The organism is Pseudomonas sp. LBUM1652 (assembly GCF_059716105.1).
In genome coordinates this window covers 2,197,989-2,255,659 of sequence record NZ_CP166804.1, presented here as the reverse complement: position 1 = coordinate 2,255,659, position 57,671 = coordinate 2,197,989, and the positions used below count along the sequence as shown (strand labels likewise).

23 protein-coding genes (2 of these 23 cut by a window edge) are annotated in these 57,671 nt (G+C 61.3%); 9 read left to right on the top strand and 14 right to left on the bottom strand.

Annotated features, from left to right (window positions below):
- The 9 genes from ACA069_RS10105 to ACA069_RS10065 form a co-directional block, all read right to left on the bottom strand.
- Positions 1–125 carry the start of an EAL domain-containing response regulator gene (locus ACA069_RS10105; protein ID WP_497617297.1) on the bottom strand. The gene continues 1,063 nt to the left of window position 1, outside the view, so 125 of the gene's 1,188 nt are visible here — the first part of the coding sequence; the start codon lies at positions 123–125; its stop codon lies beyond the left edge, outside the window.
- A 148-nt stretch (positions 126–273) separates the two neighbouring features.
- Complete coding sequence (locus ACA069_RS10100; protein ID WP_497617295.1) at positions 274–1,257, bottom strand: fimbrial protein; 984 nt, start codon at positions 1,255–1,257, stop codon at positions 274–276.
- 29 nt (positions 1,258–1,286) lie between these two features.
- Positions 1,287–2,033: a fimbrial biogenesis chaperone gene (locus tag ACA069_RS10095; RefSeq protein ID WP_497617293.1), complete on the bottom strand. Its 747-nt coding sequence runs from the start codon at positions 2,031–2,033 to the stop codon at positions 1,287–1,289.
- A gap of 46 nt (positions 2,034–2,079) precedes the next feature.
- A complete protein-coding gene (locus ACA069_RS10090; protein ID WP_497617291.1) occupies positions 2,080–4,500 on the bottom strand; it encodes a fimbria/pilus outer membrane usher protein in 2,421 nt (806 codons plus the stop codon).
- A 106-nt stretch (positions 4,501–4,606) separates the two neighbouring features.
- Entirely contained in the window at positions 4,607–5,137 is a 531-nt protein-coding gene (locus ACA069_RS10085) for a fimbrial protein (protein ID WP_187676896.1), read from the bottom strand.
- A 301-nt stretch (positions 5,138–5,438) separates the two neighbouring features.
- On the bottom strand, positions 5,439–6,155 hold the full coding sequence (locus ACA069_RS10080; RefSeq protein ID WP_187676895.1) for an MgtC/SapB family protein: 717 nt from the start codon (positions 6,153–6,155) through the stop codon (positions 5,439–5,441).
- A 142-nt stretch (positions 6,156–6,297) separates the two neighbouring features.
- Positions 6,298–8,997: a magnesium-translocating P-type ATPase gene (mgtA, locus tag ACA069_RS10075; RefSeq protein WP_497617289.1), complete on the bottom strand. Its 2,700-nt coding sequence runs from the start codon at positions 8,995–8,997 to the stop codon at positions 6,298–6,300.
- Between the two features lie 572 nt (positions 8,998–9,569).
- On the bottom strand, positions 9,570–10,907 hold the full coding sequence (locus tag ACA069_RS10070) for a lysine N(6)-hydroxylase/L-ornithine N(5)-oxygenase family protein (RefSeq protein WP_497617287.1): 1,338 nt from the start codon (positions 10,905–10,907) through the stop codon (positions 9,570–9,572).
- A 133-nt stretch (positions 10,908–11,040) separates the two neighbouring features.
- Complete coding sequence (locus ACA069_RS10065) at positions 11,041–11,523, bottom strand: sigma-70 family RNA polymerase sigma factor (RefSeq protein WP_489878699.1); 483 nt, start codon at positions 11,521–11,523, stop codon at positions 11,041–11,043.
- 324 nt (positions 11,524–11,847) lie between these two features.
- Here ACA069_RS10065 and ACA069_RS10060 point away from each other — a divergent pair, with 324 nt between their 5' ends.
- From ACA069_RS10060 to ACA069_RS10050, 3 genes are read left to right on the top strand one after another with little or no spacing between them, the layout of a single operon-like run.
- Positions 11,848–13,020, top strand: a complete 1,173-nt coding sequence (locus ACA069_RS10060) for an efflux RND transporter periplasmic adaptor subunit (protein ID WP_497617285.1) — start codon at positions 11,848–11,850, stop codon at positions 13,018–13,020.
- Positions 13,021–14,994, top strand: coding sequence for a MacB family efflux pump subunit (locus ACA069_RS10055; RefSeq protein ID WP_497617283.1), 1,974 nt, complete (start codon positions 13,021–13,023; stop codon positions 14,992–14,994). It begins immediately after the preceding gene.
- 7 nt (positions 14,995–15,001) lie between these two features.
- Positions 15,002–16,393, top strand: coding sequence for an efflux transporter outer membrane subunit (locus ACA069_RS10050; protein WP_497617281.1), 1,392 nt, complete (start codon positions 15,002–15,004; stop codon positions 16,391–16,393).
- Between the two features lie 123 nt (positions 16,394–16,516).
- On the opposite strand, the gene pvdP is transcribed toward ACA069_RS10050, so the two are convergent.
- The gene (pvdP, locus tag ACA069_RS10045; protein WP_497617279.1) at positions 16,517–18,136 is read right to left on the bottom strand and encodes a pyoverdine maturation tyrosinase PvdP; all 1,620 of its coding nucleotides are present in this window, start codon (positions 18,134–18,136) and stop codon (positions 16,517–16,519) included.
- Between the two features lie 186 nt (positions 18,137–18,322).
- Between pvdP and pvdM the strand changes: the two genes are divergently transcribed.
- The 5 genes from pvdM (at position 18,323) to ACA069_RS10020 (ending at position 26,291) form a co-directional block, all read left to right on the top strand.
- Complete coding sequence (gene pvdM / locus ACA069_RS10040; protein ID WP_497617277.1) at positions 18,323–19,693, top strand: pyoverdine-tailoring dipeptidase-like protein PvdM; 1,371 nt, start codon at positions 18,323–18,325, stop codon at positions 19,691–19,693.
- Positions 19,690–20,970, top strand: a complete 1,281-nt coding sequence (gene pvdN / locus ACA069_RS10035) for a pyoverdine-tailoring periplasmic protein PvdN (RefSeq protein WP_497617276.1) — start codon at positions 19,690–19,692, stop codon at positions 20,968–20,970. The genes pvdM and pvdN overlap by 4 nt, the downstream gene beginning before the upstream one ends.
- Before the next feature lie 39 nt (positions 20,971–21,009).
- Positions 21,010–21,918 carry a dihydropyoverdine dehydrogenase gene (gene pvdO / locus ACA069_RS10030; protein ID WP_497617274.1) on the top strand — a complete coding sequence of 303 codons (909 nt, stop codon included), beginning with the start codon at positions 21,010–21,012 and terminating at the stop codon, positions 21,916–21,918.
- Positions 21,919–22,064: 146 nt separating this feature from the next.
- Complete coding sequence (locus tag ACA069_RS10025; protein ID WP_497617272.1) at positions 22,065–23,714, top strand: cyclic peptide export ABC transporter; 1,650 nt, start codon at positions 22,065–22,067, stop codon at positions 23,712–23,714.
- Positions 23,715–23,831: 117 nt separating this feature from the next.
- On the top strand, positions 23,832–26,291 hold the full coding sequence (locus ACA069_RS10020; protein WP_401265577.1) for a TonB-dependent siderophore receptor: 2,460 nt from the start codon (positions 23,832–23,834) through the stop codon (positions 26,289–26,291).
- Positions 26,292–27,129: 838 nt separating this feature from the next.
- On the opposite strand, the gene ACA069_RS10015 is transcribed toward ACA069_RS10020, so the two are convergent.
- From ACA069_RS10015 to ACA069_RS10000, 4 genes are all read right to left on the bottom strand, one after another.
- Positions 27,130–28,089: an alpha/beta hydrolase gene (locus ACA069_RS10015; protein WP_497617269.1), complete on the bottom strand. Its 960-nt coding sequence runs from the start codon at positions 28,087–28,089 to the stop codon at positions 27,130–27,132.
- A 64-nt stretch (positions 28,090–28,153) separates the two neighbouring features.
- The gene (locus ACA069_RS10010) at positions 28,154–43,144 is read right to left on the bottom strand and encodes a non-ribosomal peptide synthase/polyketide synthase (RefSeq protein WP_497617267.1); all 14,991 of its coding nucleotides are present in this window, start codon (positions 43,142–43,144) and stop codon (positions 28,154–28,156) included.
- On the bottom strand, positions 43,144–55,464 hold the full coding sequence (locus ACA069_RS10005; RefSeq protein WP_497617265.1) for a non-ribosomal peptide synthetase: 12,321 nt from the start codon (positions 55,462–55,464) through the stop codon (positions 43,144–43,146). The genes ACA069_RS10010 and ACA069_RS10005 overlap by 1 nt, the downstream gene beginning before the upstream one ends.
- Before the next feature lie 240 nt (positions 55,465–55,704).
- Positions 55,705–56,442: a thioesterase II family protein gene (locus ACA069_RS10000; RefSeq protein ID WP_497617263.1), complete on the bottom strand. Its 738-nt coding sequence runs from the start codon at positions 56,440–56,442 to the stop codon at positions 55,705–55,707.
- A gap of 129 nt (positions 56,443–56,571) precedes the next feature.
- On the opposite strand from ACA069_RS10000, the gene ACA069_RS09995 reads away from it, so the two are divergent.
- Positions 56,572–57,671 carry the 5' portion of a cupin-like domain-containing protein gene (locus ACA069_RS09995; protein WP_497617261.1) on the top strand. 34 nt of this gene lie beyond the right edge of the window, so 1,100 of the gene's 1,134 nt are visible here — the first part of the coding sequence; the start codon lies at positions 56,572–56,574; the stop codon falls past the right edge of the window.

Genomic DNA, 57,671 nt, shown 5'->3' with positions numbered 1-57,671 from the left:
ACCATCGCATGTTCGCCATCCGTGGCTTGTACCACGTCGTGTACGCCAAGACGCTGCAACATCTTCACCAGCACGCTGCGCGCAAAACCTTGATTTTCCAACACCAGAATACGTGGGGAGGCCATCGTCAATTCATCGCTTAATCGACCTGAGAGCAGGCATATTGGCGACAGCCGAGAGCATGCTGCGAAGGACTTATCCGACAGTCATGTAGGAAATTTCCCAGAGACAGCACGTGCAAAAAAATGTCGGCGTTGGCGCCGGCCACCTGCCTCAGTAATAGATGATCTGCACTACCATGATCGCTTCGAAAGGCCCCACCTTGGGATCGCCCAGCGATACGACCGAAGCACTGAACGGGAGGTCGATATGAGTCACGTCCGGCGGAAAGTTGACCAGCGGAAAAGGTTCGTTGATCGGCACCAATTGATTGCGTGAGTCCCGCACCTGAATGCCGAACTGGCTATCACTGGCCGGCACAATCGTGTAATCACCCTGCTGCTGAGTCGTGACCAATGTGGCGCCCAGGTTGATCGCTGTGCTGCATCTTTTCTCCAGCGCCAGGCTGAACGGCCGAGTCGGATTGGGCGGAGAGAGGCCGGTGGCGGTTTTCTGGATGATCCCGAAATCGACGATTCCAGGCTCCGGAGTTACCGTTACATCAACACTGCAAGCCGTCCCGACAATATTTTGCAGGCCGCTGAGTTGAAAGCGGAAATTGCCGAATGGGTTGCCCGGCCCGCCATTGAGTCCATACAACCCGTCGAACTGGAATACGTCGTACGTATCTTGTGAGGGCCGCTGCAGCGGTAACAGCCCGCGTTTGCGGATGACCACCTGAAACGCGATGCTCGGACTGACCAACGAACACGGCAACATCTCTGCATCATTGGTGGCAGACGGGCAGCCCCGTGAAACAAAACCGGTATTCACCCCTTGGGTGGGGTTGGCGCTCCAGTCACCGTCCCAGGCTGTCACCCCCTTGTACACCAGACCGAATTCGATACCCCAGGGCGTCGCGTTCAATCCGGCCGGGTTGCCGTAGAAATAAATCGGATCGTCTTCGGCAAAATGGATGTCGTGAACCTTAAAGCACTTGGCGGGCACCACATGCGTTTTCGAGCGCCAGATGATCGTGCCGTCCGGCACTGTATCGGGCACCGACACCGGGCCGATGTATTCGCTCAGGTAGGAACCGTCATTCAACGATTTACACAACATCGCCCAGGACGCCTGAGAAAACATCAGCAACAGCATCGCCAGACAAAGCCTGAGCTGCGTGCGCTTCATGGTTTGACGCCCGTGCAGACGTTTGCCACGCAATTGAACAGCGTATCGGTCTGCCCACCGAAGTCGTTCATGTTCGATACCCGCAGCGAGGTAAGCGCGTTGCTGGTCAATGGAAAACGCGCGTTGGCGTAGGGCGCGATCATGATGGTGTCGATCGGCATCCGAGTCTTTTGCTCACCGGCCAGCAACCCGACAACGGTGATGTGGAATGGCGTCGGGTTGTCCACCAAAAGCTGTTTGCTGCCCGGATCGATTTTCAGCTTCAGGCCCAATGCCAGATCGTCGCCACGTTCGCGTTTGACCGAGGCCGGGCGATAGAACAGCTTGATTTTCGACTGCAAGGCGATCTGCATCGAATTGACGGCCTGGGTCTTGGGTGGAATCTCGCGCACGTTAAGGTAAAACACCGACTCGCGATCTTTGGGCAAGGCCAGCTCAGGCAGTTTCACGATGCGCAGCACGCTGCTTTCACTGGGTTCAATGCGCTGCAATGGCGGCAGCATCATGAACGGCGTCGTGACCTTTTGGCCAGCTTCGTTTTCGATCCACGACTGCACGACAAAGGGCAACTGCGCGTTCTTGTTGCTGAGCGTGACGCTTACCGACGGCGCGCTCTCCTCGAACACGATTCGCGTTCGATCCGGCACCACGGCCGCGTTCGCCAACAACGGCACGCACAGGCCTGCAATGAGGCCCAATCGATTGAACAAACCACGTGTTGTGGACAATGAAAGAGATTGCATGAAGGTTCTCCGCAAGGATAAGGGCCGAGTCAACTTCGGGCCCGGATTAAAGGCAGCGCACGGGTTTGGCGATGTTGGTCACGACGTCTTCCTCAGGCAGTGCGGCCAGGGCACAACGATTGACGTCGTCCCACACCGCAACCAACTCAGCCTGCGTTTTGACGCCCAGCAGATAAGTCACCCCGGCTTCACCGACGATGCCTACTTCCTTGTTTGTGTGTTTGTCCTGCACCGACGCGCCGAAAGGCACCGGTTTGCCATCCGCTCGGGTTAACGTCACGTAGGCGTTACGCCCACGGGCAGTGGAAAAATTGACATAGCCGATAGCACCCTCGGTGAGCGCCAGACGCTGCACCGGGTTGGAAACTTCGGTGTTGAGCGGCAACTTTTCCATATTGATCCGCGCTTCATAGGCCTGGAACGATGGCAAACCGTCCATCACCGCGTAGCCGGCCTGGTTGGAGCGGGTCTGACCACTGAACGCCACGTCCGGCACACCCTCGGTCGACACCAGCAACCGGGTATCGCCATTCGAACCGTTGCCATGGGCCGACACGCCATAGCGGGTGGCGACCAGCGAACTGTCGAACTCGCCGGTCAGCGAACGGTAGGTGCTGCCATCGATGGTAGCAGAAGCGTTGGCGCGATAGGTGGATGCTCGTTTGCCGACATAAGCGTTGACGTAGCGGTTGTCACCGATCCCGCCATACACCTGATAATTCAGGCCATCGCCGTCGTCATGGCTATAACCGACGTTGCCCGACGACGCTCCGGTCCCCGAGCGCTGCATATTGCTCGACAGCATCGAGTTACCGCCCAGCGGAATGGAAATCCCAAGATAGATCTGCGAATCGTTCTGCCGCGTATTGCGGGTTTGATAGGCCGACAGGTTGGCGTTGATGTTCTTGACGTTGCCGATGGAAAAACTGCGTGCCAGCGACAAACCGAAACGCTCGGAAGGCGCCGCATCCCAATAGGTGGAATGGTCGTAGGAGACACTCGTCGACAGCCAGGAAAAATGCTTGGCCAGCGTCACCGAATAACGCTGCTTGCCCGAGTTCAGCGAATAGGAATCAGGGTCGCCGACAAACTGCGAGAAGTTGGTAAACGTCTTGTCGGAAAAGCGGTAGCCGAGAAACCGCAGGTCTGTGCCAATGTCATCGAAACGCTTGGAGTAGTTGATCCGATACGAATTACCCACCACCGTTTCGCCACTCCAGCGCAGCTTGGCCCGCGACGTGGTGACGTCTGCCGACAAGGCGCCGAACACCCCGAGATCCTTACCGACGCCGATGGCATCCGACAGGTAATCCGAAGCGGCGAGCACACCGCCATACACCGTCCAGTCCCGTGGCAAACCGTAGGCAATCTCTGATGCAATAAACCCTGGTTCGGTGCCGCCGGCGCCGTTGAGTCGCGGCTGCCCGGCCGAGACCTTGTAGCGCAACTCGCCCTCGCGGGACAGAAACGGTACCGCCGCAGTGGTGACCGTGAAGGTCTGCTCGGTGCCGTCCTCTTCGCGCACGGTGACGTCCAGCGTGCCTTGGGCGCTGCTGTTCAAATCCTGAATACTGAATGCGCCGGGAGTCACCATGGTCGAGTACAACACCCGACCCTGCTGCGACACGGTCACGGTCGCGTTGGTCCGCGCCAAACCACTGATCAACGGCGCATAACCGCGCAAACTGGGCGGCAGCATGCGGTCGTCACTGCTCAGCGTGGCACCACGCAGCGCAAACGTATCGAACACATCGGAGTTCAAATAGTCTTCGCCTACCGACAGTTTCGAGCGAATGGCCGGCAAGGCGCGATAGGCATAGAGACGGTTCAACTGGAACGCTTTGCTATTGATGTCGCCGCTCTGGTTACCGGACTCTTGCCGGGCCTGGTAATCGGCACGAATCCGCCAGGCGTCAATGTTCAACCCGGCGGTGCCGTAACTTTGCAACGAACGGGAGTCTCCGGACGCCGTGGACTGGCGGCTGTTGGCGATCACTCGGTAATCAAGCAATGCGCCGTCCAGCCCCTCGCTCCAGGCAGCCGGGGGAATGTAATTGGGATCGTCATATTCAAACGTCGCCTGCGGCAGACTGATCGAGAGCCGGCCCAGACTTTTGATGTACTTGATGCTGGCGTTGTCGATCCCGCGCAAATCAACGCACTGGCCGCCAGCTAATCTTGGCAGGCCCTTCAATACATCCGGTTTCAAACCGAACATCGCCACTAACTCTTCCGGCAGGCAGGCGTGACTTTCCTGCGGATCGTCAGCACTTTTGAATTCAATGGAACGGTTACCGAAGTAACGCTGATTGACCGTGATATCCAGCAAGTAACTGCCGGGAACGGTGTATTGGGCATGGGTAAACTGTCCGAGGCTGATATTGTCTTTACGATCAATATTCAGAAACTCCGAATTGAACTCCACAGCATTGGAATAACGCGCAGAGGTGATCAATACGCAAGACACAAAAAGTGTGCGGCAGTACACGGGCAATACCCTTTAAACAGTGCTCTGACAGATAAGAAAAAAGGGGCTATCGCCCCTTTTTCTTAAAACAATCGATACGGGCGTATCAGTTGTAGGCAACGGTGAAGTTGGCAACGCTGTCCGCTTCACCAGTAGTAACGGAAGCAGCGGTGGCTTCGTACATCGCCGCGAAGGTCACGGTGTTGTTGCCGTCTTGCAGAACGACCGGCGCGACCTGCTCCTTGCCGTTATCGAGCATTTCACCAGCGCTGGCCTGCAGGCGGATGCCGACGTTCTGGGCCAGGCCAGTCGTGGCGAACAGTGCCGGAACCGATGGATCCTGCACGCCGCTGAAGGTGAAGCGGGCGTTCTTCTGGGTGGTGGTGTCGCAGTCGGTCAGGACGATGTCGAACTTGACCGGGTCGGAGCGATCACCCGTAGCCTTGAAACGGTTCGACGGCACCTGACCCAGCGAAACAGTTTGATCAAGGGAGTTGGCGTCGATACCGCACGCGCCGGAAACGATTTCACCGATAAAGCGCACGGTGCCTGGGTTGCCGGTTGCTGGCGCAGCATTGGCGAAAGAAGCAAGGCTCATGGCAACAGCAGCGGTAGTCACAGCGAAAAACTTATTCATCGTAGGCATCTCTAGGGATAGTTATTTATCAGGCCCAGCGGCCTGGCTTCCCAAACAACTCACGAGCGGCAACCTGGTTTATCGCTGTAACAAATAAACCATGGCTTATTCCGACAACTGAAGCCCCCCATACTTTTGGCCATCGCCGCCGGTATTTTCCTGGCCCAACAGTTGTGAGAAAAGTGATGCCTCACTGATTATTCAGGACGCCGGGCATCTCTGCTCCGGGGAAAATAATGAGTGATGCCCCTTAGTGAAAATGTAAGTTCTTTCTCTCCGACATGTAGGACATTTCTCAGCGCTAATCGGTGGTACTCGGACTCCAGAACGCCTGCACCACCAGCGATGACGTCGAGATCCGCGCTACCAGAGCATCCAGTTCATCCCCATCGACCGAGGTGGTCGCCAGCGTCGCCTCGATTTCAATTTCATCGGCACCGAAGGCATGCACGTCGACATCGCTGGCCGGGTAATTACTGCGTTCCAGTTCCGCTTCGAGCAAGGCGAACACGGCTTTCTGCTGCGAGCGCCGGGCGATGACGTAGACGATGTTGGTGACTTCCGCCGAGACCACGTCCAGCGGCTGACGGTTGATGTTGTTGACGATAGGCCGCAGCAAGGTGTTGGCGGCGAGGATGAACAGTGTGCCGAGCACTGCTTCGGCGAGCAGGTCCGCACCCGCGCAGGCGCCGACTGCTGCCGAGGTCCACAGGGTTGCGGCAGTGTTGAGGCCGCGCACGTTGCCTTCTTCGCGCATGATCACGCCGGCACCGAGAAAACCGATGCCGGAGACCACATAGGCAACCACCCGCACCGCGCCTTCAGCGCCAGCGAGACGGTTGGCCATGTCGACGAAAATCGCCGCGCCGACCGCCACCAGCACATTGGTGCGCAGGCCGGCAGTGCGTTGCCGATACTGGCGCTCGAAGCCGATCAAGCCGCCGAGGATGAACGCGGCGCTGAGGCTGATCAGGGTGTCGAGCAGCGAGGTCAGGTTGAGGTTGTTGATGGCTTGCATAGTCTTGTCCTTGAAAACATACCAATCCCCTGTGGAAGCGAGCCTGCTCGCGAAAGCGGTATGTCAGCCAACATAAATGCAACTGACACGACGCCTTCGCGAGCAGGCTCGCTCCCACACGGGGAACAGCGTTGTAATGCTGTTATTGCCAGCCGAACCGGCGGATGTAGAAACCTTTAACCGCTTGGGTCAACGCCATGTACGCCAGCAGAATCACCGGCAGGAACACGAAGTACAGCGATGGCACCGCCTGCAATTTGAAGTAGTGCGCCAGCGGCCCCATCGGCAGGAAGATGCCGACCGCCATGATGATCCCGGTCATTACCAGCAGCGGCAGGGCTGCGCGGCTTTGCAGAAACGGAATCTTCGGCGTGCGGATCATGTGCACGATCAGCGTCTGGGTCAGCAACCCCACCACGAACCAGCCCGACTGGAACAGCGTCTGGTGATCCGGGGTGTTGGCATCAAACACGTACCACATCAAAGCGAACGTGGTGATGTCGAAGATCGAACTGATCGGGCCGAAGAACAGCATGAAGCGCCCAACGTCGCCCGGCTGCCAGCGCTGCGGCTTTTTCAGCATCTCTTCATCGACGTTGTCGAACGGGATGGCGATCTGCGAAATGTCGTAGAGCAGGTTCTGCACCAACAGATGCATGGGCAGCATCGGCAGGAACGGAATAAATGCACTGGCAACCAGCACCGAGAACACGTTGCCGAAGTTGGAACTGGCGGTCATCTTGATGTACTTGAGCATGTTGGCGAAGGTGCGCCGCCCTTCGAGCACGCCCTCCTCCAGCACCATCAGGCTCTTTTCCAGAAGGATGATGTCCGCGGCCTCTTTGGCGATGTCCACCGCGCTATCCACCGAGATACCGATGTCGGCCGTGCGCAGCGCCGGCGCATCGTTGATGCCGTCGCCCATGAAACCGACCACATGACCGTTGCCCTTGAGGATGCGCACGATGCGTTCCTTGTGCGACGGCGTCAGTTTGGCGAAGACGTTGGTTTTCTCTACCGCCTCGGCCAGTTCGGCATCGCTCATGCGCTCGATATCGTTGCCCAGTAACAAGCCCTGTTGCGCGAGGCCGACTTCGCGGCAGATTTTCGCGGTCACCAATTCGTTGTCACCGGTCAGCACCTTCACGGCTACGCCATGCTCAGCCAAGGCCTTGAGCGCCGGCGCGGTGCTTTCTTTCGGTGGATCAAGGAATGCCACGTAACCAATCAGCGTCAGATCCTGTTCATCGGCCAGGCTATAGACGTCGCGACCTTCAGGCATCGAGCGGGCCGCCACCGCCACTACGCGCAAGCCTTCAGCGTTGAATGCTGCGGTGACCTGACGAATCCGGGTCAGCAATTCATCGCTCAAGGCTTCATCGACGTCACCGTGACGCACGCGGCTGCACACTGCCAGCACTTCTTCCACCGCGCCTTTGCAGATCAGTTGATGCGGCTGACCGCGCCCCTCGACAACCACCGACATACGGCGACGGTTGAAGTCGAACGGGATCTCATCGACCTTGCGAAACGCGGTGCCGACTTTCAGTTCACGGTGAACTTCCACGTGTTCCAGTACGGCCACGTCGAGCAGGTTTTTCAGGCCGGTCTGGTAGTAGCTGTTGAGGTAGGCCATTTCCAGCACATCGTCGGAGTCTTCGCCCCAGACGTCGACATTGCGCGCGAGGAAAATCTTGTCCTGGGTCAGGGTGCCGGTCTTGTCGGTGCACAGCACGTCCATGGCGCCGAAGTTCTGAATGGCATCGAGGCGTTTGACGATGACTTTCTTGCGCGACAGAAACACCGCGCCTTTGGCCAACGTCGAGGTGACGATCATTGGCAGCATTTCCGGGGTCAGCCCGACCGCAATCGACAGCGCGAACAGCAGCGCTTCGGTCCAGTCACCCTTGGTGAAACCGTTGATGAACAGCACCAGCGGCGCCATGACGAACATGAAACGGATCAACAGCCAGCTGACTTTGTTGACGCCCAGCTGGAACGACGTGACCGCACGATCAGTCGCGCCGACACGTTGCGCCAGGGCACCGAAGTAGGTGCTGTTGCCGGTGGTGAGAACCACTGCCACCGCCGTGCCGGACACCACGTTGGTACCCATGAACAGGATATTTTCCAGCTCCAGCGGATTGCGTGTGTCGCGATCAGCCTGACGCGAGAACTTCTCCACCGGCATCGATTCGCCAGTCATTGCCGCCTGACTGACGAACAGGTCTTTGGCGCTGAGCACCCGGCAATCGGCGGGAATCATGTCGCCGGCCGACAGCACGATCAGATCGCCCGGCACCAATTGCTTGATCGGCAACTCGGCGCGCGGTGCGTCACGGCGCATCACCGTGGCGGTGTTGCTGACCATGGCCTTGAGTGCGTCGGCGGCCTGGTTGGATTTGCTTTCCTGCCAAAAGCGCAGCAGCGTCGACAGCACCACCATGGAGAAAATCACCACGGCGGCTTTGAGGTCTTCGGTCAGCCACGAGATGACCGCCAGCAAGGTCAGCAGCAGGTTGAACGGGTTTTTGTAGCAGTGCCACAGGTGTGTCCACCACGGCAGCGGCTGCTCGTGCTCGACTTCATTGAGGCCGTACTGCGCACGCAGGGCATCGACTTCAAAATCAGTCAGGCCTTCGGCGTGGGTCCCCATTGAAGACAGCAACACAGCGCTGTCGCCATGCGCAGCATCGACCAGCGTGTTGGCCAGAGTGGGCGGGACTTCACGGCTGACCGTGGTGTCGTTGATGGTTTCCAGCAACGCCAGGCGACGGAAGTGCCGGGCGAAGTGGCGGGTCCGCAGAAAGCCTGCGAAAAATTCCTTGAGCGTAAGTTTCATGGCTGTTGCCCCTGTGGTCAGCCGGGAAACCGTCAAGCAGGTACGACCGCGCCTCGTCCGCCGGGTAAACCGGCACGGCAAGGTTTGGCGCGCCGGTCAGAAAAGACAGGCGTGTCGATAGGGCTGCGATGGCGACTTTAAAAAGTCGGAATCACGCTCTTTCAGTGTCGATGAGAAGGACGTCGAGACACGACCAAGGACTGGCCATGCACGGGATGCCGCTGCTCGCTATTACGGCGAGACAACGGCACAAAGGAGGCGCGTTATCTTGCCGAGAATCTGCCGGTTACCGAGACCGGCCGACAACTGTCACTCGAACAAGTACCCACTGTGGGTCTCCGCTATTGATGAAAACGCGCGAAGCTTACGCCTCGATGTCTGGAGAGTAAACCCGTGAAAGGAGGTGTGTCGGGGAATGTGGGGGGCGTTCAGGAAGGGTTCAGGATTCGGATTTTGTGGTGCTTTTGATGGCCCCTTCGCGAGCAGGCTCGCTCCCACATTTTGTCCTGCGTACACAGAACCATTGTGGGAGCGAGCCTGCTCGCGAATGCGGTGTATCAGGCAATGCTGATTCAGCTGGCAGTCGCCAACAGCAGATCCGCCATCGAACGGCTGTGCCCACGATTCTTGCCATGCTCATACAGCGAGCCGGCAATTTCATCGGCACGGATTGGCAACACCGACAACAACGTGTCGCTCAAACCGTGGCTGGCCTGACAGAAGCCCTGCATGTAGATGCCGGCCTTGCAGCGTTCGTCGGTGAGCACTTTGTAGTTGCGATCAACCTCGAAGCCGCCCAGGTATTCTTCCAGCGGCGCGAGCAGTTTGCGGTGCATCTGCCGCTCGTAGCCGGTGGCCAGCACCACGGCGTCGTACAGGCGCACGGTGACTTCGCCAGTGGCGTTGTTGCGCACGGCCAGTTCGATACCGTTTTCAGTAGCGGTGGCGCTCTCGACGGTGGTCAAAGTGCGGAACGCATGACGGGCAATCCCGGAGACTTTCTGGCGGTAGAAGATGCCGTAGATGCGTTCGATCAGGTCGATGTCCACCACTGAATAGTTGGTGTTGTGGTACTCGTTGACCAGACGTTCACGCTCGGCGCTGTTCTGCTGGAACACCAGATCGGTGAACTCAGGCGAGAACACTTCGTTGACGAACGGGCTGTCGTCCGCAGGCTTGAGGGCCGAGCCACGCAAAATCATGTCGACTTGCACCGACGGGAACGAATCGTTCAGATCGATAAAGGCCTCCGCCGCGCTCTGCCCGCCGCCGATGATCGCGATGCTCATCGGCTGATTGTTCACGCAAGGCTGCTTGGCCATCTGCGACAGGTATTGCGAGTGGTGGAACACGCGTGAGTTGCCTTTCAACGCCTTGAACGCCTCGGGAATTCGCGGTGTGCCACCGGCACTCACTACCACCGAACGGGTTGTGCGCACATGTTGCAGCCCCTGGCTGTCGCGGGAAATCACTCGTAGCGCTTCAACCTGATGGTTGTGCAGTACCGGCTCGATGGTCAGCACTTCTTCACCATAACGGCTCTGCCCGGTGAACTGCCCGGCGACCCAGCGCAGGTAGTCGTTGTACTCCATGCGGCACGGGTAGAAGGTGCCGAGGTTGATGAAATCGACCAGACGACCGTGGTACTTGAGGTAATTGACGAACGAGTAAGGGCTGGTCGGATTGCGCAGGGTCACCAGATCCTTCAGGAAGGAAATCTGCAATTCGCTCTGGGTCGACAGGGTATTACCGTGCCAGCTGTAGTCGGCCTGCTTGTCGAGGAACAGTACATCCAGTTCGCCGTGCGTCGGGCCGCGCTCTTGCAGAGCGATGGCCAGTGCCAGGTTCGAAGGGCCGAAACCGACGCCGATCAGGTCGTGAACGATGGGCGATGCAATTGCCTGTGTCATTTCCAGTGTCCTCTGGATGAACCCCTCAACAAGGGGAAGGAGAGCCTAAGTGACCTGACCGGCCTTGAGCAGGACAGCAGGTCGTCTGTTGAGTAGGAACGAGGACAGTGAAATAAAATTTACCGGCGATGGCTCAATGGGCATCCCATTGCTTGATCCGCAGACGGCAATGTTTCATGGCATTGACGATATGCTTTTCCACCAGAGCCTTGGAAATGCCGAGCTGTTCAGCAATTTCCGGATGCGACAGGCCGTCGATCTTGCGCAGCAGAAAACTTTCACGGCAGGCGGATGACAGTTCGGCCAGGGCACGCTGGAGCATTTCCAGGCGCTGTCCGTGATCGAGGGTGCCGTGGGGGGACGGCGTGAAATAGCGCTCTTCATTGTCGAGCACTTCCAACGGTTCGACCTGGCGCAGAGCATTGCGCCGATGATCGTCGATGACCAGATTCAACGCCGTGCGATAAAGAAACGCCCGGGGTTGCTCGATCGGCGTGTCGCTGGAACGTTCCAGCACCCGCAGATAGGCGTCATGCACCACATCCTCGGCAACCTGACGGTTGCCCAGCTTGGCGTTCAGGAAACACACCAGCTCGCGATAGTAGTTTTCCAACATGACTCCCGGCCGCAAAAAGGTGCGGTTTCTGTCCTTGAGCACACTGATCGATGAACACGCGATGAGCGGTAGCAAGATAGTGGCAACGTGAGGTGCGTAATTTATAGTAATTCTCATATAGATTTAAAGTAGCGTTTGTCTTTGCCCGATAAATAGTCCTGCGCTATAGCTGTTACATCGTGTGTCAGCGCTTAAATTCCCCCGCACTTTCCTCGTTTACAGGACAGCTTCCCGTGTCTGTCGTGCCCTGCGACAGCGTTCAGCGCTGCCCGAATCTGTGTGCCAGCCGAACGACGGGCCGATTTCCACTGGCCGGAACCCTGCATGAAACGTCCCCGCCCCGCCCGACGCGCCCTGCTCGCAGTCCTTTGTCTGATCCCCGTTGTCGCTTACGCCGCGTGGCAGATCATGCCGCCGGGCCGGGATAAATTTGCCACCGTGCAAGTCACACGCGGCGATATCGAAAGCAGCGTCACCGCGCTCGGCACCCTGCAACCGCGTCGTTATGTGGACGTGGGCGCACAGGCTTCAGGACAGATTCAGAAGATCCACGTAGAAGTCGGCGACGTGGTCAAGGACGGCCAGTTGCTGGTGGAGATCGACCCGTCGACGCAGCGGGCCAAGCTCGATGCCGGGCGTTTCTCCGTCGAGAATCTAAAGGCGCAATTGCAGGAACAACGCGCCCAGCACGAACTGGCGCAACAGAAGTACCAGCGCCAGCAGAATCTTGCCGCCGGCGGTGCGACCCGTGAAGAAGACGTGCAAACCGCCCGCGCCGAACTGAAAGCCACGCAGGCCCGCGTCGACATGTTCCAGGCGCAGATTCGTCAGGCCGAAGCCAGCCTGCGCAGCGATCAGGCCGAACTCGGCTACACCCGGATCTATGCGCCGATGGCCGGCACCGTGGTTGCCCTCGATGCCCGCGAAGGCCAGACCCTCAACGCCCAGCAACAGACACCGCTGATCCTGCGCATCGCCAAACTCTCACCGATGACGGTGTGGGCCGAGGTGTCGGAAGCCGACATAGGCCACGTCAAACCGGGCATGATCGCTTACTTCACCACCCTCAGCGGCGGTAACCGGCGCTGGAGCAGCACCGTGCGGCAGATCCTGCCGGTGCCGCCCAAACCGCTGGATCAAACCAGCCAGGGCGGCGGCAGCCCGGCCAGCAGCAGTAAAAGCGGCAGCGCCCGCGTCGTGCTTTACACCGTGCTGCTCGACGTTGATAACGCCGACAACGCCTTGATGGCCGAAATGACCACCCAGGTGTTCTTCGTCGCCAATCAGGCCAAAGACATCCTGACCGCACCGGTGGCAGCCCTGAATGGCAGCAACAAGGGCGATCGGCAAACGGCTCGAGTGGTCGCCGCCAACGGCAACATCGAATCGCGAGAGGTGCACACTGGCATCAGTGACCGCCTCAAGGTGCAGATTCTCGATGGTCTGAAGGAAGGCGATCACTTGCTGATCGGTCCGGCCGATGGCAGTGGTGGTTGAATGCAGACGCCCCTGATCGACCTGCAGGACATCCGCAAATCCTACGGCGGTGGCGACGCCCCTGAAGTTCACGTCTTGCGTGGCATCGACCTGTCGATCCATGCCGGCGAGTTCGTCGCGATCGTCGGCGCTTCCGGCTCCGGCAAGTCGACGCTGATGAATATTCTCGGCTGCCTCGACCGGCCAACGTCCGGCGAATACCGCTTCGCCGGGGAAAACGTCGCCGGCCTGGACAGCGACGAACTGGCCTGGCTGCGCCGCGAAGCGTTCGGTTTTGTGTTCCAGGGTTATCACCTGATCCCGTCCGGCTCGGCGCAGGAAAACGTCGAGATGCCGGCGATCTACGCCGGCACGCCGGCCGCCGAGCGTCATGCCCGCGCCGCCGCCCTGCTCGACCGTCTAGGCCTGTCCTCGCGCACCGGCAACCGTCCGCACCAGCTCTCCGGCGGCCAGCAACAGCGGGTGTCGATTGCCCGCGCCTTGATGAACGGCGGCCACATCATTCTGGCCGACGAACCTACCGGTGCCCTCGACAGCCACAGCGGCAAAGAGGTCATGGCGCTGCTCGATGAGCTGGCGAGCCAGGGCCATGTGGTAATTCTCATCACCCACGACCGCGAAGTGGCGGCGCGGGCCAAGCGCATCATCGAAATACGCGACGGCCTGATCATCAGCGACAGCGCCAAGGACAATCCCGAGGCGCAAACCACGGCCAACCCCGGCGCCTTGCAAGCGGTGGATCTGCGCAAGCGTCTGGCCGAGGGCGCCGAGGCCACTGGCGCCTGGAAAGGCGAACTGGTGGACGCCTTGCACGCGGCGTGGCGGGTGATGTGGATCAACCGCTTCCGCACTGCCCTGACCCTGCTCGGGATCATCATCGGCGTGGCGTCGGTGGTGGTGATGCTCGCTGTCGGCGAAGGCAGCAAGCGCCAGGTCATGGCGCAGATGGGCGCGTTCGGCTCGAACATCATTTACCTCAGCGGCTCGGCGCCCAACCCGCGCACGCCGCCGGGCATCATCACTCTGGACGATGTCCGTGCCCTGGCGAGCCTGCCGCAAGTGCAGCGGATCATGCCGGTCAACGGCGCCGAAGCCGGGGTGCGTTACGGCAATATCGACCACATGAGTTATGTCGGCGGTAACGACACAAACTTCCCGGCGATCTTCAACTGGCCGGTGGTGCAAGGCAGTTATTTCACCGACGCCGATGAACAGAATGCCGCAGCCGTTGCGGTGATCGGCCACAAGGTCCGCAGCAAATTGCTCAAGGATGTGATCAACCCGATCGGCCATTACATCCTGATCGAGAACGTGCCATTTCAGGTGGTCGGCGTACTGGCGGAAAAAGGCGCCAGCTCCGGCGACTCCGACAGCGATGACCGTATCGCCGTGCCCTACTCGGCAGCCAGCGTGCGTCTGTTCGGCACCCGCGATCCGGAATACGTGGCCATCGCCGCCGCCGACGCACGCAAGGTCAAGGAAGCCGAACAGGCCATCGAACAACTGATGCTGCGCCTGCACAACGGCAAAAAGGATTTCGAACTGACCAACAACGCCGCGATGATCCAGGCCGAGGCGCGCACGCAAAACACCCTGTCGCTGATGCTCGGTTCGATTGCCGCGATCTCGCTGCTGGTGGGCGGTATCGGCGTGATGAATATCATGCTCATGACCGTGCGCGAACGCACCCGTGAGATCGGTATCCGCATGGCCACAGGTGCGCGACAACGGGACATCCTGCGCCAGTTCCTCACCGAGGCCGTGATGCTCTCGGTGGTCGGCGGCATTGCCGGGATCGCGTTGGCGCTGATCGTCGGCGGCGTGCTGGTGCTCAGTGAAGTCGCCGTGGCGTTTTCCCTGACGGCCGTGCTCGGCGCCTTCGGCTGCGCACTGGTCACCGGCGTTGTCTTCGGCTTCATGCCGGCCCGCAAAGCTGCCCGGCTCGACCCGGTCACGGCCCTTACCAGTGAATGATCGATCTATGAAACCGTGCCTTAGCCTGTTGACCGTCTGCCTGTTGCTCAGTGCCTGCGCCAATCCCGTCCAGCGTCCGGACAGCGGCCTGCTGCCACCGGCGACGTGGCAATCGCCACAAGCTGCCAGCGCCGCCCGCAACAATGCACAGTGGTGGACGCAGTTCGGCAGCCCGGAACTCGACAGCCTGATCGAACAGGCGCGAGCCGGCAGTTTCGACCTCGCGGCCGCTGTTGCCAGGGTGCGTCAGGCGCAGGCCGGCACGGTGATCGCCGGCGGTTCATTGCTGCCGGAGGTCAAAGCCGGATTCAATGCCAACCGGCAAAAACTGCTGCGCGGCACCGGCTACAGCCAACTGGACGCCAACAGCAGCAACAAGGCTGTGGACTACTTCGATACCAATCTGAGTGCCACTTACGAAATCGACTTCTGGGGCGGCAAACGCGCGTCCCGCGACAGTGCGCAATTCACCCTGCAAGCCAGTGAATTCGATCGTGCCACCGTGGAGCTGACACTGCTCAGCGGCGTTGCCAATACCTATGCGCAAACCCTGTCGCTGCGCGAGCAAAGCCGCATTGCCGAACTGAATCTGGCCAACGCCCAAAGCGTGCTGAAGCTGGTGCAGACGCGTTATGAGTCAGGCTCGGCGACGGCATTGGAACTGGCCCAGCAAAAAAGTCTGGTGGCCGCTCAGCAATGGCAATTGCCGCGGGTGCAGCAGCAAGCGCAAGACGCGCTGATCAGCCTGGCTGCGCTGCTCGGCCAACCGGTGCAACAACTGTCGCCGAAAGAGTCCTTCGATCACCTGCAATGGCCAGATATCGCTGCCGGTGTACCCAGCGAGTTGCTCAGCCACCGCCCGGACATCGCTCGCGCCGAAGCACAACTGTCCGCCGCCGAGGCCGACGTCAAAGTCGCCCGTGCGGCCATGCTGCCGGCGCTGACCCTGACGGCCCAACTCGGCTCCGGCGCCAACCAGTTCGACGACCTGATTCGCAGCCCCTTCTACAACCTCACCGCCGGACTGGTCGCGCCGATCTTCAATAACGGGCGCCTCGGCGCTGAACGCGACAAGGCCACGGCGCGCCAGCAAGAACTGCTGGAGAACTATCGTGGCGCGATCATCAACGGCTTCGCCGATGTGGAGAAAGCCCTCAACAGCATTCGACGCCTTGATGAGCAGCGATTGTGGCAGAACGAGGAATTGAGCCAGGCGCAGACCGCGTTCAACATCGCCCAGAGCCGCTATCAGGCCGGCGCCGAAGACTTGCTGACGGTGCTGGAAACCCAGCGCACGTTGTATGCGGCGCAAGATCAGAATGCGCAATTGCGACTGTCGCGGGTACAGGCGAGCATTGCGCTGTACAAGGCACTTGGAGGTGGGTGGCAGGCGCTGTAATTTCGCTGCCTGCCAGACCGCTTTCGCGAGCAGGCTCGCTCCCACATTGAATTGCATTCCTGCTGAAGGAACACGATCAAATGCGCGAGCGTGCCTGCTCGCGAATTAACCATGACACAGCCCTCAAGCCGGGCTGGTTTTAGGCTTCAGATTGCGCGCATACCACGGTCGTTGCGGCACGCGGCGGAACAGGCCGGCGAGTTTGTCCTCGTCGGTGATGAAGGTGATGCGCAGCGCCAGCTTCATGGTTTCCGGGTCCATTTCCACGGTTTTTCCCGTCTGTAATCCCGGCGTGGTGCTGCAACCATGGGTGCTCGGCCCCAGCCACGGATCATCGACCTCGACCCACCGCCCCGGTGCGAACCAGTGCACGCCATTGACTTGCAGGCGCGTGACTTCACCCGGATGGAAACGCTCGTGGGCGCGAAACCAGTCTTCGATCCGGTCATCGATCCAGCCATGGAAGTGCCAGAACGCCGGATTGACGTGGGATGAGAACGGATCGCCGAGGAAGTCGTTTTCGGCGTTGTACCAGCGTGCGGCGAAGTCCGCCGGATCGCGAGCAAACGGCACCGGTTGGCCATTGGATGGATCGCGCGGTACTGACGCCCAGCGCATGTGCAGCCAGTCATGCAGGCCCAGCTCGACTTCCGAACCAAACTGACCCAGCGTGAGTTTGGCCAGATACGCCGGATCACGGTACTGCGACTCCCAGACCTGGAAGTTGCTTTCGTAAGTCTCGGCGGTCTTGATGTCGCTGACCCACTGACTGAACTCGTCGTCACCTGCGGCCGTCCACGTCGGCGGCAAGGCAGTGCCGTCGTGATTATCGAAATACCGGGCGAAACCGATGCGGTCGCGGATCAACTCCGGTTGCGGCAGCGGGAAGTATTCCCAGGACGGTAGATCCTGCATCGATCGCGCCGTCCCGAGCATGTGTCGGTGCATGAAGAAAAAGTCCACGCCCGAACCGTTGCGATCCTTGCGCGGGCCACGGGCATCACGCTCCTTGTCGCGCGGGCCGGGCTGCCAGCCAATGCCGCGCAGCGCCTCGCGCTTGTCCTCAGGAAGCTTGTGCCACTTGTCCCGGGTCGCATGCCACAACTGGTGGAACAGGCGATGCTCGGGAGAGATCAGCCATGCCAGCAGCGTCGCGTTCAACGGTGTGCGCTCGCGCGCTTCGGGAAACAGGCGTTTGACGGCCACAAAGCGGTTGTCCTGCGCCGGCAGGCTCAACGGCCGGTCAAGTTGCAGCGCTTTGCCGCTGAGGGTGCCGCTGCCGGCATTACCGAAATCGGCCCAGACCTCATCTAGGATCATTTCCAGTTCATAGCCAATCTGGCCATCAGCGCCGATCAGCCGCCAGCTGAGTTTCGCTGCATCGGCCCCTGCAAGATCGCCAAGAATTCGGTAACGAGGTGTCTCGCCAGAGCGCAGACGTTCTGGCGTGTCGAGAAAACCGCAGACACCACGACCCTTCTGGCCGATGTCGAGAAACACTTGCAGGCCCTCAAGCGGTAGACCTTCGAGGCCGGCATCTGGGCCTTCGAAACGGATATCCCAAACCCCGCGCAATGCATTCGCCAGGCGCTGCCCGGCCCTGTCGGCGACGTCGAATGACGCTTCACCCGGCGTGATCGTCGGGTCCGGCTTCGTCCATTCACGATGCCCAAAATAAGCCGCAGGCACGGCAGCGCCCGTCAGCGCCAGGCCCGCCATGAACCATCGTCGAGAAATCTTCATTGCCCTACCTGTGTCAGCCATGAAGCAGGCTTTATCCAAGCTAGAACGTTTGTTGCGCCGGCAAATTTAAGCCGCCGCTTCTGCCTGAGGCGCGCCCGCCTAAATTTCCCTGCCGACTAATCGTTCTTCCCAGATAGCAAAGGCCCCCGCGCCTGCACCTCGATGGCGAACCTGACAGAGATGGCAATGACAAAACCACGTTCGAAAAAGGCTCTATTCATCGGCCTGCCACTGGCCCTGGCAATCAGTGCCGGCGCAGGCTTTGCCGCTTGGCAACACTGGTTCAAGGACGACCTCGGCTACCCGGTCAAAGTCATGAAACAGGCCGATGAACTGCACGAACGCATGCTCTCCTTCGACAGCCATGTCAGCCTGACGCAAAACTTCGGCACCGACGGCCACGAAGCCGACAAGGACGGCGACGGCCAGTTCGATCTGGCCAAGGCCAGCCGTGGACGCCTGTCGGGCGCCGCACTGACCATCTTCGGCTGGCCGGAAATGTGGAACGGCCCGAACGCCCCGCACAAACCGACGCCCGGTTTCGTCGACGAGGCGCGCAACCAGCAGGAGATCCGCTTCAAGATCATCTCCGGCATGGTCCGCGACTATCCCAATCAGGTTGCCATCGCTTATACCGCGGACGACTTCCGACGCCTGCACGGCGAAGGCAAATTCGCGATTTTCATCAGCATGCTCAACGCCTATCCACTGGGTCACGACCTGAACCTGCTGGACATGTGGACGGCGCGCGGCATGCGCATGTTCGGCTTCAGCTACATCGGCAACAACGACTGGGCGGACTCGTCGCGTCCGCTGCCGTTCCTCAATGATTCGCCGGATGCCCTCGACGGTCTCTCGGATCTGGGCAAGCAAGCGGTCAAGCGCCTTAACGATCTGGGCGTGATCATCGACGTGTCGCAGATGTCGACCAAGGCCCTCGAGCAGGTCGCGCAACTGAGCCGGACACCGCTGGTGGCTTCGCATTCGGCGCCGCGCGCGATGGTCGACATCCCGCGCAACCTCAGCGACAAGGAAATGCAGCTGATCAAGAACAGCGGCGGCGTCGTACAGATCGTCGCGTTCTCGCAGTACCTGCGTCCGCTGACCCAGGAAACCCAGAACAAGCTCAACGAAATGCGCAAGGAGTTCGACCTGCCGCCACTGCCGAACCTGGCCATGGCACTGATGCCCGGCGACCCGATCATTGCCGCCTGGTCCGAACAGAAGTTCGGCCAGTACGCCGGCCGTCTCTACGGCATCCTCGAAGAAGAGCCGAAAGCCAGCCTCAAGGATTTGGGCGACGCCATCGATTACGCGGTGCGCAAGATCGGCATCGACCATGTCGGCATCAGTTCCGACTTCAACGAAGGCGGCGGCGTCAAAGGCTTCGAGAACGTCGGCGAAATCCACAACGTCACCGCCGAATTGATCTCGCGCGGTTATTCCGAAGCCGACATTGCCAAGCTGTGGGGCGGCAACTTCCTGCGCGTTTGGGATCAGGTCGAGAAAGCGGCGAAACCTTCGCTGGCCGCTGCGCAGGGAACCGCCAAGCCATGAGCAATCGTCGTGACTTCTTGAAACAGGCCGGGCTTCTGGCGGCGGCGCTGCCGCTAGGTGCGGGTCTGCCGAATCTCGCCAGCGCCTCAGCCGTAGCGCCGCAGCCGCGCAACAAGTGGGCACAGTTGCAGCAACTGTTCGAGCAGGACCCGGACTACCTGCACTTCTCCAATTTTTTGGTCACCTCGCACCCCAAACCCGTGCGCGACGCCATCGAAATGCACCGCGCCGCCCTCGACAAGAACCCCGGCCTGGCGATGGACTGGGATCTGGGCGTGATCGAACAGCGCGAAGAAAACGTGCGGGGCTGGGCCGGTCGCTACTTGCAGGCCAATGCCAAGCAGATCGCCCTGACCGGCAGCACCACTGAGGGGCTGGCGACGATTTATGGCGGTGTGCATGTTCGCGCCGATCAGGAAATCCTCACCACCGTCCACGAGCATTACGCCACCCACACCATCCTCGCCTTGCGCACCGAACGCGACGGCACGCGGGTGCGCAAAATCCCTTTGTTCAAGAATGTGTACAGCGCCAGCAAAGCTGAAATCCTGGCCGCCATCGACAGCGCCATTCGCCCCGAAACCCGCGTGCTGGGGATGTGCTGGGTGCATTCGGGCAGCGGCCTGAAATTGCCCATCGGCGAAATCGGCGCCATCGTCGACAAGCACAACCGTGGCCGCAGCGATGCCGACCGAATCATCTACGTCGTCGATGGCGTGCACGGTTTCGGCGTCGACGACCTCAGTTTTGCGCAGATGAACTGCGACTTCTTCATCGCCGGCACCCATAAATGGATGTTCGGCCCGCGCGGCACCGGCATCGTTTGCAGTCGCTTCGAAGAGGTCAGATACGTCGCCCCGATCATTCCGACGTTCTCTGAAGCAACGGCGTTTTCCACCACCATGACGCCCGGTGGCTACCACTCGTTCGAGCACCGTTGGGCGCTCGACGAAGCCTTCAAATTGCACCTGCAACTGGGCAAGGCCGAAGTTGAAGCGCGCATTCACGCCCTCAACAGCTACCTGAAAAAACACCTGCAACAGCGCCCACAGATCGAACTCGTCACGCCACTGAGCCCTGAACTGTCCGCCGGATTTACCTTCTTCCGGGTCAAGGGCAAGGACAGCGACAAGATTGCTGCGTACCTGATGGCCAACCGCGTGGTGGCCGATGCGGTCAACCGCGACGTCGGTCCGGTCATCCGTACCGCTCCGGGGCTGCTCAACGACGAAGCACAAATCGACCGTTTGCTGGCCGTGCTAGACCAAGCCCTTTGAGCCCGAGTGATCCCTTTTTCCTTTTAGCGAGACCCCGCAATGAAAAGTGAACTGCGTCGACTTTCCGTGAAGACCCTGCCGGCGCTGATGCTCACCGCCCTCGCCGCCGGTCTGCTGCCTGGCGCCGCCCAAGCCGCCACCCCACCTGCGCCGGGCAAGGTATTCAAGGACTGCAAGGACTGCCCGGAAATGGTCGTACTGCCCACCGGCACTTTCACCATGGGCACCCCGGATGACGAAGTCGGCCGCGAGCCTGACGAAGGCCCGATGCACCCGGTGACGTTTGCCAAACCGTTGGCGATCAGCCGCTTTCAGGTGCTGCGTGGCGAGTGGGATGCGTACCTCAAGGACACCGGCTACAAAATGCCCGACGGCGACACTCGCCCCGGCCGCGCCTGCAAGGCGGGCATCCCTGATTATCAGGGCAGTGACCCGCGCAAGCAGTACACCGACAAACATCCTGCGGTGTGCATGGACTTCCCTGAAGTCGAGGCCTACGTGGCGTGGCTGTCGAAAAAGACCGGCCAGCAATATCGGCTGGTCAGCGAATCCCTGCGTGAATACGCCGCCCGTGGTGGCAGCACCGGCCCGTTCCCCTTCCCGTTCGACGAAGGCAAGGAATACAGCATCGCCAAACACGCCAATACCTACGGCGCCGGCGACGGCTACAACTTCACCGCACCGGCCGGCAGCTTCCCGGCCAACGCCTTTGGCGTCTACGACATGCACGGCAACATCTATGAGTGGACGGCCGACTGCTACAACGAAAACTACGTCGGCGCACCAAGCGATGGCAGTGCCTGGTCGAGTGGCAAATGCGAAGTTCGCCGCATCCGTGGCAACGACTGGGGTGAAGCACCGGTGTTCTCTCGCTCGGGCAATCGTAACGCGACGTTCACCGATACCCGCGGCGACTGGATCGGGTTTCGCGTAGCCCGCGATCTGTAAGCCCCTCGCCCGGCTAAATTAGCCGTCCTGCCAGTCGTTTTACAGGTGGGCGCGAACCGTCAAGGCGCGCCACCGCCTTCTACGTCACCCAGGCGAAGTCCGCAGCCGATGCCGGCCTTCGCCGCTCTTTCAAGCAGGGAACCTCCATGAGCAAACCAACACGCGGGGTGATCAATGAATTGTTCGCCCTGCTCAAACCCTTTCGGCTGATCGTCACCGTCTCCGTCCTGCTCGGCATGGTCGGCGGTCTGAGCGTCACCGCATTGCTGGCGACCATCAACAGCGTGCTGCACAGCGAAGGCGATCTGACCGGCACCATGGTCGCGATCTTCGCCGGCCTGTGCCTGCTGGCCCTGACCACTTCGATATTTTCTGACATTGGCACCAATTATGTCGGCCAACACATCATTGCCAAACTGCGTAAAGAGCTGGGCGAAAAAGTCCTCTCAGCGCCGATCGAACAGATCGAACGCTATCGCAGTCATCGTCTGATTCCGGTGCTGACCCACGACGTCGATACCATCAGCGACTTTGCGTTCGCCTTCGCCCCGCTAGCGATTTCGATGACCGTTGCCCTCGGCTGCATGGGCTATCTGGCGATGTTGTCATGGCCGATGTTTCTGCTGACAGTCATCGCTATCCTGATCGGTACGGTCGTTCAATACATTGCTCGCGGGCGTGGCATGCAGGGCTTCATGAAGGCTCGCGACTACGAAGACGAACTGCAAAAGAGCTACCACGCCGTCGCTGAGGGCGCCAAGGAGCTACGCATCCATCGGCCGCGCCGGCACCGAATGTTTGTCTCGGGCATTGAAGGCACGGCGGACAAGATCTGCGACACCCAGGTGCGCTCGGTGAATATTTTCGTGATCGCCAAGACGCTCGGTTCGATGCTGTTCTTCGTCGTGATCGGCCTGGCGCTGGGCCTGCAATCGCTGTGGCCGAACGCCGATAAAGCGGTGATGAGCGGTTTTGTGCTGGTGCTGCTGTATATGAAAGGTCCGCTGGAACACATCATTGCCGCGCTGCCGATTGTCAGTCGCGCGCAGATCGCGTTCCGTCGTATCGCCGAGTTGTCCGAGCAGTTTTCCTCGCCCGAACCGCACCTGCTGCTCAACGACCAAGGCAATAAAAAGACACCGGTGCACAGCCTGGAACTGACCAACGTTTCGTACAGTTTCCCGACCGTACAAGGCGCGACGCCGTTCCGTCTCGGGCCGGTGAACCTGAAAATCGAACAGGGCGACATCGTCTTCATCGTCGGCGAAAACGGTTGTGGCAAGACCACCCTGATCAAATTGCTGCTGGGCCTGTACGCGCCGCAACAAGGTGAAATCCGCCTCAACGATCAAGTGGTCACCGCCCTGACCCGCGACGACTATCGCCAGTTGTTCACCACGATCTTCGCCGACTACTACCTGTTCGACGACGTGGTTCAGGGCGACACGCATATTCCGGAAGATGCCAACCAATATCTGCAGCGTCTGGAGATCGCCCACAAGGTCAGCGTGCGCGACGGCTCATTCACCACCACCGACCTTTCGACCGGCCAACGCAAACGTCTGGCTCTGATCAATGCCTGGCTGGAAGAACGGCCGGTGCTGGTGTTCGACGAGTGGGCCGCCGACCAGGACCCGACCTTCCGCCGCATTTTCTATACCGAGCTGCTGCCTGACCTCAAGCGTCTGGGCAAGACCATCATCGTCATTTCCCACGACGATCGTTACTTCGATATCGCCGACCAACTGGTGCGCATGAACGCCGGCAAAGTGGTCACTGAGCTTCAACCCGCCTGATTGTGAAAAATTTGTAAAAAAAATGCGTTGAGCCTTTCCGGTTTTCGGAAGGCTCAACGTCTTACTTACAGTTAATAGAAATAGTTCTCAGTCAACACTTTGAAGAGTAGAAGAACAATGCCCGCACCGCACGGACTCCACCCGCTCGCCAAGGCTCTGCTGATCCGCCGCTCCTTGCGTTCCACGTTGCCAGCGCTTTGCGCCATGGCCCTGACCTTGCCAATCGCAGGTCAGGCTCAGGCCGCCGCCGTGGCGATCAATATTCCTGCACAGTCGCTGGGGAGCGCCTTGCAGGAATTCGGTCGCCAGACCAACCTTCAGGTGCTTTACAGCCCGGATGAAGTGAGTGGTCTGCGCAGCACCGCCGTCAGCGGTAACCTGGAACCAACTGCCGCCATCGCGCAATTGCTCAAAGGCACCGACATCGCCTACAGCGTTCAGGGCAACAACGTCGCGTTGCGCGGCCGCAGCAGCGGTGCAAGCCTGGATCTGGCACCGACCAGTATTTCCGCCACCGCGGAATCGGCCTGGGGCCCGGTTGACGGAATCGTCGCCAAGCGTAGCGCCTCCGGGTCCAAGACCGATTCGTCGCTCAAGGAAATCCCGCAGACCATCAACGTCGTGACACAAGACGAAATCAAGATGCGCGGTTCGAAGTCGGTCACCGAAGCCCTGCTTTACACACCAGGCATGACCGGCGGCGGTTTCTCGGACCGGGTGAAGATTTTCGACGAGCCGACCTCCCGTGGTTTCTCCCCTACTCCGCTGTACCTCGATGGTCTGCACATGCCATACGGCGGCGGCAGCACCGGCGGTTCGCTGCAAATCGACCCGTACACCCTGGAGCGAGTCGAAGTGCTCAAGGGCCCGGCGTCGGTACTTTACGGGCAGAACCAGCCTGGCGGCATCGTCAACATGGTCAGCAAGCGTCCGACGGCTACCCCGCTGCATGAAGTGAAAATCGGTGGCGGCAGCTATGACCGTAAATACGGTGCCTTCGACTTCGGTGGCCCGATCGACGATCAGGGCGAATTCCTCTATCGCCTGACCGGCGTGTTCAACGACAGCAGTTCGGCCATCGACTACGCCAACCAGAACCGCATGTTGCTGGCGCCAAGCCTGACCTGGCTGCCGAACGACCGCACCACCATCACCGTATTCGGTCAGTACCAGAAAGATCACGACGTACCGGAAGCTCAAGGTCTGCCAGCCTTTGGCACGGTCAAAAGCACCTCTAACGGGCGCATCAGCCGCAGCCGCTTCATCGGCGAACCGGACGTGAACAAGTACCACCGTGAACAGTTCGTCGTCGGTTACGAAATCGCCCACGAACTCAACGACGTCTGGACCCTGAAACAGAACGCTCGTTACGCCGACGTCAACGACCAGTACGTGGCGCCGCTGCACGGCTATTCGTTCCCGACCAACCCGGTCACCGGTCTCAACGACAACAGCTTCCAGAGCCGTTACGCGGTGGACTGGTCGCAGCACAACAAGGTTTACGGCATCGATAACATTGCCCAGGCCAAGTTCAAGACTGCCGATATCGAGCACACGGTGCTGCTGGGCGTGGACTACTACCACTCCAACTCAAAGTTCCTCGGTCTCTATGACCGCACCGCGCCGGGTATCGACCTGTACAACCCGGTGTATGGCAGCCAGATCAACTTCCGCCAGCCGTACAAGTGGGATAACACCATTACCCAGACCGGCCTGTACGCTCAGGATCAACTGCGCTGGAACCAGTGGTTCCTGACCCTCGGCGGTCGTTATGACTTCGCCGAGACCGACAACAAGCAACCACTGACCGGTGGTCACAGCAACCAGAAGGACGAGAAGTTCACCGGTCGTGCCGGCCTTGGCTACGAGTTCGAAAATGGCATCACGCCTTACGTGAGCTACGCCGAATCGTTCCTGCCGCAAACCGGTACCGACATGAGCGGCGGCGCATTCGAACCGACCACCGGCAAACAGTACGAAGTCGGTATCAAGTACGAGCCGACGTTCATTGATGGCTTTATCCAGTTGTCGGCTTACCAGATCGATCAGGACAACATGCTCACCTCCGACCTCGACAATCCGGGTTTCAGCACCCAGAGCGGCACCGTGCGCTCCCGTGGTGTCGAGCTGGAAGGCAAGGTCAATGTCACCCAGAACCTGCGCGTACTGGCTTCGGTGTCGCGTAACCAGACCAAGTGGGAAAAAGACAACGACGGTCGCGAAGGTCGCACCCTGGCGATGCGTCCACCACTGACCGCGTCCGCCTGGGTCAACTACGACTTCGACGTCTCCACTGCCCTGGCCGGTTTCGGTATGGGTCTGGGTGCACGCTACGTGCGCAGCAGCTACGGTTCGGACTACGAGTCGGACTCCTTCCAGATCCCGTCCTACACCGTGTATGACGCCATGGTCTCCTACGACCTGGAAAAATCGCCGCTGCACATCAAAGGCGTGAAGCTGCAAGCCAACCTGCAGAACCTCACCGACGAGAAATACGTTGCCGCGTGCAACAGCACCCTCGACTGCTACTACGGTGAAGGCCGCACCATGACTGCTGACGTGACCTACAACTGGTAATACGCTCTGCGCTCACTGAAACGCCGGCATCTGCCGGCGTTTTTTTTGGTTGGGGTTGGGGTTGGGTGTATATCCGTTGCTGCGGGTGTTGCTGATTAGGGTTCCGCCCTTACGGCGGGTCACCTTTTCCAAACGCCGAAAAGGTAACCCAAAAGGCTTTACCCTGACGTACGGCACTTCGCCTAGGCTCAGTGTTCCCTCGCTACGGTGTCCATCCGGGGGCATCGCCTACGGTTTGCTTCGCTGCACCTCCTCTCGATGTGTGCGGCTTCGCCGCACGGCGCTGCGCGCCTACCCCCTGATGAACACCTCCGCTCGGCCTGCCGATGGGCTGAAGAGCAAGATCAAAAGCCAAATCCAAAGCAGATCAAAAGATCGCCCGATCGCGGCCCGAGCCTTCGGCAACTCCTACAGGGAATGAGTCGCCCCGCCAGAGCTTGGTCGGCTGTCAGGCCGCCATCGCTGGCAAGCCAGCTCCCACAAGGAATTGAGTACACCCCGCACGCGGCGCATGCCGCCCCACTCAACACAATGAGCGTTAGCTCGAGTACCGCTTTTGATCTCAGAGCCCGTCGGAAGGCTGAGTGGAGGGATTGATCCGGGGGTGGGAGCGCAGCGACCGTTTGGCGAAGCCAAACACATCGAGAGGAGGTGCAGCGAAGCAAACCGGAGGCGATGCCCCCGGATCAATCCCGCAGCGAAGGAACCCGAGCCACAGCGAGGGCCGAACGTCAGGGCACAGACCTTTGGTTACTTTGGGGCGTTTGCCAAAGTGACCCGCCGTAAGGGCGGAACCCTAATCAGCCGTTACCGAAGCAACGGATATTCACCCATCCCTTCAAGCCACAGCAAACACCTCTACCAAGCGCTCAGCAATATGCAGCTGAGCCTCCTCGGCCTCATCAATGATCGCGCCCATGCGCATGAAATCGTGGGTCATACCCTCATACACCTTCAATTCCACCTCAACCCCCGCCGCCTGCAAATGACGCGCATACGCCACGCCCTCATCGTGCAGCGGATCGCATTCAGCCAACACCAGCAGCACCGGTGCCACGTTCGCGCTGACCTCTGCCAGCAACGGTGAGAAGCGTGGGTCGAGACGATCGCTGACCTCGCGTTGATAGTGCTCGTAGAACCAGTGCAGCGAATCCTTCTCCAGCAAATGCCCTTCGCCAAAACGCTCGATCGACGGCGTGCTGCGACTGGCATCAGTGACCGGATAAATCAGCACCTGCAAGCGCGGCGATACGGCGGCATCCGCCAGTTGTGCGGCGAGTACCGTGGCCAGGCTGCCGCCGACGCTGTCACCGGCAATTGCCAGGCGCGCGGCGTCGATGCCCAGATCCTGCGCGCTGGCTACCAGCCAATCCCAGGCATCACGGGCATCATCAGCCGCCGTTGGAAAACGAAACTCAGGCGCCAAGCGATAAGCCACCGAAAGCACCACACAATCAGCCATCGAAGCCAAAGCCCGGCACAGCGAATCATGGGAATCGAGACTGCCGACCACGTAACCGCCGCCATGGAAATACAACAGCGCCGGGCGACCGGCACCTGCATTCAAAGGCTGATTGCTGTAGATCCGTGCGTTCAGGCGCGTGCCGTCGCGCACGGGCAATTGCAGTTCATCCACCACTTGCAGCTCTTCACCACCGGCATCCATCAACAACGACGATTGATCGAATTGTTCACGGGCTTGTGCCGGGCTCAGCTCATGCATGCCGACGCGCTTGCCACTGGCCCGGCCGTTGCCGACCAGTTGCAGAAACGCGGCGATATCAGGGTTCAACGACATTCAAATCTCCAGACCGGTCGAACGCCATCAGGCGCCCGAGCGGTTTTTCAAGTTCAGAGCAAGTTCAGGACATGGCTACTGGTTCAACGATCTCGCCGAGCATTTCTTCAGCCTCGGACAGGAAAGTTTCATCGCGCGGGATCTGGAAGTGCCCGCAATCGAGCCATTCGCCGCCCATGCCTGGCTGTTCGAGTTGCACCGCCAGTTCCATCGCCTCCTCTTCGCGACCCAGGGTCCACCAGCAGATCGGATTGACCACCAGCGGTGCACAGCGATCCAGTTGCAACGACAGTTGCTTGAGCCGGCGGGCCACGCTGAACACATGGGCCAGTTCATCGGCGCCCAGTGCCACGTAGGTTGAGGCGTTGCGTTCGGCGCTTATGGCCGCGGCGAACAATGCACGCAGGTTCTGCGGCGTTTCTTCGCCGTCGATGCTCAAGCCCGGCGCGGCGTCCGGCAGGGTCACCCGCAGGAAGTCACGCAGATCGGCCTGCCAATCATCCACCGCCCCTTCGTTGACCTTGGCGGATGGCACAAAGCTGTCCACCAGACCGACGAATTTGACCGTCTGCCCCGCCTGTTCGAATTGTGCGGCCATCAACATCGCCAACGTCCCGCCCAGCGACCAGCCCAGCAGATGGTAAGGCCCGTGCGGCTGTTTCTCGCGGATCTGCGCGACGTAATTGCTGGCCATGTCCTGCAACGAAACATCGTTGAAAGCCGGATCGAGCAACATCCGCGACTGAATCGCCAACACCTGACGGCGACCGCCCAAGCGGCGCGCCAATGGCTCGTAGTCGAACACCGTGCCGAAGCCCGCGTGAATGCAGAACAGCGGCGCAACACCTTTGACCTCAGCGTTCATCGCCAGCAGCCCGGAAGTTTTTTCAGCAGCGCCCTGCACGCTGGCCACCAGTTCGGCGATGCTCGGTTTCTGCATCAGGTCGCGCAGTTTCAGGCTCAGGCCCTGGGCCTTGAGTACGCGGCTGCGGGCCACGACTTGCAGACTGAGGATAGAATCGCCACCCAGTTCGAAGAAGTTGTCGGTGAGCCCGACGCGCTCGATTTTCAGCACGTCCTGCCAGATCTTCGCCAAGGCTTTTTCCAGCTCAGTGCGTGGTTCCACGTACGCCAGACGCTGTTCAGCGTCCGGGTTCGGCAGGGCCTTGCGGTCGAGTTTGCCGTTCGGCGTCAGCGGCATGCGCTCAAGCACCATCAAATGCGCAGGCACCATGTAATCCGGCAGGCAGGCCTTGAGTTGCTCGCGCAGGCGTTCGCACAAACCGTCTGCCGGGGTATCGGAAGCGGCCAGCACATAGCCGAGCAGTTGCTTGCCGCTGACACCCTCGCGGGCCACCACGGCGGCGTCACGCACGCCCGGCTGCTGCTTGAGACGCGCCTCGACTTCACCCAGCTCGATGCGGAAACCACGGATTTTCACTTGGTGGTCGATTCGTCCGAGGTAGTCGACGGTGCCGTCCTCACGCTGGCGCACCAGGTCGCCGGTACGGTACAGGCGACTGCCATCGGCGCTGAACGGGTTGGCAACGAAGCGCTCCGCAGTGCCGCCGGCACGTCCCAGATAACCGCGAGCCAACGCGCCACCGAGGTACAGCTCACCGGCAATGCCGGCCGGCAGCGGATTAAGGTCGGCATCGAGCACATAACCGCTGCGCTCACCGACCACACTGCCGATCGGCGCGTAGGCCGCACCGCACTGATCGTCAGCACCGGCCTTCCAGATCAGCGGCGTCACCACGGTTTCGGTCGGGCCGTAGCCATTGATGATGTAGTGCGGTTTGAGGGCACGTTTGGCCAATTCGAAACTCGCCACCGGCACCGCATCACCGCCGAAGCAGTAGATCCGTACCGGCGGCGGGTTACCGTGCTGCTCGGCGTGCTCGGCCAGTTGCTGCAAGTACACCGGCGGGAACGCCGCCACGGTCACGCCATGCTCATGCAGAGCGTTGTAGGTCTGCTCGGCCGTCCACAGGCTGTCGTCACGGATCAGCAAGCGCCCGCCATGTGTCAGGGTGGTCAGCCAGCGCTCATGCGCGCCGTCGAACGCGAACGACATGAAGTGCAATTCGCAGTCGGCTTCGCTCATCTCATAACGCTGACCGATGGCCTGGCAGTGCATCGCCAACGGTCCATGCGCCACACCGACACCTTTCGGCTGGCCGGTGGAACCGGAGGTATAAATCACGTAGGCGAGGTTGCCCGGTTGCAACGCAACCTGCGGCGCCACCGCTGGCTGAGCGCTCAAATCCAGGTGATCGAGTTCCAGCACATGCAGGTTGTCCTGCGCGGGCATCACCTGACGCAGACTCGAATCACTGAGCAACAGCGCAATCCCGGAATCGCGCATCAGATAACTCAGACGTTCGCGCGGATACGTCGCGTCCAGCGGCACATAAGCGCCTCCGGCCTTGAGCACCGCCAACAGCGCGACGATCATGTTTTCGCTGCGTGGCAGGGCCACACCGACGCGGATTTCCGGGCCGACACCTTCGGCGATCAGCGCATGGGCCAGACGATTGGCCCGGGCCTCGATCTGGCCGTAGCTGAAGGTCTCGCCATTGAAGATCAATGCAGTTTGGCCTGCATGCGCTTGTGCCCATTGTGCGATGCGCTGGTGCACTGCCGGTTCTTGCGAAGGAGCCGGCAAAGCCTGCGCGATGCATGCATGGCCGGTCGGCAGACCGATGCGGCCCAGCGGTTGCGCGGCATCTTCCGTCAACGCAACGAGCAGGCCTTCCATGTTGCTGCGGATGCCTTCCACCGTCGCCAGATCGAAATGCTCGCGCAGGAACATGTACTCGATCACCAGACCTTCTTCCAGCGTGACCATCAAGTCCATCGGGAAGTTGGTCAGGCCAGAGTTATTGATCTCGCCGAACTTCAGCGAGTCGTCGCGCCATTCGCGCAATGCCTGGTCGATCGGGTGATTCTCGAACACGATGATGCTGTCGAACAGCGACTGCCCGGCGCGGCCGCCCCAACGCTGGACGTCGGTCAGCGGGGTGTACTCGCGCTCTCGCATTTCCAGGTTGAAGTCCTGCAACTCACGCAGCCACGGCCCCACCGCTTGCTCGGCCGGCACGTCCTTGATCACCGGCAACGTGTTGATGAACAGGCCAAGGATCGATTCCGACGCCGGCAGACTCGCCGGACGCCCCGCCACCGTGGCGCCGAAGGCCACGCAGCGTTGACCGCTGTAACGGCTGAGCAGCATCAGCCATGCGCCCTGCACCAAGGTGTTCAGCGTGACTTGCTGAGCTTGCGCAAAAGCCTTGAGCTGTTCGGTGCGCGGCTCACCCAAGCGGCTATAAAGCGCCTCGTGACCACGACCGCTGCCAGTACGCGTGACGGCGTCGGCCAGATAGGTCGGTTCGTCGAGCAGGTTCAAATGCTGACGCCAGAACCCTTCGCTGGCGTTGGCGTCTTGCTGTTGCAGCCAGTTGATGTAGCGGCGATATGGAACGGCGTCGGCCAGCGGCTTGCCGGAATACTGGCTCAGCACTTCGCCGATCAACTGCGAACTGCTCCAGCCGTCGATCAGGATGTGGTGGTAGGTCCAGATCAGTTGATAGCTGTCCTCATCTACCCGCACCAGCGCCAACCGTTGCAGCGGTGGCTGGTCGAGATCGAAGCCCTTGGCCCGCTCGCTATCCGCCAACGCCTGCAAGGCTTCGGCCGAGTGATCCTGTTCGCGCCAGTCAAGCAGGCTGATCGGCAACTGCGGGTCGGCGAGCACGAATTGCAGCGGCTCGGCCATGTCCTGCCAGAGGAAACCGGTGCGCAGGATGTCGTGGCGACGGCTGACCGTTGCCCAAGCGGCTTTCAGGCGCAGGGGATCAAGGCCTTGCACCGGCACACTCAACTGGTTGACGTACAGATCCGATTCCGGCGAATTCAAGCCGAGGAACAGCATGCCCTGCTGCATCGGCGACAGGCGATAAAGCCCTGCCAACTGATCCTGCGGCAGCGGTAATTGCGCGATTTGCGCATCACTCAAGCCGTGCAGAGGCATGTCGATCAGCGCGGCCACCGGTACGTCTGAGGTGCTTGCGACGCGTTGCGCCAGTTGCTCGATGGTCGGGTGCTGGAACAGGTCTTTCGGGCTCAGTTCCAGGCCTTGCTGACGGGCACGGCTGACCACTTGAATCGAGATGATCGAGTCCCCGCCGAGGGCGAAGAAGCTGTCGGTGGTGCTGACCTGCGCCAGGCCCAGCACGTCTTTCCAGATGTCCACCAGCGCCTGCTCAGTGGCGTTGACCGGCTCGACGTGTTGTTGCGCCGCCGTGAGTTCCAGCGCCGGTAAACGCTTGCGATCGATCTTGCCGTTGGGGGTCAGCGGCAGTTGCGCCAGCCACAGACGGTGAGTCGGCACCATGTAATCCGGCAGGGTTGCGCCCAGCCAACTGCTGAGATCGTCGTGCAGTTCACGTTGCTGTTCAGCGCTGGCATCGACAATCGTCGGATCGCTCGGCACCAGATAGGCGATCAATTGTTGGCTGCCCAGCACTTCACTGGCCAAGACCACGGCTTCACGCACGGCGACGTGCGCCACCAGACGCGCTTCGATTTCGCCCAGTTCGATACGCAGGCCGCGAATTTTCACCTGATGGTCGATGCGGCCCATGTACTCCAGATCGCCCTCTTCGCGCTCGCGGATCAGGTCGCCGGTGCGGTACATGCGCTCGCCATTGGCGGCGAGCGGGTTGGGCACAAACCGCTCGGCGGTCATCGCCGCACGGCCAAGATAGCCGCGAGTGATGCCGGCACCAGACAGGTACAGCTCAGCCGAAACCCCTTGCGGGACAACGTGCAAATCGGCGTCGAGCAAGTGACTGGCGCTGTGGTCGAGGGCACGACCAATGCGCGCCTGACCACCGGCACTGCGGCGGGTCCAGGTCGAATAGGTGGTGTCCTCCGACGGGCCGTACAGGTCGAAAACGTGCTCGACGGTCGACTGCTGATACAGCGCGTCGACCAGCCCTTGCTTGAGCGGTTCACCCGCCAGATTGATGATCCGCACGCTCGACGGAATCTGCCCGGCGCGTTGCAATGCAGCAATGGTTGACGGCACGCTGTTGATCAGGCGCACCTGGTCGCGGGCTGCCAGTTGCGGCAGCTCCAGGGCATTACGGGCGATGATCAGCGAGCCGCCGTTGGCCAACGTGACAAACAGCTCCCACACCGACAGATCGAAGCACACCGACGTCGAAGCCAGCACACCTTGGATGTCATCGCGGCTGTAAACCTTGGCCGACCAGTCGATCAGCGCCATGACGTTGCGATGGGCAATCGCCACGCCTTTGGGTTTGCCGGTGGAGCCGGAGGTGTAGATCACGTAAGCGAGGTTGTCCGGCGCGACCGATGTTTGCGGTGCGCTGCTCGAATAACCGCTCAACGACACCTGATCCATCAGCAGCACTTGCGTTTCGCTCGGCACGCTCAAGGTCGCGGCGACGGCTTGCTCGGTCAGCAACACCCGCGCACCGCTGTCGTCGAGCATGTAAGCAACGCGATCCGCCGGGTAATCCGGGTCCAGCGGCACGTAGGCGCCACCGGCCTTCAGCACCGCCAGCAAGGCGATAAGCAACTGCTCGGAACGCGGCATCGCCACGCCCACCCGCACTTCCGGGCCGACACCGAGTTCGATCAGCTTGTGCGCCAGACGATTGGCTTGCGCGTCGAGCTCAGCGTAAGTCAGCTGATTGCTGCCGAAAGTCACCGCCAATGCATCCGGGGTGGCCGTCACCTGACGAGCAATGCCCTGATGAATGCATAGATCGGTGACGAAATCGGCAGCGACGCTCGGCACGTTTTCGATCAGGTTCAACTCACTCAGCGAACGCTCGCCCGACTCGCTCATCTGCCCGAGCAAGCGCTGCAAGAACTCACCCAACTGCGCCACGCTGTGCGCCGCGAAACTCTCGCACTGGTAGCTGAAGTGCATCGACAACTCGTCGCTCAAGTGCACCAGCAGGGTCAGCGGGTAGTTGGTCTGTTCATGGTTGTTGATCTCGCCAAAGCGCAATTCCTGCGGTGCGCCCTGCTCCAGCGCCTCGGACACCGGGTAGTTCTCGAACACCAGAATATTGTCGAACAGCGCCTCACCATTGCGCGCGGCCCAACGTTGAATGTCGAACAACGGCGTGTGTTCATGCTCGCGCAGGGCCAGGTTCTGCGCCTGTAAGCTCTGCAACCACTCAGCAACGCTCGATTGCGCGCGGGGGCTGGCGATCACCGGCAAGGTGTTGATGAACAGGCCGATCTGCTGCTCGACACCTTTGAGTTCCGTCGGACGCCCCGCCACCGTGGCGCCAAACGCCACGCTTTGCTGACCGGTCAAGCGCTGCAACAGCAGCAACCACGCCGCCTGAATCAGTGTGTTGAGCGTAACTTTTTGCTGGCGGGCGAACTCGCCCAGACGACGGGTCTGCTCGGCATCGACAACACAGAAGTGCTCGCCATGCCCGTCCCGCGACGCATCCCCGCGTTGTGCCTGCAACGCCTGCGCCAGCAGGGTCGGCGCCTGCAAGTCGGCCAGTTGCGCAGTCCAGTAGTGCTCGCTGGCCTGCACGTCCTGGCGTTGTAGCCATTCGATGTAATCGCGATAACGCCCGGCCAGTGCCGGTTGAGCAATGCCGCTGTAACGCTGCAGCACTTCGCCGAGCAACTGCGAATTGCTCCAGCCGTCCATCAGGATGTGATGGTTGGTGTAGATCAGATGACAGCGCTGGTCATCCAGACGCACCACGACCATGCGCAGCAACGGCCCTTGGCTCAGGTCGAAACCTTGCGCCTGCTCAGCGGCGGCCAGTGCATTCAATTCGCTCTGGCCATCGCCGCGTTCGCGCCAGTCGAGCACGCTGAACGGCATGTCCAGTTGCTTGTGCACCACTTGCACCGGACGCGCCAGTTCACCCTGCCAGACAAAACTGGTGCGCAGGATGTCGTGGTTATCCACCGCCGCTTGCCAGGCTTGCTGGAAGCGTTGCGGGTCGAGGCCTTCGACGTCGAGGCGCACCTGGTTGATGTAATCGCCAGTGGCCTGTTCGTAAAGGCTGTGGAACAACATGCCCTGCTGCATCGCCGACAGCGGATAAACGTCGGCAATCTGCGGCGCCGGCCATGGCAAGCCGTCGAGTTGCGCCTGAGTCAGGCCGGCCAAGGGGAAGTCCGACGGGGTCAGGCCTTCGATGCCCGGGGTCAGGCAATGGCCGATCAACACGGCCAGTTCCTCGGCGTAATCCGCCGCCAGCGCTTCAATGACCGCGCTGTCGAAACGTTCGCTGCTGAACGTCCAACCCACCCGCAGTTCGCCGCCATACACCTGACCGTTGAGGGTCAGCCAGTTGCCCAGCGGTGCGTCCGGGCTCTGATCGAGACCGGCGTTATCCGGTGCCGGCACGAACAGCGCGGCGGCATCGCCGTCGAAACTGCCGTCGAACTGGCCGAGATAGTTGAAGGTGATGCGCGGTGTCGGCATGGCGCGCAAGCTCTGCTGTGCCTGTGCATCGCCGAAGTGGCGCAGCGCGCCGAAACCGATGCCTTTGTCGGGGATCGAGCGCAGTTGCTCCTTGATCTGTTTGATCGACTCGCCCGCCGTCGCCGCCGGGGTCAGGCGCACCGGGAACAGGCTGGTGAACCAACCGATGGTGCGGGTCAGATCGACCCCGTCGAACAGCTCTTCGCGACCATGGCCTTCGAGCTGAATCAGCGTCGACGCCTGCCCGCTCCAGCGGCCGATGACTCGCGCCAGCGCCGTCAGCAACAGGTCATTGACCTGCGTGCGGTAAGCCGCCGGGGCTTCCTGCAGCAGTTGTCGGGTCAAATCAGCGCTCAGACGTGTCTGCACGGTTTGCGCCAACCGGTTTTGCTGACCGGCGTCCACGCGCTTGCACGGCAGATCAGTGCTGACATCGCTGAGGCAGGCCTGCCAGTACGCCAGCTCTTGCTGCAACACCGGGCTGTTGGCGTAGCGCTGCAATTGCTCGCTCCAGTCCTTGAAGGCGCTGGTCTTCGACGGCAGGTTAAAAGGCTGACCATTGAGCAATTGCTGATACGCGTTTTGCAGGTCTTCGAGCAGAATCCGCCACGACACACCGTCCACCGCCAGGTGATGAATCACCAACTGCAAACGTTGAGTGCCGTCGGCCAGGGTCGCCAACACCGCACGCAGCAACGGCCCGTTTTGCAGATCAAGGCTGCGCTGGGCGCGGTTGCCCAGGGCTTCAAGGGCGGCGGCATCGGCGACGTCTTCCTGCCACAGCAGGTTTTGCGATGGGGCTTCCACCGCCCGGTGCTCGGCCTGCCACGCGCCATCGCGCTGAGTGAAATTCAGGCGCAAGGCATCGTGATGGGCCACCAGCGCGCGCAGCACTTGCTCGAGCTTTTCAGCGTCCAGAGGCTGACGTGGCTTGAGCAGCACCGACTGGTTCCAGTGGTGACGTTCAGGGATGTCATCTTCGAAAAACTGCTGCTGAATCGGCAGCAGCAACGCCGCGCCTGTCACCGCTTGTTGATCGATACTCGACTCGTCCTCGCCCAGTTGCGCGACCAGCGCCAGACGTTGCACGGTCTGGTGCTGGAACAGGTCTTTGGGATTGAGGCGAATGCCGGTCTGACGAGCACGGCTGACCACCTGAATCGAGATGATCGAGTCGCCGCCCAGTTCGAAGAAATTATCGTTGAGGCCCACTTGCGGCAATTTCAGCACGTCTTGCCAGATCGCCGCCAAACGCTGTTCCAGCTCGCTTTGTGGTGCCTGATAAGCCTGCTGCGCCTGACTGGCATCCGGAGACGGCAACGCGCTGCGGTTGAGTTTGCCGTTGGCGGTCAGCGGCAGTTGCGCCAGCAGCAACAGGTGCGCAGGGATCATGTGATCCGGCAGGTTTTCCTTGAGTTCGGCACGCACTTTGTCACGCCACAGGCCTTGTTCGGCCGGGCTGGCGTCGAGCAGCGCGACATCGTCTGGCACCAGATACGCCACCAGTTGCTGACCACTGAGGCCCGGTTGCGCGAGCACCACGGCTTGGCGCACGGCGGCTTGTTCCAGCAATTGCGCTTCGATCTCGCCGAGTTCGATACGGAAGCCGCGAATCTTCACTTGATGGTCGATGCGCCCGACGTATTCGATGACCCCGTCAGCGCGATAACGCGCCAAGTCACCGGTGCGGTACAGACGCCCGCCATCAGCGGCAAACGGATCGGGAATGAAACGCAGAGTGGTCAGATCCGCACGGTTCAGATAACCCCGCGCCAGACCGGCACGCCCGATGTACAGCTCACCGATACAGCCTTTGGCGACCGGGTTCAGATCACCGTCGAGCAAATACCACGACAGATCCGGAATCGGTTCGCCGATCGGGCTGCCGACATCGCCTTGCAGATCGGCCAGCGAAATCGGCCGGTAGGTGACGTGCACGGTGGTTTCGGTAATCCCGTACATGTTGATCAGTTGCGGCGCCTGATCGCCAAAACGCTCGAACCACGGGCGCAGGCTCTTGACCTCCAGCGCCTCGCCACCGAACACCACGTAACGCAGTGACGGCTGTAGCGCAGCGTGTTCCGGGGCGCACGCCACTTGCATCAATTGCTTGAACGCCGACGGCGTCTGGTTCAGTACGGTAATTCCTTCGCGGCAGAGCAAAGCGTAGAAATCTTCCGGCGCACGGCTGACCTCGTAAGGCACCACCACCAGTTTGCCGCCGTAGAGCAGCGCACCGAAAATCTCCCACACCGAGAAGTCGAAAGCGTAGGAATGGAACAGGCTCCAGACATCGGCCGAGCCAAAATCGAACCACGCACGCGTGGCTTCGAACAGACGCAGCACGTTGCGATGAGCCAGCAACGTGCCTTTCGGCTGGCCGGTGGAACCGGAGGTGTAGATCACGTAAGCCAGGTTGTCCGGGCTCATGCTGACTAGCGGATTATTGTCGCTGTAGCCTTCGAGACCGTCGCGCTCCTGATCAAGCATCATGCTGCGGACCGAGTCCGGCACCGGCAGGCGACCGAGCAAATGACTTTGGGTCAGCAGCAGCGAGATGCCGCTGTCGCCGATCATGTAGCTCAGGCGTTCTTCCGGGTAGCTCGGGTCCAGCGGCACGTAAGCGCCGCCGGCCTTGAGGATCGCCAGCAGCCCGACCAGCATGTCGAGGCTGCGCTCCACCGCCAGACCGACGCGCACATCGGGGGCGACACCGCTGGCGATCAATTGGTGGGCCAACTGATTGGCGCGGCTGTTGAGTTCGCCGTAAGTCAGGCATTGCCCGGCACAGGTCACGGCAATCGCTTGCGGTGCGCGGGCAGCCTGGGCTTCGATCATCTGATGCAGGCATTGCTCGCTTGGGAAATCGGCCACGGCCGGGTTCCATTGCAACAGGGTTGCCGCACGCTCGGCGGCGTCGTGCAGCGGCAGGTCGGCGATGCGCTGGCCGCTGTCGGCGACGATGCCTTGCAGTAGATTCGTCCAGTGTTGCGACAGGCGCGCGATGGTCGAGGCGTCGAACAGGTCGGTGGCGTAGGTCAGCTCGGCCCAGACGTTGTCGGTGGATTCGAAGGTGTTCAGGGTCAGATCGAACTGCGCGGTGTTCGACGCCCAGCTCAGGCCTGCAATCTCGATGTTCGGCAAGCGCGTGGCGCCCTGCGCCTGACGGGCCTGGCTCTGGTGGTTGTGCAGCACCTGGAACAACGGACTGTGACTGAGACTGCGCTCCGGTTGCAGCGCGTCGACCAGTTGCTCGAACGGCAGATCCTGATGCGCCTGGGCGCCGAGCACGGTGTTTTTCACTTGCTGGAGCAGGCTGCGGAACGTCTGCTGGCTGTCGAACTCGGCTTTGAGCACCTGCGTATTGACGAAGAAGCCGATCAGCCCTTCAGTCTCGACCCGATTGCGGTTGGCCACCGGCACGCCGACGCGGATGTCGGCCTGACCACTGTAGCGATGCAGCAAGGTCTGGAATGACGCCAGCAACAGTGCGAACAGCGTGACGTTTTCACGCTGGGCAACCTGCTTGAGGGCAGTCGTCAGCTCCAGACTCAGCGGGATGTCTCGACGGGCACCGCGATAGCTTTGCTCAGACGGACGTGGGCGGTCGGTCGGCAGTTCCAGCAGCGGCTGATCACCGTCACCCAGTTGCGCCGTCCAGTAGCTCAACTGACGCTCGCGTTCACCGGCGTCCATCCACTGCTTTTGCCACACGGCGTAGTCCGCGTATTGCACCGGCAGCGCTGGCAGTTGCACGGTCTTACCCTGGCTGTAAGCGGCGTACAACGCCACCAGCTCATCAACCATGACGGTCATCGACCAGCCATCGGAGACGATGTGGTGCAAGGTGATAACCAGTGCGTGGTCGTCAGCGGCCAGACGCAACAATTTGACCCGCAGCAGCGGGCCTTTTTGAAGATTGAACAGGTGCAGGGTTTCTTCGGCGACCAGCGCTTGCAGCGCGGCCTCGTCCAGATCGGCGGCAACGTCCTGCACGTGCAGATCCAGCCTTCCATGGGCCTGAATCACTTGCAGGGTCTGGCCCTGCTCTTCGACGAAGCAGGTGCGCAGGGATTCGTGGCGCTCGATCAGGGTATCGAAGCTGCGCTGCAACGCCGGCAGATCCAGCTCACCGCGCAGGCGTAGCGCCGCCGGTACGTGATAGGCGGTGCTGGTCGGTTCCAGTTGCCAGAGGAACCATTGACGTTCCTGGGCATACGAAAGCGCCAGCGGTTGCAGGCGCGGCAACGCGACAATCGGCGGTTCCTGATGCGCCTGATCAACACCGAGCGCGGCGACGAAATCTTCCAGCGTGCTGTGTTCAAACAGCGTACGCAGCGGCACCTGAACGTTCAGCGCCTGACGCACCCGTGAGACCACTTGCGTGACCAACAACGAGTGGCCGCCCAGTTCGAAGAAGTTATCGCCGAGGCCCACGCGATCGAGTTTCAGCACCGCTTGCCAGATCTCGGCGACGGTGTGCTGGGTGGCGGTCTGCGGCGCGCTGTAGGTCGATTGCAATTGGCTGGCATCGGGCGCCGGCAGGGCCTTGCGGTCGACTTTGCCATTGGGGGTCAGCGGCAGTTGCGCGAGGAACAGCAGGTGTGCCGGCACCATGTATTCGGGCAGTTCAGCCTTCAGGCTGGCCTTGAGCGCGGCGCGTAGATCGACCTCTGAAACATCGCTCGCCGATGGCACCACGTAGCCCACCAGTTGCGGGCCGGTCGGGCCGTCCTGCGCGACCACGACGGTTTCGCGCACGCTGTCGAGCGCGAGCAAACGCGCTTCGATTTCGCCCAGTTCGATACGGAAACCACGGATTTTTACCTGATGGTCGATCCGCCCGATGTATTCGATCAAGCCCTCGGCGCGGTAGCGGGTCAGGTCGCCAGTGCGGTACAGACGCGCGCCGTTCTTCGCGAATGGGTCCGGCACAAAACGTTCGGCGGTCAGGCTCGGGCGCTGGAAGTAACCACGGGCCAAACCGTCACCGCCAATCAGCAGTTCACCCGGTGCGCCGAGCGGATTGAGCTCAAGGTCGCTGCCGAGGATGTACAGCGCGGTGTTGTCGATCGGCGTGCCGAGGAACGGCCGGCTGTTGTCCGCGCTCAGGGCGTGTTGCGCCGACCAAATGGTGGTTTCGGTCGGGCCATAGAGGTTCCACACGCTCGGCGTCAGCGCCAGCATGCGTTGCGCCAGTTCCTGCGACAGCGCTTCACCGCCACAGAGGAACGTGCGGCTGTTGAGGATCGCGGCGTGTTCGTTGTCCAGCAGCATGCGCCAGGTCGACGGCGTGGCTTGCAGCACCGAAACGGCGTGGCGCTCGATCAGTTCAAGCACCGCTTGCGGGTCTTGATGCACGTTCTTGCCGGTCAGCACCACACAGGCACCGGCCAGCAACGGGCCGTAGATTTCCAGGCCGAAAATATCGAACGAGAACGTGGTCAGCGACAGCATGCGATCAGTGGCCGCGATCCCCGGTTGCTTGATCATGCTCGCGACAAAGTTGCTCAGCGCCGCATGGCGCACCATCACGCCTTTCGGTTTACCGGTGGAACCGGAGGTGTAGATCGTATAGGCCAGATGTTCGCCGTTGACCGCAACGTCCGGCGCGGTCTGTGGATAAGCCGCCAGCCAGCCGTGTGGCTGATCGATCGACACAATGTGCACGCCCGCCGGAATCGGCAGCTGCGCCTGCAAATGGGTTTGGGTCAGCAGCAATTGCAGGCCGCTGTCCTCAATCATGTAGGCCAGACGATCTTCGGGATATGCCGGATCCAGCGGCACATACGCCCCGCCCGCCTTGAGGATCGCCAGCAGGCCAATAATCATCTCGACACTGCGCTCGACGGCGATGCCGACCAGTTGATCCACGCCGACACCGGCCTCGATCAGTTTGTGCGCCAGTTGATTGGCCCGGGCATCCAGTTCGCCATAGGTCAGCACGTCTTCGCAGATGATCAGCGCGATGGCGTGCGGCGTTTGCTGCGCCTGCAAGGCGAAAGCCTGCTGCACGCAATCGGCTTGCGCGGAGTGATCGGCAACGCGGAACCAGTCCCGCAACAGCACGCCATGTTCGGCACGTTCCAGCAACGGCAATTCGCCGACTCGTTGGGTCGGTGCGGCCACGATGCCTTGCAACAGGTGCTGCCAGTGACGGCCAATGCGCTCGATGGTCTCAGGCTTGAACAAGTCAGTGGCGTAGGTCAGTTCAGCGGCGAAGCCGTCGTTGGACTCATAGGTGTTGAGGGTCAGGTCGAACTGCGCAGTGCGCCCTTCCCACTGCACATCCTCGACACTCAACTGCGGCAGTTGCACCGCGCCATGCCCCTGATCACGGCGGGTCTGGTGGTTGAACATCACCTGGAACACCGGGCTGTGGCTCAGGCTGCGTTCCGGTTGCAGCGCTTCGATCAATTGCTCGAACGGCAGATCCTGATGCGCCTGAGCGTCCATCGCCGCTTGCTTGACCTGCGCCAGCAATCGGTTGAACGGCAGTTGTCCGCTCACCTTGGCATTCAGGACTTGGGTGTTGACGAAGAAGCCGATCAGGCCCTCCGTCTCGACGCGGTTACGGTTGGCCGTCGGCACACCCACGCGAATCTGCGCCTGGCCGCTGTAGCGATGCAACAACGCCTGGAACGATGCCAGCAACACCATGAACAGGCTCGCGCCTTCGCGCTGGGCCAGTTGTTTGAGGGCATCACCGAGATCCGCCGGCAAGTCCAGTTCGAGCCGCGCACCGCGCAGGCTCTGCACCGCCGGACGGGGAAAATCGATCGGCAACTCCAGCACCGGCTGCTCGCCATCCAGCGTCTTGATCCAATAAGCCAGTTGCCGCTCACGCTCGCCCGCTTCCAGCCAGTGACGCTGCCAAATCGCGTAGTCGGCGTATTGCACTTCCAGCGCCGGCAAGGTCAGCGACTGCCCGCTGGTGTCGGCGGCGTAATGCTGGATCAGCTCGTTGACCAGCACTTTGATCGACCAGCCATCGGAGATGATGTGGTGCTGGATCAGCACCAGTACATGATCGTCCTGCGCCACTTCCAACAGTGCCACGCGCAGGAGCGGGCCCTGTTGCAGGTTGAACGGGCGCGCGGTTTCGCTTTCGACAAAGGCCTTGATTGCAGCGTCCGTGCCTGCGGCGTCGAGGCCCTCCGGCAACGGCGCCAACGTGATGTTCAGCGGCAGTTGCGGATGGATCACCTGACAGAAGGTTTCGCCCTGCTCGGCGAAAGTGGTGCGCAGACTTTCGTGACGCGCCGCCACGGCATTGAAGCTGCGTTCCAGCGCCGCCACATCCAGCCGCCCCTTGAGGCGCAGGGCGCTGGGGATGTGATACGCGGTGCTGTGCGGATCCATTTGCCACAGGAACAATTGACGTTCCTGGGCGTACGACAGAGGAATCGCCGTAAACCCGGAACGCGTTTCCGGGATCGGCAGGTTGGCCGGAGAGACGCCCTCTTCGAGCATCTTTTCCAGGTACAGCTTACGTTTGTCCAGCGGCAGAGTGATAAAGCGCTTGGCTACCCTCAAAGCAACACTCTTGTCCATCAGACTTCCTCCATATCGTCAAGCAGGGCTTCCAGCTTGCTCAGTTTCTGTTCGTTGATTGCCCCGCCTCCTGTATCGAGGTGAGCGACAAAGTCGCTCAGGACGGGGTGCTGGAATAACAGTTGCGGGGTCAGCGTCAGGCCCAGTTCGAGGGCGATGCGCGACACCACGTTGACCGCCAGCAGCGAGTGCCCGCCCAGTTCGAAGAAGTGATCGTTCAGGCCGATGCGTTGCACTTCGAGCACTTGCTGCCAGATCGCCGCGACCTGCTGCTCAAGCTCACTGTGCGGCGCGACATACGCTGCCTGCATCTGGCTGGCATCGACCGCTGGCAAGGCCTTGCGGTCGAGTTTGCCGTTGGGGGTCAGTGGCAACTGCTCAAGGAACAGCAGGTGCGCGGGAATCATGTAGTCAGGTAACGAAGACTTGAGGCCAGTCTTTAGTCCGTCGCGCAGGAGCCGCTGCGCTTCGCCGTCATACAGATCCAGTGGCGGGGCGACCACATAGGCCACCAGTTGCGCGCCAGCCTCGCCTTCGACCGCCAGTACCACCGCTTCGGTGACTGCCGGTTGAGCGAGCAATCGCGCCTCAATCTCGCCCAGTTCGATGCGGAATCCACGAATTTTCACTTGATGGTCGATTCGGCCCATGTACTCCAGATCGCCCTCTTCGCGCTCGCGGATCAGGTCGCCGGTGCGGTACATGCGCTCACCGTTGTTGGCGAGCGGGTTGGGCACAAACCGCTCGGCGGTCATCGCCGCACGGCCCAGATAGCCGCGAGTGATGCCGGCACCAGACAGGTACAGCTCAGCCGAAACCCCTTGCGGGACAACGTGCAAATCGGCGTCGAGCAAGTGACTGGCGCTGTGGTCGAGGGCTCGACCAATGCGCGGCTGACCACCGGCACTGCGGCGAGTCCAGGTCGAATAGGTGGTGTCCTCCGACGGGCCGTACAGGTCGTAGACATGCTCGACCGTCGACTGTTGATACAGCGCGTCGACCAGCCCTTGCTTGAGCGGTTCACCCGCCAGATTGATGATCCGCACGCTCGGCGGAATCTGCCCGGCGCGTTGCAGCGCAGCAATGGCTGACGGCACGGTGTTGATCAGGCGCACATGATTGCGGGCTGCCAGTTGCGGAAGCTCCAGGGCATTACGGGCGATGATCAGCGAGCCGCCGTTGGCCAACGTGACAAACAGCTCCCACACCGACAGATCGAAGCACACCGACGTCGAAGCCAGCACACCTTGAATGTCGTCGCGGCTGTAGGCCTTGGCCGACCAGTCGATCAGCGCCATGACGTTGCGATGGGCAATCGCCACGCCTTTTGGCTTGCCGGTGGAGCCGGAGGTGTAGATCACGTAGGCGAGGTTGTCTGGTTGCACCTTAGTGAACGGCGCGTCAGCGGAATAACCACTCAACGACACCTGATCCAGCAGCAACGTTTGGGTATCAACAGGCACGCTCAGGGTCGCGGCGACGGCTTGCTCAGTTAGCAACACCCGCGCACGGCTGTCGTCGAGCATGTAAGCAACGCGATCCGCCGGGTAATCCGGGTCCAGCGGCACATAGGCGCCACCGGCCTTGAGCACCGCCAACAGGGCGATAAGCAACTGCTCGGAACGCGGCATCGCCACGCCTACCCGCACTTCCGGGCCGACACCCAGTTCGATCAGTTTGTGCGCCAGACGATTGGCTTGCGTGTCGAGTTCAGCGTAAGTCAGTTGCGTGCTGCCGAAAGTCACCGCCAACGCATCCGGGGTCGCCGTCACCTGACGAGCAATGCCGTGATGAATGCACAGGTCGGTGACGAAATCGCTGTCAACGTTCGGGGTGCTTTCGACCAGGTTCAACTCGCCGAGCACGCGTTCGCCGGCCTCGGTCATCTGGTTGAGCAGCCCCTGCAAATGCGCGCCCACCTGCGCAACGCTGGCCGGGGCAAAGCTGTCGCGCTGATAGCTGAAATGCACCGTCAGTTGCGCGCCCATGTTCACCAACAGGGTCAGCGGATAGTTGGTCTGCTCCTGATTGGCCACCGCGCCGAAACGCAAGCCTTGCGGTGCGCCCCGTTCCAGTGCGTCGGCAATCGGGTAGTTCTCGAACACCATCAAACTGTCGAACAGCGCATCACCGCCCTGCCCGGCCCAGCGCTGAATATCCGCCAATGGCGTGTGTTCGAACTCGCGCGATGCCAGATTCTGCGCCTGCACCCCTTGCAGCCAACTGGCCAGACTCTGCTGTGCTTGCGGCGCGGCAACCACCGGCAAGGTGTTGATGAACAGACCGATCTGCGCTTCGGCACCAGGCAGATCCGCCGGACGCCCGGCAACGGTGGCGCCGAACGCGACACAGTCTTTGCCGGTATAACGCTGCAACAGCAACAGCCATGCGGCTTGCACCACGGTGTTGACCGTGACTTTCGCGGCCCGGGCAAATTCACCCAGACGCTGAGTCAGATCCGCGTCCAGCACTTGGTAATGATCGCCATAACCGACGCTCGGCAAGCCGTCATGCGGCCGCGCGATGGCAGTGGCCAGACGCGTTGGTTCTTGCAGGTTGTTGAGCGTCGCCAGCCAGTAGGCTTCGGCCGCGGCGACGTCCTGCCGTTGTAGCCAGCCGATGTAATCGCGATAGCGGCCCGCCGGACGCGCCACCGCTTCGCCGCGATAATGCTGCAACACTTCGCCGAGCAACTGCGCGCTGCTCCAGCCGTCCATCAGGATGTGATGGTTGGTGTAGATCAGGTGATGACGATCCGTCGCAGTGCGCACCAGCACCAAACGCAGCAGCGGCGCGCAGGTCAGGTCCAGACCCAGAGCGCGCTCCTCATCGGCGAGGGTTTGCAACGCTGCGTCCAGCGCGGTTTTGCCGTGCCAGTCGAGCACGCTGAACGGCACTTCAACCTGACGCTGCACCACTTGCACCGGTTGCGGCAAGTCGCCCTGCCAGAAGAACCCGGTGCGCAGAATGTCATGGGCATCCACCACCGCTTGCCACGCGGCACGGAAACGCTGTGGATCGACGCCGTCGACATCCAGACGCATCTGGTTGATGTAGTCGCCGTTGCCGTGTTCGAGCAAGGTATGGAACAGCATGCCCTGCTGCATCGGCGACAACGGGTAGATGTCGTCGATGCTCTGCGGTTCGAGCACCAGTGCATCGAGTTGCGCCTGCGACAGTTGCGCCAGCGGGAAGTCCGAGGGCGTTACGCCACGGTTGACGCTGTCGCAGCAATGACCGATCAGGGCAGTCAATTCCTGCACGTAATCATCGGCCAGACGCTGGATGGTTGCCGCGTCGAACATCGCGCCGCTGTAGATCCAGCTCAGATCCAGTTCACCGCCAAAGACTTTGCCGTTCAGCGCCAGCGGGTTGCCCAGCGGGCCTTGCAGGTTGACTTCGGCGCCGCCGGATTCGCTGGTCGGTGCAAACAAAGCCTGGTCGGCGGCATCGAAGCTGCCGTCGAACTGCCCCAGATAGTTGAAGGTCAGGCGCGGTGCGGGCAACGCTTGCAGGGTCTGGCGAGCAGGCTCATCGCCCAGGTGCGCCAGCGCGCCGAAGCCGATGCCTTTGTGCGGAATCGCCCGCAGTTGTTCCTTGACCTGCTTGAGCGATGCGCCAGGTTCCGCGACCGGCGACAGGCGCGCCGGGAACACACTGGTGAACCAGCCGACGGTGCGCGTCAGGTCAACGCTGTCGAACAGGTCTTCGCGACCGTGGCCTTCGAGCAATACCAGCGCGTGGTCGGCACCGGTCCAGCGCACCATCACCCGCGCCAGCGCGGTCAGCAGCAGATCGTTGACCTGGGTGCGATAAGCCGCCGGAGCATCCTGCAACAGCTGACGGGTCAGGGTCTGATCCAGTTTGCTGCGAAGGGTCTGCGCCTGATCATGTTGCTGACCGCCGTTCGGACGGTCGAAAGGCAATGCAGCTGAAGCGCCTTGCAATTGTTGCTGCCAGAAGCCCAGTTCAGTCTGCAACGCAGGCGTCGCGGCGTAGTCCTGCAATGCAGCCGCCCAGGCTTTGACCGCACTGGTCTTGGCCGGCAATTGCACGGCATTGCCGCTCGCTATCTGCCGATAAGCGTTTTGCAGATCTTCAAACAGAATCCGCCAAGACACGCCATCGACCACCAGGTGATGGACGATCAGCAGCAGGCGTTGACTGCCATCGGCAAGGTTCGCCAGCACCGCGCGAATCAGCGAGCCACCGCTCAATTGCAGGCTGCGTTGGGCCTTTTCACCCAGTGTCTCAAGGGCTGCGAGGTCGGCGACCTCGACTTGCCAGAGGATCGTTTCACCTGCTTGCGTGGCGATGTCGCGGTAGTTCGCTGTCCAGCCGTCAGCCTGCTCGACAAAGTCCAGACGCAGGCTGTCGTGATGCAGCACCAACGCATCCAGCGCTTGTTCAAGCACGTGGGCATCAAGGGTTTGAGTTGGCTTGAGCATCACCGACTGGTTCCAGTGATGACGGTCGGGAATCGCCTGAGCGAAGAATTCCTGATGAATCGGCAACAGCGCCGTGCTGCCGGTCACCGGCTGCTGATCGATCACTTGCTGCGCCTCGCCCGTCTGCGCGACAACGGCCAGCGCCTGAATGGTCTGGTGCTGGAACAGGTCTTTGGGGGTGAAGCGAATCCCGGCCTGCCGCGCGCGGCTGACCACTTGAATCGAAATGATCGAATCGCCGCCCAGCTCAAAGAAGTTGTCGCTGATGCCGACCTGCTCAAGCTTGAGCACGTCTTGCCAGATCGCCGCCAGTTGTTGCTCCAGCGCGTTCTGCGGAGCGACATAGGTTTGCTGCAGTTGGCTGACATCCGGTTTCGGCAGGTTCTTACGGTCGAGCTTGCCGTTCGGCGTCAGCGGCATGCGCTCCAGACGCAGCACATACGCCGGCACCATATGGCCTGGCAAAGTGGCCTTGAGCTGCGCACGCAGGTCTTCGGTGAAGTCCGCGCGGGTCGAATCGCCCACCACATACGCCACCAGACGCTTGCCGCTGCCGGCGCTGCCTTCCTGGGCCACAACCACCGCTTCACGCACGCCGTCGAGTGCTTGCAGGGCGGCTTCGACTTCGCCGAGTTCGATGCGGAAACCACGGATCTTCACCTGATTGTCGATGCGATCCAGATAGTCGAACGTGCCATCGGCGCGCTGACGAACGAGGTCACCGGTGCGATAGAGCAAGCCGCCAGCACTGCTGAACGGGTCAGCGACAAAACGCTCGGCGGTCAGCCCCGGACGATTCAGATAGCCACGGGCCAGGCCCGTGCCACCCAGATACAGCTCACCGGCCATGCCTTGCGGCAACAGGTTCAGATCGGCGTCGAGCACGTAGGCGCTGCGATCGCCGATGCGGCTGCCGATTGGCGCGTAAGCGGCGCCGCACGGCACATCGCGGCCGGCCTTCCAGATCAGCGGGGTGACCACGGTTTCGGTCGGGCCGTAACCGTTGATGATGTAGTCCGGATCGAGCGCACGTTTGACCCGCTCGAAACTGGCGTTCGGCACCGCGTCACCGCCGAAGCAGTAAATACGCACTTTCGGCGGATTGCCGACGCGCTCGGCGTGTTCAGCCAGTTGTTGCAGGTACACCGGCGGGAACGCGACCACCGTCACGCCGTGTTCAATCATGGCGTTGTAGGTCTGCTCCGGTGTCCACAGTGTGTCGTCGCGGATCAGCAACGACGCGCCGTGGGTCAGGCTGGTCAGCCAGCGCTCATGGGCGCCGTCGAAGGCGAACGACATGAAGTGGAATTCGCAGTCGCTGTCGCGCATTTCATAGCGCTGGCCGATGGCCTGGCAGTGCATCGCCAACGGGCCGTGGGCGACGCTGACGCCTTTCGGATTGCCGGTGGAACCGGAGGTGTAAATCACATACGCGAGGTTGTGCGGATCGAGTTGCACGGGCGGCGCGATGATCGGCCAATCGCGCAGGTCGAGGCGATCAATCTCCAGCAACGGCACCGATTCGGCCACGGGCAATTGCGCCGACACCGACGAATCGCTGATCAGCAGTGCCAGCCCAGAATCCTCGATCAGGTAGGCCAGACGTTCACGCGGATAGCTGGTGTCCAGCGGCACATAAGCACCGCCCGCCTTGAGCACCGCCAGCAGCGCGACGATCACCGCCTCGCTGCGCGGCAGGGCCACCCCGACGCGGGTTTCCGGGCCGACGCCACGGGCGATCAGCGCGTGGGCCAATTGGTTGGCACGCTGATCGATTTCGCCATAGCTGAAGCGCTGACCGTTGAAGATCACCGCCGTGCGTTGCGGGTTTTCAGCGGCCAGCTCGGCAATACGCTGATGCACGCCGATGTCCACCGGGTAAGGCTGCGGGTGGTTTTCGGCTTGCTGGCGCGCCTGCTCCTCAGCGCTGGCCAGGGCGATTTCACCGAGGTTGCGTTCAGCCGACACGGCAAATTGCTCAAGCAATTGCAGCAGATGCGCACTGATGCCCTCGATCACATCACTGGCGAACTGGCCACGGTCGAAGCTGTAATGCAACGCCAGTTGCTGCCCCAATGTCACGGCAACGCTCAGCGCGTAATGCGTCTGCTCCAGGTTACCTACGTCACCGAACACCAGCCCCTGCCCGGCCTGACTCAGCGCCTGGGCAATCGGGTAGTTTTCAAACACCAGAATGTTGTCGAACAGCGCCTCGCCACCCTGCCCGGCCCAGCGCTGAATGTCCGCCAGCGGCGTGTGTTCGAAGTCGCGCAGGCTGAGGTTCTGTGCCTGCACCGCTTGCAGCCAGTGGCCGACGGTTTGATCCGGACGCGGCGCGCCGATCACCGGCAAGGTATTGATGAACAGACCGACCTGTTGCTCGATACCCGGCAGCTCCGCCGGGCGCCCGGCCACGGTGGCACCGAAGGCTACGGCTTCGTGACCGGTGTAGCGTTGCAGCAACAGCAGCCATGCGGCTTGCACCAAGGTGTTGACGGTGACTTTCTGTTGCCGTGCGAACGCTTCCAGCGCTTGTGTGCGAGACACGTCCAGCGTCAGGTAATGGTCGCCGTGACCGCTGAGGTTTTCCCCGCCGGTAGCGGCGCGGGCCAGTCGGGTCGGCTCTTGCAGCGCAGCGAGTTGCTCGCTCCAGAAGTCCTGACTGAGTTGACCGTCCTGACGTTGCAGCCAGGCGATGTAATCGCGATAGCGTCCGCCGCCAGTTACCGGCGTGCGACCGCTGTAACGCTGCAAGACTTCGCCGAGCAACTGCGAGTTGCTCCAGCCGTCCATCAGGATGTGGTGATGGGTGTAAATCAGGTGCCACTGCTCGGCGCCGGTCTGCACCAGCACCAGCCGCAGCAGCGGCGCATGGGACAGGTCAAAACCTTGCTGACGCTCGGCGTCGGCCAGCGCTGCGAGCGCCGCTGGCTGGTCGTCGCGGTTGCGCCAGTCCAGCGTGGTAAACGGCAACTGCACCTGCTTGTGCACGATCTGCAGCGGCTGTGTCAGCTCGCCCTGCCAGACGAAACCGCTGCGCAGAATGTCCTGCGCGTCGACGGTGGCCTGCCACGCCGCGCGGAAGCGCTCGGGATCAACGCCTTGCACATCGACGCGCAACTGATTGATGTATTCGCCCGCCGCCTGCTCGTAGAGGGTGTGGAACAGCAAACCCTGTTGCATCGGCGCCAGTGGATAAAGGTCATCGAGTTGCCCGGCCGACACCGGCAACGCATCGAGTTGCGCCTGAGTGACCTGCGCCAGCGGGAAGTCCGACGGCGTCGCTTGCGCGGCTTGCAGCGTGCAGCAATGTTCGATCAGTGCGTGCAACTCGCTGGCGTATTGGTCCACCAGTTTCTGCACGGTCGCGCCGTCGAACATCTCGCGGCTGAAGCCCCAGCTCATCGACAGTTCGCCGCCATACACTTGGCTTTCAACGGTCAGCCAGTTGGCCAACGGCGCTGCCGGGTCCTGCGCGACACCGCTGGTTTCAGCGGACGGCACGAACAGCGCCGCGTCGTCGAACTGGCGGTCGAACTGGCCGAGATAGTTGAACGTAATGCGCGGCGGCGGCAGCGACTCAAGTTCGGCGCGTACCGACGGCGCCGCGAGATAACGCAGCACGCCGTAGCCCAGACCTTTGTCCGGCACCGCGCGCAGTTGCTCCTTGATCGACTTGATCGAGCCGTCGAGATCGTCGGCGGCGCTCAGGTTGACCGCGAACAGGCTGGTGAACCAGCCTAAGGTGCGACTCAGGTCGATGTCATCGAACAGGTCTTCGCGGCCATGACCTTCGAGTTCGATCAGCGTGCCCGGTTGCTGGCTCCAGCGGCTGATGGTTCGCGCCAGTGCGGTGAGCAGCAGATCGTTGACCTGCGTGCGATACGCTGCCGGCGCCTGTTGCAACAGTTGCCGGGTGCGCTCGGCGTCGAGGCGCCATTCGATTTTCTCACCATGCAGATTCTGCAAGCTGCCATCCGGGCGCTCGCAGGGCAGACTCTGGGCACCCTGATGCTGGGTTTTCCAATAATTCAGTTGTTCGTCGAAGCGTGATGCTTGGCTTTCGAGGCGCGCCGTCCAGCTCTGGAAGGACGTGGTTTTTGCCAGCAACTGAATGCCGCCCCCCGCCGCCAGTTGTTCATAAGCCTGCTGCACATCTTCCAGCAGCACGCGCCAGGAAACCCCGTCCACCACCAGGTGATGAATGATCAGCGCCAGACGCTGACTGCCATCCGCCATGTTCACCAGCAACGCGCGCAGCAACGGGCCATTTTGCAGATCAAGACTGCGTTGGGCTTCATTGCACAAGGCATTCAACTGCTCGACAGACTCGGCGTCGCGCCGCCACAGGTCAGCGCTTTCAACCCGCGTGTCGTGACTTTGCTGCCAGCCTTCGGCGTTTTCGACAAAGCGCAGGCGCAAGGCGTCGTGATGGTTGATGACATGCGCCAGCGCTGCATCGAGCCACTGCGCATTCAATGTTTCACGCGGGGTCAGCAGCAGCGACTGGTTCCAGTGCTCACGCACCGGCATCGCACGGCTGAAAAAGTGTTGCTGGATCGGCCCGAGTACGGCGCCGCCGGTTACCGGCCCTTGATCCACCGAGGTCTGGTTGTCCAGCGTCGCGACCAACGCGAGGCTGCGCACGGTCTGGTATTGGAACAGATCACGCGGGCTGACGCGGATCCCGGCCTGCCGCGCCCGGCTGACCACTTGGATGGAGATGATCGAGTCGCCGCCCAGTTCGAAGAAGTTGTCTTCAAGGCCGACGCGCTCCAGACCCAGCACGTCTTCCCAGATCGCCGCGAGGGCCTTTTGCAGCGCATCCTGCGGCGCAACGAAGGCTTGTTGCGGTGCGGCGTCCGGTTGCGGCAGGGCTTTGCGATCCAGTTTGCCGTTGGCGGTGACCGGCAGTTTGTCCAGGGTCAGCAGGTAAGTCGGCACCATGAATTCCGGCAGACTGCCGAGCAGCCAGGCTTTGACGTCCTGCTGCCATTGCTCGTCCGGCTGGGCGGTTTCCAGCACCAGATAAGCCACCAGATGCTTGCCGCCCTGCACCAGCACCACCGCTTCGCGCACCAGCGGGTGCTGCATCAGGCGGGTTTCGATTTCACCGAGTTCGATGCGCAAGCCGCGCAACTTCACCTGATGGTCGAGACGGCCCAAGTACTCGATCACGCCGTCGGCGCGCTGACGCACACGGTCACCGGTGCGGTACAGGCGCGCGCCATCATGGAACGGGCACGGCACAAAACGTTCGGCGGTCAGTGCCGGGCGCTGGTGATAACTGCGCGCCAGCCCTGCCCCGCCCAAGTACAGTTCGCCGGCCACGCCACTGGGTACCGGCAACAGCTCGGCGTCGAGCACGTGGGTGCGCAGGTTGGCGATCGGTCGACCGATCGGCACGCTGTCGGCGCCTTCGTCGATGCAGGTCCAGTGAGTGACGTCGATCGCCGCTTCGGTCGGGCCGTACAGGTTGTAGAGGCCGGCGTTCGGCAGTTTGGCGAAGACTTGCAGTTGCGCATCCAGCGGCAGCGCTTCACCGCTGCAGACGATGCGCTTGAGACCCGCACACGTCTCGACGCCCGGTTCGTGAATGAACGCCTGCAACATCGACGGCACAAAGTGCAGCGTGCTGATGCCATAGCGGTTGATGGTGTCGATCAGTTGCAGCGGATCGCGGTGCGCACCCGGGGCGGCCACGATCAGCCGCGCGCCGGTCAGCAGCGGCCAGAAAAATTCCCACACCGACACGTCGAAACTGAACGGGGTTTTCTGCAACACCGAATCAGCGGCGTCCAACCCGTAGGCTTGCTGCATCCAGCACAAGCGGTTGACCAGCGCCGCATGGCTGTTGCCCGCACCTTTGGGCTTGCCGGTGGAGCCGGAGGTGTAAATCACATACGCAAGATTCAACGGGTCGACGCTGACTTCGGGACGGTTTTCACTGTAGCCGTCGAGCAGGCCCGGCTGATCCAGCGTAATGACCTGCACACCGTCCGTCGGCAACGACGTCAGCAGCGCCGCTTGCGTCAGCAACAAGGTGATGCCGCTGTCCTCGATCATGTAGGCCAGACGTTCCTGCGGGTACTCCGGGTCCAGCGGCACATAGGCGCCACCAGCCTTGAGGATGGCCAGCAGGCCGACGACCATTTCCAGCGAGCGTTGGGCGCAGATGCCCACCAGACTGTCCGCCCGCACACCTTGCTCACGCAGCAGATGCGCCAGTTGATTGGCCCGGACATCCAGTTCGGCGTAGCTCAAGGTCTGCTCACCGAACACCAGCGCTGGCGCGTCGGGCGTGCGCGCAACCTGTGCTTCGATCAATTGATGAATGGGCTGCTCGATTGGATAAGCCGCCGAAGTGTCGTTCCAGAGGTGCACCAGCGTGTGCTGCTCATCAGCCTCCAGCAGTGGCAACTCACCGACGCGCTGCGACTGATCGGCGACCATCGCTGTCAGCAAACGCAGCCAGTGGCGAGCCATGCGTTCGATGGTCGCGGCGTCGAACAGGTCGCTGGCGTAGGTCAGCGCGGCGTGCAGCTTGCCGCCCTTCTCGTAGGTGTCCAGGGTCAGGTCGAACTGCGTTGTGCGGCTCTGCCAGTCGAGACCGCTCAGCGCCAGACCCGAAGCGGTGCTCAGCGTGGCGACATCGGCGACTTGCGGCTGGTGGTTGTACATCACCTGAAACAGCGGCGTGTGGCTGAGGCTGCGTTCCAGTTTCAGCGCTTCGACCAGTTGCTCGAACGGCAGATCCTGATGGGCCTGGGCACCGAGGGCGGTTTCCTTGATCGCGCGCAACAGATAATCGACACGGGTCTGGCCGTCCAGTTGCGTGCGCAGCACCTGGGTGTTGACGAAGAAACCGATCAGGCCTTCGATTTCTCCACGGTTGCGGTTGGCAATCGGCACGCCGACGCGGATGTCGGTCTGGCCAGTGTAGCGATGCAGCAGCGCATTGAACGCACCGAGCAAGAGCATGAACAACGTCACTTGATGCTGCTGCGCGGTGTTGCGCAGTTGCTCGGCCAACTGCGCGTCGACGGCAAATTCGTAGCGGGTGCCGCGATAGCTCGGCATCGCTGGACGTGAGTGATCCAGCGGCAATTCCAGCACCGGATGTTCGTCGCCCAGTTGTGCCTGCCAGTAATCGAGCTGGCGCGCCTGCTCGCCGGCCTCCAGCCAGCGGCGCTGCCACAAGGCATAGTCGCTGTACTGAATCGGCAGCGGCGCCAGTTGCGGCTGCTGGCCGCCATCGAACGCGTCGTAGCAACGGATGAATTCATCGATCAGCACGTTCATCGACCAGCCATCGGAAACGATGTGGTGCAAGGTCAGCAGCAGCACATGCTCCTGTTCGGCCAGTTTGAGCAGCGTCACCCGCAACAGCGGCCCAACCGCCAGATCAAACGGCAACACCGATTGTTGTTCCGCTGCGCAGACGACCGCCTGCTCACGTTCGACGGCCGGCAGACCAGAGAAATCCTCAACGTTGATGACCAGCGGTGCCGCCGCCGGCACCTGCAGCAGGCTGTCATCGGCCTGACGCTCGAACACCGTGCGCAGGGTTTCATGGCGCTCGACCAGGCTGGCAAAAGCTTGCTCCAGTGCGCGACGGTTCAACTGCCCGCTCAGACGCACAGCGCCCGGCAGGTTGTAGGCACCGCTGTGCGGATCAAGTTGCCAGAGAAACCACATACGTCGTTGCGCGTAGGACAGCGCCTGACGATCCTCGGCCTCAATGCCGGCGGGAATCGGAAACCGGGCGAAATCAACGCCCTCCTTGTGCAGGGCCGCAAGGAACATCTGGCGCTTTTCCAGGGGCAACCCGATAAACCGGCGAGCGAGTTTCAAGGAGTCTTCTGCATTCATTTCTTGGCATCCGGATCAGTAGGCAGGCAGCACAAAGGCACGTCGTCCCTATAAAACGAATGCAGACCGGAAAAATTAGCGAATGAGAACAACTGTCAGGCGGGAGGTGGGGCTGGGATTTTTTGTGTACAGCTCCCTGTAGGAGCTGTCGAGTGAAACGAGGCTGCGATCTTTTGATTTTAAAGATCAAGATCAAAAGATCGCAGCGTGCCGCAGCTCCTACAGGGGAAACGGCGTTGGTCAGGCTGTTGCAGCCATGGCATGCCGGCGATGATGCACATCCAGTTGATCCTTGATCACCTTCAGCACTTTGGCTTCGTGCTCATGGATGAAGAAGTGCCCACCGGCCAGCATGTCCACCGAGAAGCTGCCACGGGTTTCCTTGCTCCAGCCGATCAATTGCTCGGTGGTGGCTCGGTCAGCCTTGCCGCCGAGCACATGCACCGGGCAGTTGAGCAGTGGTCGCTGCAAGGGTTCGAACCTGCCGCACAACTGAAAGTCCGCCCGCAGGATCGGCAAGGTCAGGCTCATCAGCTCGGCATTGGCCAGCACCTCCTCGCTCGTCCCGTTGAGCGTGCGCAACTGCTCGATCAGCTCGGCATCGGTTTTCGGCTCGGCAAAGCCGCGATCGTAATCGGCGCGCATCGTAGGCGCCGCCGTGCCCGAGGCAAACAGTGCCACCGGCTCCGGACATCCCAGCGCGCGCAAGGCATGCGCCATTTCGCAGGCCAGCAACGCGCCGAGGCTATGACCGAACAGCGCGTACGGGGTCTTGAGTGTCGGGCGCAATTCCTTGGCCAATTGCATCGCCAGCGCTCGCATGTCGGTGTGCAGCGGCTCGTCGAACCGCGCGCCGCGCCCCGGCAGTTCCACCGGCTGCAAGTGCAACCATTGCGGCATCTTCGGCCGCCAGCGGCTGTAGACCATCGCGCTGGCGCCGGAGTACGGCAGGCACAGCAGAGTCAGCTTGGTCACCACGCTCCCCTCAAAAAATTCGTCTGTAGAGAGAAACGGATCGCGGCCCGATCAAATTAGTCGGCGCCCGCTAAATCCTCTGCACAGGCGCTCGTTAACTGTTCAGGCCAAAACCAATAATGAGGATTCACCGTGGACCTGCAGAGCATCCTGGGCAAGTTGTTCGCCAATGCCGGTGCCGTCGGCATCGAAGGCGTTTTTCAATTCGTGTTTGGCCCGCAGCAGGCCTACTGGTCCGAGGTCAAGGCCAGCAGTCGCACCGTGTCTGGCCGACACGCGAGCCCTGACGTGACCATCGAAGTCGCCGAGCGCGACTTCCTCGGGATCATGGGCGGCATGGCCAACGTCGAAGAACTGTTCGCCAGCGGTCGCCTGAAGATCGGCGGCAACATGGGCCTGGCGACCCTGCTGCCGCAGATCATCGAGCATGCGATGCACGGCGGCGCCGTGGCGGAAAAAGTCGACATGAACAAGCGTTACCCGACGCCGCCGCGCTTCAGTGAAAAGCTCACCGCCGGCCTGCCGACCCAACTGAACGTCGAGCGACGTTCGCGCAGCGAGCTGTCGGTGACCGAGTTCAAGAGCCGCTATCTGCCCCATGGCATTCCCGTGGTGATCAGCAACGCGCTGCATGACTGGCCGTTGTTCAAATTGAGTCGCGAAGAGTCGCTGGTGCATTTCGCCGAATTGCAAGGCATCACCCGCCATGGCGATTACGTGAAGAAAACCTTTTCCACCGAGCGCGATTTCCGCTCCACCTCCATGGCTGACTTCATTGCTTCGCTGGACAAGCCTGCAGCCAAAGGCACAGACGGCGAACCGCCGGCCTACATGGGCAACAACATTCTGCCGGCGCAATTGATGCAGCAGATCAAATACCCGGGCTACTTCGATCCCTCGCAGTTCATTACGCCGCGCATCTGGATCGGCCCCAAAGGCACGCTGACGCCGCTGCATCGCGATGACACCGACAATCTGTTTGCGCAGGTGTGGGGACAGAAGAAATTCACCCTCGCCGCACCGCATCATCGTGAAGCGCTCGGCACCTGGTCGACCGCGCCCAAGGGCGGGCTGGATGGCTGCGATTTCAACCCGGATGCGCCGGACTACGAACGCTTCCCGGCGGCGCGGGATGTGACGTTTCTGCGCGTGACACTTGAGGCGGGAGATTTGCTGTTTTTGCCGGAAGGCTGGTTCCATCAGGTCGAGTCGGTGTCGACCTCGTTGTCGGT

Excerpts from the sequence above, each read along its gene's own strand:
- ACA069_RS10020 (WP_401265577.1), top strand. The coding sequence starts at position 23,832 with ATGCCCGCACCGCACGGACTCCACCCGCTCGCCAAGGCTCTGCTGATC.
- ACA069_RS10095 (WP_497617293.1), bottom strand. The coding sequence starts at position 2,033 with ATGCAATCTCTTTCATTGTCCACAACACGTGGTTTGTTCAATCGATTG.
- ACA069_RS10065 (WP_489878699.1), bottom strand. The coding sequence starts at position 11,523 with ATGTTGGAAAACTACTATCGCGAGCTGGTGTGTTTCCTGAACGCCAAG.
- ACA069_RS10070 (WP_497617287.1), bottom strand. The coding sequence starts at position 10,907 with ATGACACAGGCAATTGCATCGCCCATCGTTCACGACCTGATCGGCGTC.
- ACA069_RS10010 (WP_497617267.1), bottom strand. The coding sequence starts at position 43,144 with ATGGACAAGAGTGTTGCTTTGAGGGTAGCCAAGCGCTTTATCACTCTG.
- mgtA (WP_497617289.1), bottom strand. The coding sequence starts at position 8,997 with ATGAAACTTACGCTCAAGGAATTTTTCGCAGGCTTTCTGCGGACCCGC.
- ACA069_RS10100 (WP_497617295.1), bottom strand. The coding sequence starts at position 1,257 with ATGCTGTTGCTGATGTTTTCTCAGGCGTCCTGGGCGATGTTGTGTAAA.
- ACA069_RS10055 (WP_497617283.1), top strand. The coding sequence starts at position 13,021 with ATGCAGACGCCCCTGATCGACCTGCAGGACATCCGCAAATCCTACGGC.
- pvdN (WP_497617276.1), top strand. The coding sequence starts at position 19,690 with ATGAGCAATCGTCGTGACTTCTTGAAACAGGCCGGGCTTCTGGCGGCG.
- pvdM (WP_497617277.1), top strand. The coding sequence starts at position 18,323 with ATGACAAAACCACGTTCGAAAAAGGCTCTATTCATCGGCCTGCCACTG.
- ACA069_RS10025 (WP_497617272.1), top strand. The coding sequence starts at position 22,065 with ATGAGCAAACCAACACGCGGGGTGATCAATGAATTGTTCGCCCTGCTC.
- ACA069_RS10005 (WP_497617265.1), bottom strand. The coding sequence starts at position 55,464 with ATGAATGCAGAAGACTCCTTGAAACTCGCTCGCCGGTTTATCGGGTTG.
- pvdO (WP_497617274.1), top strand. The coding sequence starts at position 21,010 with ATGAAAAGTGAACTGCGTCGACTTTCCGTGAAGACCCTGCCGGCGCTG.
- ACA069_RS10015 (WP_497617269.1), bottom strand. The coding sequence starts at position 28,089 with ATGTCGTTGAACCCTGATATCGCCGCGTTTCTGCAACTGGTCGGCAAC.
- ACA069_RS10085 (WP_187676896.1), bottom strand. The coding sequence starts at position 5,137 with ATGAATAAGTTTTTCGCTGTGACTACCGCTGCTGTTGCCATGAGCCTT.
- ACA069_RS10080 (WP_187676895.1), bottom strand. The coding sequence starts at position 6,155 with ATGCAAGCCATCAACAACCTCAACCTGACCTCGCTGCTCGACACCCTG.
- ACA069_RS10050 (WP_497617281.1), top strand. The coding sequence starts at position 15,002 with ATGAAACCGTGCCTTAGCCTGTTGACCGTCTGCCTGTTGCTCAGTGCC.
- pvdP (WP_497617279.1), bottom strand. The coding sequence starts at position 18,136 with ATGAAGATTTCTCGACGATGGTTCATGGCGGGCCTGGCGCTGACGGGC.
- ACA069_RS10060 (WP_497617285.1), top strand. The coding sequence starts at position 11,848 with ATGAAACGTCCCCGCCCCGCCCGACGCGCCCTGCTCGCAGTCCTTTGT.